45 protein-coding genes (2 of these 45 running past the window's edge) are annotated in these 57,671 nt (G+C 47.7%); 26 read left to right on the top strand and 19 right to left on the bottom strand.

The genetic code is table 11. The annotated features are described in order from the left end of the window. The 4 genes from JNUCC31_RS21215 to JNUCC31_RS21230 all read left to right on the top strand — a co-directional run. Positions 1 to 556: the final stretch of a methyl-accepting chemotaxis protein gene (locus JNUCC31_RS21215; RefSeq protein ID WP_228469157.1), read on the top strand. It extends 1,181 nt beyond the left edge of the window; 556 of the gene's 1,737 nt are visible here — the last part of the coding sequence; its start codon lies off the left edge, out of view; its stop codon occupies positions 554 to 556. A gap of 332 nt (positions 557 to 888) precedes the next feature. Next, positions 889 to 3,612: a glycoside hydrolase family 9 protein gene (locus JNUCC31_RS21220; protein ID WP_192273208.1), complete on the top strand. Its 2,724-nt coding sequence runs from the start codon at positions 889 to 891 to the stop codon at positions 3,610 to 3,612. 62 nt (positions 3,613 to 3,674) lie between these two features. Then, positions 3,675 to 6,950: a glycoside hydrolase family 48 protein gene (locus JNUCC31_RS21225; protein ID WP_192264485.1), complete on the top strand. Its 3,276-nt coding sequence runs from the start codon at positions 3,675 to 3,677 to the stop codon at positions 6,948 to 6,950. A 433-nt stretch (positions 6,951 to 7,383) separates the two neighbouring features. Further along, a complete protein-coding gene (locus JNUCC31_RS21230) occupies positions 7,384 to 8,199 on the top strand; it encodes a C40 family peptidase (protein WP_192264487.1) in 816 nt (271 codons plus the stop codon). Positions 8,200 to 8,299: 100 nt separating this feature from the next. Here JNUCC31_RS21230 and JNUCC31_RS21235 read toward each other — a convergent pair whose 3' ends face one another. Beyond that, positions 8,300 to 9,208, bottom strand: a complete 909-nt coding sequence (locus tag JNUCC31_RS21235) for an ArsR/SmtB family transcription factor (protein WP_192264489.1) — start codon at positions 9,206 to 9,208, stop codon at positions 8,300 to 8,302. A 376-nt stretch (positions 9,209 to 9,584) separates the two neighbouring features. Here JNUCC31_RS21235 and arfA point away from each other — a divergent pair, with 376 nt between their 5' ends. Then, entirely contained in the window at positions 9,585 to 11,090 is a 1,506-nt protein-coding gene (gene arfA / locus JNUCC31_RS21240; RefSeq protein ID WP_192264492.1) for an arabinosylfuranosidase ArfA, read from the top strand. Between the two features lie 685 nt (positions 11,091 to 11,775). Here arfA and JNUCC31_RS21245 read toward each other — a convergent pair. After that, positions 11,776 to 12,555, bottom strand: a complete 780-nt coding sequence (locus JNUCC31_RS21245) for an MBL fold metallo-hydrolase (RefSeq protein ID WP_192264494.1) — start codon at positions 12,553 to 12,555, stop codon at positions 11,776 to 11,778. A 126-nt stretch (positions 12,556 to 12,681) separates the two neighbouring features. Between JNUCC31_RS21245 and JNUCC31_RS21250 the strand changes: the two genes are divergently transcribed. Next, on the top strand, positions 12,682 to 13,113 hold the full coding sequence (locus JNUCC31_RS21250; protein ID WP_192264496.1) for an Lrp/AsnC family transcriptional regulator: 432 nt from the start codon (positions 12,682 to 12,684) through the stop codon (positions 13,111 to 13,113). 14 nt (positions 13,114 to 13,127) lie between these two features. On the opposite strand, the gene JNUCC31_RS21255 is transcribed toward JNUCC31_RS21250, so the two are convergent. The 3 genes from JNUCC31_RS21255 to JNUCC31_RS21265 all read right to left on the bottom strand — a co-directional run bounded on the left by JNUCC31_RS21255 (position 13,128) and on the right by JNUCC31_RS21265 (position 17,415). Then, on the bottom strand, positions 13,128 to 13,643 hold the full coding sequence (locus tag JNUCC31_RS21255) for a DUF5381 family protein (protein WP_192264499.1): 516 nt from the start codon (positions 13,641 to 13,643) through the stop codon (positions 13,128 to 13,130). A 177-nt stretch (positions 13,644 to 13,820) separates the two neighbouring features. Continuing rightward, the gene (locus JNUCC31_RS21260) at positions 13,821 to 15,566 is read right to left on the bottom strand and encodes an ABC transporter ATP-binding protein (protein ID WP_192273210.1); all 1,746 of its coding nucleotides are present in this window, start codon (positions 15,564 to 15,566) and stop codon (positions 13,821 to 13,823) included. Positions 15,567 to 15,672: 106 nt separating this feature from the next. Further along, positions 15,673 to 17,415: an ABC transporter ATP-binding protein gene (locus JNUCC31_RS21265; protein WP_192264501.1), complete on the bottom strand. Its 1,743-nt coding sequence runs from the start codon at positions 17,413 to 17,415 to the stop codon at positions 15,673 to 15,675. 363 nt (positions 17,416 to 17,778) lie between these two features. Here JNUCC31_RS21265 and JNUCC31_RS21270 point away from each other — a divergent pair, with 363 nt between their 5' ends. The 8 genes from JNUCC31_RS21270 to JNUCC31_RS21305 all read left to right on the top strand — a co-directional run bounded on the left by JNUCC31_RS21270 (position 17,779) and on the right by JNUCC31_RS21305 (position 29,548). Then, entirely contained in the window at positions 17,779 to 18,702 is a 924-nt protein-coding gene (locus JNUCC31_RS21270) for an S-layer homology domain-containing protein (protein ID WP_192264503.1), read from the top strand. A 1,153-nt stretch (positions 18,703 to 19,855) separates the two neighbouring features. Beyond that, on the top strand, positions 19,856 to 20,827 hold the full coding sequence (locus JNUCC31_RS21275; RefSeq protein WP_024632458.1) for an ABC transporter permease: 972 nt from the start codon (positions 19,856 to 19,858) through the stop codon (positions 20,825 to 20,827). Between the two features lie 16 nt (positions 20,828 to 20,843). Further along, complete coding sequence (locus tag JNUCC31_RS21280; RefSeq protein ID WP_192264505.1) at positions 20,844 to 21,752, top strand: carbohydrate ABC transporter permease; 909 nt, start codon at positions 20,844 to 20,846, stop codon at positions 21,750 to 21,752. Between the two features lie 41 nt (positions 21,753 to 21,793). Then, on the top strand, positions 21,794 to 23,389 hold the full coding sequence (locus JNUCC31_RS21285; protein ID WP_192264514.1) for an extracellular solute-binding protein: 1,596 nt from the start codon (positions 21,794 to 21,796) through the stop codon (positions 23,387 to 23,389). Positions 23,390 to 23,482: 93 nt separating this feature from the next. Beyond that, on the top strand, positions 23,483 to 24,769 hold the full coding sequence (locus JNUCC31_RS21290) for an alpha-L-fucosidase (protein ID WP_192264516.1): 1,287 nt from the start codon (positions 23,483 to 23,485) through the stop codon (positions 24,767 to 24,769). Between the two features lie 63 nt (positions 24,770 to 24,832). Further along, a complete protein-coding gene (locus JNUCC31_RS21295; protein ID WP_192264518.1) occupies positions 24,833 to 25,855 on the top strand; it encodes a carbohydrate-binding family 9-like protein in 1,023 nt (340 codons plus the stop codon). Positions 25,856 to 25,862: 7 nt separating this feature from the next. After that, a complete protein-coding gene (locus tag JNUCC31_RS21300; protein WP_192264520.1) occupies positions 25,863 to 28,496 on the top strand; it encodes a transglutaminase domain-containing protein in 2,634 nt (877 codons plus the stop codon). Between the two features lie 5 nt (positions 28,497 to 28,501). Then, the gene (locus tag JNUCC31_RS21305) at positions 28,502 to 29,548 is read left to right on the top strand and encodes a glycoside hydrolase family 18 protein (protein WP_192264522.1); all 1,047 of its coding nucleotides are present in this window, start codon (positions 28,502 to 28,504) and stop codon (positions 29,546 to 29,548) included. Between the two features lie 374 nt (positions 29,549 to 29,922). On the opposite strand, the gene JNUCC31_RS21310 is transcribed toward JNUCC31_RS21305, so the two are convergent. From JNUCC31_RS21310 to JNUCC31_RS21320, 3 genes are all read right to left on the bottom strand, one after another. After that, positions 29,923 to 32,223 carry a helix-turn-helix domain-containing protein gene (locus JNUCC31_RS21310; protein ID WP_192264524.1) on the bottom strand — a complete coding sequence of 767 codons (2,301 nt, stop codon included), beginning with the start codon at positions 32,221 to 32,223 and terminating at the stop codon, positions 29,923 to 29,925. Positions 32,224 to 32,561: 338 nt separating this feature from the next. Next, the gene (locus JNUCC31_RS21315; RefSeq protein WP_228469159.1) at positions 32,562 to 34,085 is read right to left on the bottom strand and encodes a glycoside hydrolase family 43 protein; all 1,524 of its coding nucleotides are present in this window, start codon (positions 34,083 to 34,085) and stop codon (positions 32,562 to 32,564) included. Positions 34,086 to 34,094: 9 nt separating this feature from the next. Then, positions 34,095 to 35,771, bottom strand: coding sequence for an ABC transporter substrate-binding protein (locus JNUCC31_RS21320; protein ID WP_228469161.1), 1,677 nt, complete (start codon positions 35,769 to 35,771; stop codon positions 34,095 to 34,097). Positions 35,772 to 35,968: 197 nt separating this feature from the next. On the opposite strand from JNUCC31_RS21320, the gene JNUCC31_RS21325 reads away from it, so the two are divergent. Continuing rightward, positions 35,969 to 36,832, top strand: a complete 864-nt coding sequence (locus JNUCC31_RS21325; protein ID WP_192264528.1) for a helix-turn-helix domain-containing protein — start codon at positions 35,969 to 35,971, stop codon at positions 36,830 to 36,832. Between the two features lie 162 nt (positions 36,833 to 36,994). Here the strand turns inward: JNUCC31_RS21325 and JNUCC31_RS21330 are convergent, their stop codons facing one another. The 3 genes from JNUCC31_RS21330 to JNUCC31_RS21340 all read right to left on the bottom strand — a co-directional run bounded on the left by JNUCC31_RS21330 (position 36,995) and on the right by JNUCC31_RS21340 (position 39,095). Beyond that, on the bottom strand, positions 36,995 to 37,564 hold the full coding sequence (locus tag JNUCC31_RS21330) for a YdeI/OmpD-associated family protein (protein ID WP_192264531.1): 570 nt from the start codon (positions 37,562 to 37,564) through the stop codon (positions 36,995 to 36,997). A gap of 23 nt (positions 37,565 to 37,587) precedes the next feature. Then, positions 37,588 to 38,097: a DinB family protein gene (locus JNUCC31_RS21335; protein WP_192264533.1), complete on the bottom strand. Its 510-nt coding sequence runs from the start codon at positions 38,095 to 38,097 to the stop codon at positions 37,588 to 37,590. Between the two features lie 80 nt (positions 38,098 to 38,177). Further along, positions 38,178 to 39,095, bottom strand: coding sequence for a helix-turn-helix transcriptional regulator (locus JNUCC31_RS21340; protein WP_192264535.1), 918 nt, complete (start codon positions 39,093 to 39,095; stop codon positions 38,178 to 38,180). A gap of 257 nt (positions 39,096 to 39,352) precedes the next feature. Between JNUCC31_RS21340 and JNUCC31_RS21345 the strand changes: the two genes are divergently transcribed. Together JNUCC31_RS21345 and JNUCC31_RS21350 are read left to right on the top strand one after the other, a co-directional pair. Continuing rightward, positions 39,353 to 39,700 (top strand): ArsR/SmtB family transcription factor, encoded by a 348-nt coding sequence (locus JNUCC31_RS21345; protein WP_192264537.1) that lies wholly within the window; start codon positions 39,353 to 39,355, stop codon positions 39,698 to 39,700. A gap of 30 nt (positions 39,701 to 39,730) precedes the next feature. Further along, the gene (locus JNUCC31_RS21350; RefSeq protein WP_192264539.1) at positions 39,731 to 40,246 is read left to right on the top strand and encodes an SRPBCC domain-containing protein; all 516 of its coding nucleotides are present in this window, start codon (positions 39,731 to 39,733) and stop codon (positions 40,244 to 40,246) included. 79 nt (positions 40,247 to 40,325) lie between these two features. Here JNUCC31_RS21350 and JNUCC31_RS21355 read toward each other — a convergent pair whose 3' ends face one another. Beyond that, positions 40,326 to 41,243 (bottom strand): ArsR/SmtB family transcription factor, encoded by a 918-nt coding sequence (locus JNUCC31_RS21355; RefSeq protein WP_062323924.1) that lies wholly within the window; start codon positions 41,241 to 41,243, stop codon positions 40,326 to 40,328. 335 nt (positions 41,244 to 41,578) lie between these two features. Here JNUCC31_RS21355 and abnA point away from each other — a divergent pair, with 335 nt between their 5' ends. The 7 genes from abnA to JNUCC31_RS21390 all read left to right on the top strand — a co-directional run bounded on the left by abnA (position 41,579) and on the right by JNUCC31_RS21390 (position 50,226). Beyond that, positions 41,579 to 42,556 carry an arabinan endo-1,5-alpha-L-arabinosidase AbnA gene (gene abnA, locus JNUCC31_RS21360; protein ID WP_192264542.1) on the top strand — a complete coding sequence of 326 codons (978 nt, stop codon included), beginning with the start codon at positions 41,579 to 41,581 and terminating at the stop codon, positions 42,554 to 42,556. A gap of 132 nt (positions 42,557 to 42,688) precedes the next feature. After that, entirely contained in the window at positions 42,689 to 44,029 is a 1,341-nt protein-coding gene (locus JNUCC31_RS21365) for an ABC transporter substrate-binding protein (protein ID WP_192264544.1), read from the top strand. A gap of 266 nt (positions 44,030 to 44,295) precedes the next feature. Next, on the top strand, positions 44,296 to 45,186 hold the full coding sequence (locus JNUCC31_RS21370; RefSeq protein ID WP_062324023.1) for a carbohydrate ABC transporter permease: 891 nt from the start codon (positions 44,296 to 44,298) through the stop codon (positions 45,184 to 45,186). A 25-nt stretch (positions 45,187 to 45,211) separates the two neighbouring features. Further along, positions 45,212 to 46,054, top strand: a complete 843-nt coding sequence (locus JNUCC31_RS21375; RefSeq protein ID WP_192264546.1) for a carbohydrate ABC transporter permease — start codon at positions 45,212 to 45,214, stop codon at positions 46,052 to 46,054. A gap of 56 nt (positions 46,055 to 46,110) precedes the next feature. Beyond that, positions 46,111 to 47,532, top strand: a complete 1,422-nt coding sequence (locus JNUCC31_RS21380) for an arabinan endo-1,5-alpha-L-arabinosidase (protein WP_192264548.1) — start codon at positions 46,111 to 46,113, stop codon at positions 47,530 to 47,532. A gap of 664 nt (positions 47,533 to 48,196) precedes the next feature. Then, positions 48,197 to 49,177, top strand: a complete 981-nt coding sequence (locus tag JNUCC31_RS21385) for a glycoside hydrolase family 43 protein (RefSeq protein ID WP_192264550.1) — start codon at positions 48,197 to 48,199, stop codon at positions 49,175 to 49,177. Positions 49,178 to 49,371: 194 nt separating this feature from the next. Further along, positions 49,372 to 50,226 (top strand): EcsC family protein, encoded by an 855-nt coding sequence (locus tag JNUCC31_RS21390; RefSeq protein ID WP_192264552.1) that lies wholly within the window; start codon positions 49,372 to 49,374, stop codon positions 50,224 to 50,226. 482 nt (positions 50,227 to 50,708) lie between these two features. On the opposite strand, the gene JNUCC31_RS21395 is transcribed toward JNUCC31_RS21390, so the two are convergent. The 7 genes from JNUCC31_RS21395 to JNUCC31_RS21425 all read right to left on the bottom strand — a co-directional run bounded on the left by JNUCC31_RS21395 (position 50,709) and on the right by JNUCC31_RS21425 (position 56,388). Then, positions 50,709 to 51,977, bottom strand: coding sequence for an MFS transporter (locus JNUCC31_RS21395; protein ID WP_379381121.1), 1,269 nt, complete (start codon positions 51,975 to 51,977; stop codon positions 50,709 to 50,711). Positions 51,978 to 52,218: 241 nt separating this feature from the next. Beyond that, positions 52,219 to 52,710, bottom strand: a complete 492-nt coding sequence (queF, locus tag JNUCC31_RS21400) for a preQ(1) synthase (protein WP_192264557.1) — start codon at positions 52,708 to 52,710, stop codon at positions 52,219 to 52,221. A gap of 123 nt (positions 52,711 to 52,833) precedes the next feature. Next, positions 52,834 to 53,544, bottom strand: a complete 711-nt coding sequence (gene queE / locus JNUCC31_RS21405) for a 7-carboxy-7-deazaguanine synthase QueE (protein WP_192273214.1) — start codon at positions 53,542 to 53,544, stop codon at positions 52,834 to 52,836. A gap of 127 nt (positions 53,545 to 53,671) precedes the next feature. Beyond that, on the bottom strand, positions 53,672 to 54,163 hold the full coding sequence (gene queD, locus JNUCC31_RS21410; RefSeq protein WP_192264559.1) for a 6-carboxytetrahydropterin synthase QueD: 492 nt from the start codon (positions 54,161 to 54,163) through the stop codon (positions 53,672 to 53,674). Beyond that, on the bottom strand, positions 54,160 to 54,840 hold the full coding sequence (gene queC, locus JNUCC31_RS21415; RefSeq protein WP_192273216.1) for a 7-cyano-7-deazaguanine synthase QueC: 681 nt from the start codon (positions 54,838 to 54,840) through the stop codon (positions 54,160 to 54,162). Before queC ends, queD begins: the two co-directional genes overlap by 4 nt. Before the next feature lie 369 nt (positions 54,841 to 55,209). Continuing rightward, positions 55,210 to 55,914, bottom strand: coding sequence for an AIM24 family protein (locus JNUCC31_RS21420; protein ID WP_192264561.1), 705 nt, complete (start codon positions 55,912 to 55,914; stop codon positions 55,210 to 55,212). A gap of 18 nt (positions 55,915 to 55,932) precedes the next feature. Further along, the gene (locus JNUCC31_RS21425; RefSeq protein WP_192264564.1) at positions 55,933 to 56,388 is read right to left on the bottom strand and encodes a hypothetical protein; all 456 of its coding nucleotides are present in this window, start codon (positions 56,386 to 56,388) and stop codon (positions 55,933 to 55,935) included. 336 nt (positions 56,389 to 56,724) lie between these two features. Between JNUCC31_RS21425 and JNUCC31_RS21430 the strand changes: the two genes are divergently transcribed. After that, the gene (locus JNUCC31_RS21430; RefSeq protein ID WP_192264566.1) at positions 56,725 to 56,892 is read left to right on the top strand and encodes a hypothetical protein; all 168 of its coding nucleotides are present in this window, start codon (positions 56,725 to 56,727) and stop codon (positions 56,890 to 56,892) included. Between the two features lie 207 nt (positions 56,893 to 57,099). Continuing rightward, positions 57,100 to 57,671 carry the 5' portion of a hypothetical protein gene (locus JNUCC31_RS21435; RefSeq protein ID WP_192264568.1) on the top strand. Its footprint extends 133 nt past the window's final position, so only the first 572 of its 705 coding nucleotides appear in the window; the start codon lies at positions 57,100 to 57,102; its stop codon lies beyond the right edge, outside the window.

Below are 57,671 nucleotides of genomic sequence, written 5' to 3' on the forward strand. Positions count from 1 at the left end.
TGGTACCATTACTGAGGTGATCAACAATATCGCTCGCCAGACCAATCTCCTTGCCCTCAATGCAGCGATTGAAGCGGCACGTGCAGGTGAGCACGGACGTGGTTTCGCGGTTGTAGCCGGAGAAGTGCGAAAGCTGGCAGAGGAGTCTTCTACATCTGCACAACGAATTACGGATCTCGTGCAATTGATTCAGAAGGATACAGACCATGCCGTACAGGCTGTGAAAGTGAACAGCAATGAAACGGAGGCCGGAATTGAGATTGTAACAGCGGCAGGACAAGCCTTTGAGCAGATTTCAAGTGCGGTTAATAAGGTGGCGGGTGAGATTCAGGAAGTATCCGCAGGTTCGGAGGAAATGTCAGCAAGTACGAATGAAGTTGTAGGATATGTGGATCAGATCTCCAATATTGCTGGAGAAGCAGCAGGCGGAGTGCATAATGTATCCGCTGCAACCCAGCAGCAGCTGGCTTCCATGGAAGAGATTGCTTCGTCTGCAGGCTCTTTGTCCAAAATGGCAGAAGAGCTGCAGGAGCAAATCAACAAATTCAGAGTGTAAACGAGTGAAAAGACAGAATGGTCAGACTGGATAGTACCAGGATTGTCATTCAGCCTGTAGCAAGGATTATACGAAACTTCAGGACGGTTTCTCATATCGTGTCCATCGATATGAGAGGCTGTCTTTTTGGTTATATCCATAACCGAACATGTCACAACAATGTTATTCCAGAAGTCACCAGCGCTGATATTTCAACTGAAGTAAAAGGTTATAATGGTAATTAATGGTGGAAAATACATGGAGTCACACCATAGAAAGGAGCGGGTCATATTACATCCGTGTAATTGGAAAATTACGAGACGACGATTGTAAAAGGAGATGAATGGTTGAACATGAAGGGAAGCTGGTGGAGACGAGTCGCTATTCTCGCGTTATCGGCAGGGCTACTGGCAGGAAGTATTTCCATACAGGCATGGAATGGCAAGGCAGATGCGGCTGCCGGAAACCATAACTATGCTGAAGCATTACAGAAAGCCGTTTACTTTTATGAAACCCAGCGTTCAGGGAAACTGCCAGAAGACAACCGGGTAGAATGGCGCGGTGATTCCGGATTGAATGACGGATCGGATGTTGGGGTCGATCTGACCGGAGGATGGTATGATGCCGGTGATCACGTAAAATTCGGTCTGCCCATGGCTTATTCTGCCACGATGTTAGCCTGGTCCGTCGTGGAATACCGCGAGGGATACGAGCAGGCAGGACAACTGGATGCCATGAAGGATAATTTGAAATGGGCCACAGACTATTTTGTGAAAGCGCATACGAAACCGAATGAACTATGGGGACAAGTCGGAGCGGGAAATACCGACCATTCCTGGTGGGGACCGGCTGAAGTGATGCAGATGAATCGCCCGGCCTTTAAGATCGATGCATCCTGTCCAGGTAGTGAACTTGCAGGAGAGACAGCGGCAGCACTTGCAGCTTCGTCCATCGTGTTTCGGGACAGTGATCCGGCCTATGCTGACAAACTGCTGAAACATGCCAAGGAGTTATATAGCTTGGGGGATACGTACCGTGGGAAGTATACAGATTGCATCACAGATGCCCAGTCGTTCTACAACTCATGGACGGGTTATGAAGATGAGCTTGCATGGGCAGCAACATGGTTATATATGGCGACAAATGATAGCGCTTACTTGTCCAAAGCGATTGCCACAGCGAATCAGTGGCAGGCGGATGGGCAGAACGGGAACTGGGCTTACACATGGACCCAGGGCTGGGATGACAAACATTATGGAGCTCAGATTTTGCTGGCTCGCATTACGTCCAGCCTGAACATGCCGGAAGCGGCACGGTTTATTCAATCGACAGAGCGAAATCTCGATTACTGGTCTGTAGGCACGAATGGAGAACGTATCAAGTATACACCCGGCGGGTTGGCCTGGCTTGATACATGGGGATCGCTCCGTTATGCAGCGAATGCATCGTTCATTGCTTTTGTGTATTCCGATTGGGTCAGTGATCCGGTGAAGAAAACAAGGTATCAGAACTTTGCCGTATCTCAAATGAACTACATTTTGGGGGATAATCCACGCCAGAGCAGTTATGTGGTTGGCTATGGTCAGAATCCGCCGAAACATCCGCATCACCGAACCTCTCACGGCTCATGGGCGAACAGTGACAGTGTTCCTTCTGATCACCGTCACATCCTGTACGGCGCCATGGTTGGTGGACCCGATGCAGCAGATGCCTACACCGATTCCATTGGAGATTATGTAAGCAATGAGGTGGCAACCGATTATAATGCGGGATTTACAGGTGCGTTAGCCAAGATGAATCTGCTGTATGGACAGAATGATCAGCCCATCGCGAACTTTCCGGCTCCCGAAGTGAAGACGGATGAATTCTTTGTCGAAGCTGCTGTGAAGGCATCGGGTTCCAACTATACCGAAATTAAGGCTCAACTGAACAATCGTTCGGGCTGGCCAGCACGTATGGGGGATAAATTGTCCTTCCGATATTACATCGATCTGAGTGAAGTGTATGCCGCAGGATATACCGTTTCCGACGTTAATATTACAACTACCTACACCGAGGGGGCTACCGTATCCCAGCCAGTTGTGGTTGATGCGACGAATAGAATCTATGCGATTACTGCCGATTTCACCGGAACCAAAATCTATCCAGGCGGGGAGGGACATTATCGTAAAGAGGTGGTGTTCCGCATTACCGGGCCACAAGGCGCCTGGAATGCAAATAATGATCATTCATTCCAGGGCTTGGGCACGGGCAATGTGGCGAAGAGCATATATCTTCCGGTATACGATGCAGGCAATCGGATTTATGGCCAGGAGCCTGATGCCACATCGGTTGTCACGCCTGTTGCACCTTCGGGGGTTCAAGCCATAGCAGGGAACGCTCAGGTCATCCTGAACTGGGCTGCATCACCTGGGGCAGCATCGTACACCGTGAAACGCGCTGAGGTGAGTGGGGGGCCATATACTTCTGTAGCGACAGGAGTGAGTGGATTGACGTACACGAACACGGAGCTGACGAACGGAAAGACCTATTATTATGTCGTGACAGCTGTGAATACAGCTGGCGAGTCGTCTGGATCTTCGCCAGTCTTCGCCACACCTCAGGCGGGACCATCTGTGCCGGGCACGCTTGAAGTGCAGTATCGTCACGGAGGGTCAGGTGCTTCCGGCAATGCGGTGACTCCGCAGTTTAATCTAAAAAACACAGGGACTCAGGTTATTGATCTGAGTACCGTGAAGCTCCGATATTATTTTACGAAGGATGGTACGGGAGATCTGAGCTTCTGGTGTGATTATGCGCAGATCGGAACGGCCAATATTGAAGGCAAATTTGTTGAGATGAATCCGGCGAAGGGTACAGTGGATACGATTCTGGAGATCAGCTTCAAATCCGGTGCAGGCAGTCTGGCTCCCGGAGCGGAGACAGGCATGATCCAGGGGCGTTTTTCCAAGAACAATTGGAGCAATTTTGATCAGAGCAACGACTATTCCTATGACGCAACCAAGACGGCTTTTACCGCCTGGACTCAGGTGACGGGGTATCAGGGAGGGACAAAAGTATGGGGGATTGAGCCGTAAAACGATAGCATAAGTCAACAGCGATTCAAATTGAATTCCACCATTTCAGGGAGGTAATATACATGTTGAAATCAGCTGCGAAGAAAAGTTTGACGGCCATGCTAGCAGGGACCGTTATGCTGACCGGATACTCCGGATTATGGGCAGGCCCCCAAACGGTTTATGCCGAAGAGCAGAGCATTGAGGCTCAGGCGGACGGAATTAACGAAGCGCGATTTTTGCAATTGTATGATCAGTTGAAAGACCCGGCCAACGGCTACTTTTCACCGGAAGGTATTCCGTATCACTCTGTTGAGACACTGATGAGCGAGGCCCCGGATTACGGGCATATGTCCACGTCGGAGGCGTACAGTTATTGGTTATGGCTGGAGACCATGTACGGTCATTATACTGGGGACTGGTCCAAGCTTGAAGCGGCCTGGGACAGCATGGAGAAGTACATTATCCCGGTCAATGAAGGCGATGGCAAGGAAGAGCAGCCGACCATGAGCTCCTACAACCCGAACAGCCCAGCCACGTATGCAGCGGAAAAGCCGTTCCCGGACCAGTATCCATCCACACTTAATGGGCAATATGCAGCGGGGAAAGATCCGCTGGATGCCGAATTCAAGGCGTCCTATGGGAACAATCAGACTTATCTGATGCACTGGCTTATCGATGTGGATAACTGGTACGGATACGGGAATCTGCTGAATCCATCCCATACAACGTCGTATGTGAATACGTTCCAGCGTGGGGAGCAAGAGTCTGTGTGGGAGGCCATTCCTCACCCATCGCAGGATGATAAATCATTTGGTAAAGCAAACGAGGGGTTCATGAGTCTGTTCACGAAGGAGAACCAGGCACCGTCAGCACAGTGGCGTTACACCAATGCAACGGATGCGGATGCACGTGCGGTGCAGGTACTCTACTGGGCGAAAGAAATGGGATATAACAATACGAAATATCTGGATAAAGCGAAGAAGATGGGAGACTATCTGCGCTACGGCATGTACGACAAGTACTTCCAGAAGATCGGCAGTGCGAAGAACGGTACGCCAAGTGCGGGAACAGGCAAGGATTCCAACATGTATCTCATGGCCTGGTATACGTCATGGGGTGGTGGTTTGGGTCAAGGCGGGGACTGGGCATGGCGCATTGGAGCGAGTCATACCCATCAGGCCTATCAGAATCCGGTTGCAGCCTATGCCTTGTCTGATCCAGCTGGCGGCTTGATTCCGAAGTCAGCTACGGCCAAAGCAGACTGGAATGCCACGCTGAAGCGTCAGCTGGAATTCTATACCTGGCTGCAATCCCATGAAGGGGCTATCGGCGGTGGAGCAACCAACAGCATTGGCGGTTCGTACGGGGCTTATCCGGCAGGAGTCAGCACATTCTATGACATGGCTTATCAGGAAGCACCTGTATATCGTGATCCGGATTCCAATACCTGGTTTGGATTTCAGGCATGGCCGCTGGAGCGGGTGGCAGAGATGTATTACATTCTTGCCGAGAGCGGTGACCTCAGCTCCGAGAACTTCAAGATGGCCAAGAAGGTCATTACGAAATGGATCGATTGGACCAAGGATTATGTGTTTGTTGGGGAGCGTCCTGTAACAGATGAACAAGGCTATTATCTGAACGCAGCTGGACAGCGCATCATGGGCGGAACCAATGTTCAGGTTGCGACTACGCCAGCTCCGGGTGAATTCTGGATTCCAGGCGGTCAGGAATGGCAAGGACAACCGGATAAATGGAACGGATTCAACACGTTTACGAATAACCCGAACTTCCATGCGGTTACCAAAGATCCAGTGCAGGACACGGGGGTATTGGGAAGTTACATCAAGGCGCTGACGTTCTTCGCGGCAGGAACCCAGGCGGAGAGCGGCACGCTGAGCGCGAAAGGTCAGGAAGCGAAGGATTTGGCCGAGACGCTGCTTAATACGGCTTGGGACTACAATGATGGTGTGGGGATTGTTACGGAAGAAGAGCGTAAAGACTATTTCCGTTTCTTTGCCAAAGAAATTTACATCCCGACGAATTGGTCCGGAACCTTCGGCCAAGGCAATACGATTCCGGGTACAGCAGGCATTGCTTCCGACCCTGCGAAAGGCGGAAATGGCGTATACATCGGATATTCCGATCTGCGTCCGGCAATCAAGCAGGACCCGGCATGGGCTTACCTGGATAACCTGTACAAAACATCGTACAATCCAACAACGAAAAAATGGGAAAATGGCGTACCAACCTTTACGTATCACCGTTTCTGGTCACAGGTGGATATGGCCACCGCGTATGGCGAATATGATCGTCTCCTTGGTGATGCCGGAGGTCCGGGGGTTCAGGTGCCAGCAGTTCCAGCTGGTCTGACAGCTGCAGCGGCGGATGAAGAGGTCGTTTTGAACTGGAATACTGCCTCCAATGCCTCTTCTTATATTGTAAAACGTGCAGAAATGAACGGTGGTCCGTATACACCGGTAGCAACAGGGGTTACAGGCGGCACCTTCACAGATACGGGATTGACGAATGGTAAAACGTACTATTATGTGGTGACTGCTGTCAATACAGCTGGTGAATCTGCGCCTTCTGCTCAAGCGTCTGCTACTCCGCAAGCGGGAACAGTCGTTCCGGGAGTGTTAACTCTTACGGGAACGGCAGGCAATAATCAGGCTGTGCTGACATGGACCGCATCGACCGGAGCAGCAAGTTACAAGGTACAACGCTCGGTTGCAGGAGGAGCCTATGCCGATTTAGCTACGGGTCTGACGGCACTGACGTACGTCGATGCAACGGCAGTGAACGGTACCGCATACAATTACCGAGTGGTGGCGGTGAATGCAAGCGGGCAGACATTGTCCAATGTAGTGACGGTGACCCCAACAGCTCCTCCGGTAACAACAGGAGCACTTGAGGTGCAATACCGCAATGGCGGTTCGGGGACGTCAGGCAATGCGGCGAACCCTCAGTTCAATATCAAGAACACAGGCACGACAGCCGTGGATCTGAGCCAGGTAAAGCTGCGGTATTACTTTACGAAGGATAGTGCATCTGATCTGAGTTTCTGGTGTGATTATGCCGAGATTGGCAGCGGTAATGTGGAGGCCCAATTTGTGACTGTAGATCCGGCTAAGGGCACAGCGGATACGGTTCTGGAGATTGGATTCAAATCCGGGGCAGGCAGTTTGGCTGCCGGGGCAGAGACGGGAATTATTCAAGGTCGCTTCTCGAAGAACAACTGGACCAATTTTGATCAGACTAATGATTATTCCTTTGATGCCACCAAAACGGCATTCAGTGCATGGAACAAAGTGACCGCTTATATTGGCGGGGTTAACGCATGGGGCATTGAGCCATAATCGATTCCTATTGAATCGGGATTACAGCCGGGGAGAAATCTCCGGCTTTTTGCATGTTGGAGAGTCTTCAGGTTGTATTTGGGCAGCTTAACCGTCAAATGAAACATAGTAATGTTTACCAATTATAGAGTTTGAATATTAAAACATAGGTCATCTGACGCATGTTTTGCCAGATGAACAGTTTTGGTCTAATTTCTACAGAAAACGAAGCACAGCAAATAGTTACAATAATTTAACTTTTTAAAAAAAGTGATTTAAGGTAGTTTTAGCCAACTGGTATGAGATGTTTCCCTGATTCTTAGTGCTCAAGCCTGCCAGATCGAATACAGGACTTTGGACTGATGATCGTTATGGACAGCCCGTTTTACAATGGGGCAAGCCCGGCAAATGAGGCCAGGTTAACATTCTGTAACATCAGGGGGAACACGACATCATGAACTGGAAAAGCAAGATCATTACTGCGAGTGTAACAGCAACGATGCTGATGGGAAGTCTGACAACAGGAGCATTAACGACACCGGCATCGGCAGCCACGGTTCAGAATTCAAAGGTTAAAGTGATCTGGGGAGTAAATCTGCGCACATCACCATCTTCCTCCGCAAGCATTGTTCGTTTGGTGCCAAAAGGGGAAACGGTTACGGTTACTCAAAAATCCGGCTCAGGCTGGTATAAAATTAAGGATTCTGGCAATCGGACAGGATACATATCTTCTTCCTCAAAATATACAAAAGCCGTGAAAGGCAACACGACAACAGGAAGTAGCAGTACTAGTGGGTCTGGTTCAGGCAGCAGTACGTCTGTTACAGGCAGTGCTTCTGTGGAGAAAGTCATAGCTGCTGGCATGAAATATTGGGGAACGCCTTATGAGTTTGGTGCTAGTCGTAACAGTACGGCAACGTTTGACTGTTCAAGCTTTGTCCGCCGGGCATTTATGGATGCACTTGGAATCAAGCTTCCGTCCGATTCACGTCAACAAGGAGCCTATGTAAAAGCCAATGGTACCGTTAAGACCAATTGGAAAAATCTGAAGCGCGGTGATCTGATGTATTTTATGTCCTATAAAGGCAGCTCGGCATCATCGTACTCTGGCGTGAATAAATCCAAGGCGGCCATTACTCACACGGGCATCTATCTTGGGAACGGCAAAGTGCTGCACACCTATTCCAACGCTGGTGGCGGTGTGACGATTAGCGACATCTCCGGCAAACACTGGGAGTACCGGTTCCTGTTTGGTGGAAGTGCGCTCTAAATCCATGCTCGCGTATTAATTCAGAACATTCTTTGAACATCTTTAGGACCTTCCATCTTTGCCTATTCAGCGGATGGAAGGTTTTTTTTGGTTATTTACTTCAGTCCTGATAGTACAGACGGAACAGGATATCCTGATCATAGTTGCCGAATCCCTGACCATATAACGTCAACCCGCCCACATGCTGCGCATCTTCCTCCACGGAGAGGCGCAATGTCCATTGGTTGCGTTCCACGGGAATATCCGCAAGCGTAATTTCGGACATATGCTGTCCATCGATGAATGTCCCCTCATGCGTAATCCGCAGTACCTTGAGCATACCGTACTGATTGACACTGTCGCTCCACCATTCCGGGGTAAACATCCCCCGTCCATTTCCAGAATCTCCAGGGCTTGTCCATTCACCCAATCGGATTCCGTTGAGCATAAATGTAATGTCCGAGGGCCAGTTCGGATTGACTGAAGGTGCTTCGGAGCCCATCTCAAGTGATAATTCAATGGCACTGATCTGTTGACCGGACAAGATATAGTTTGGGATTTTGTATTCTACAAATCCACGTCCAAACCAAAGAATGTGGGCATGCATCCGTTCAGGATCTAGAAAATAGCGAGGATCATCATACTGTCCAATGACCTGATTGGAGGTAGCCAGACCACAGGTCGGATATACATCAAAATGGGTATAATGTCCAACAGGGATTGCCACTTCATGAAGCTTGCGGGAGGCCCCGGTTTCCTGTGGCATGGAGATGCCAATCCAGTCGACAGCCAGACTGTTCATTTTGTGCGTGCCGCCATCCTTGCGAATCATTTTGGACTGAATAATGCCCACATCCTGAAGCTTGCGAACGTGCATGGTTACGATTGCGCTGCTCAGGCCGAGTGATGCGGCAATGTCCTTCACATTCATTGGGGTCTCTGCGACAAGCCTGATAATCTGGAGACGGACCTCACTCGCGAGTGCCTCGTATAATGGCAGCCATTCAGCATCGGTATTTGCTCTGATCACATCTGTTCCTCCAGTAATATGAGTTGATTTAAGTGTTATTCACACGAGTCCACAACGCTGACAGAATAACCTTCCGATCGCTGTTATCCCCGGATTTTTTTGATTCCCCATATATAATGGGAAAATCCGGTGATAAAGGCGACCGCTACGCTTCTACAGTTTTTTTCTGTCCTCTTCGTGCACGTGTGAATAACGAGATAAACTCATATCAATTATTCTTATAGAATTAAGTTAAACATAAATCCAGACAAAAGAATAACATTTTGCAAAATTCATGTTGAAATTGGTGTCATAATCGATTTTAATATAAATATGAACGTTGATCCATAGATTATCAATTAATTTTTATATTAATCTTAGGGAGATGAACTTCACGATGGAAAAAGCAAAAATGACGGTAGACAAGGATTTCACAATTGGCGTAGTTGATAAACGATTATACGGTTCATTTATTGAACATCTGGGACGTGCCGTTTACGGTGGAATATATGAGCCGGGTCATCCTACAGCGAATGAAGCGGGTTTCCGTGGAGATGTGCTGGAGATGGTTAAGGAGCTGCAGGTTCCGATTGTACGGTACCCTGGCGGTAACTTTGTATCCGGTTACAATTGGGAGGATTCTGTCGGACCTGTATCTGAACGCAAACGCAGACTTGAACTGGCATGGAGAACAATCGAGACCAATGAATTCGGGTTTAACGAATTTGTGGATTGGTCCAAACAGGCGAATTCGGAAGTGATGATGGCCGTCAATTTGGGAACACGGGGTGTAGACGCAGCCCGTAACATCGTGGAGTACAGTAATCATCCGGAAGGTTCTTATTATAGTGACTTGCGCATTAAACATGGATATAAAGAGCCACATGCGATCAAAACCTGGTGTCTTGGCAATGAAATGGACGGTCCGTGGCAGATTGGTCACAAAACAGCAGAAGAGTATGGACGGGTAGCGCTCGAAGCGGCAAAAGTAATGAAATGGACGGACCCAACAATTGAGCTGGTCGCTTGCGGAAGTTCATCCCTGGGTATGCCATCTTTCCCGGAATGGGAAGCAACGGTGCTGGATCATACGTATGATCATGTTGAATATCTGTCCCTGCACCAATATTACGGCAATCAGGAGAATGACACACCAACCTTCCTTGCCCGCTCATTGGAGATGGATCGTTTCATTGATACGGTGAAAGCGACTTGCGATTATATCAAAGCGAAGAAACGCAGCAAAAAAACGATGTATCTGTCCTTCGATGAGTGGAATGTATGGTATCACTCCAACGAAAGCGACAAGAAGCTGGACCCATGGCAGATTGCTCCGCCACAGCTGGAGGATGTATACAACCATGAAGATGCATTGCTTGTGGGCTGCATGCTGATCAGCATGCTGAAACATGCGGACCGAGTTAAGATGGCATGTCTGGCACAGCTCGTCAACGTTATCGCTCCGATTATGACGGATAATGGAGGTGCTGCATGGAGACAGACGATCTTCTATCCGTTCATGCATGCTTCCGTGTTCGGACGTGGAACAGCACTTGTGCCGTTGATCCAGTCTCCCAAATATGACACCAAACAAATTACGGATGTTCCTTATTTGGAGGCCATTGCTGTGCATAATGAGGAGCAGGGTGAAGTGACTGTTTTCGCCGTGAATCGTCATTTGGAAGAATCGCTCCCGCTTGAAGTGGATCTGCGCAGCTTTGGGAAGTGCCGCTTGATAGAGCATATTGTGCTGGAAAGTGATGATCTGAAAGCAGCCAATACTGCAGCAGAGCCGAATCGTGTCGCTCCTCATAACCGTGGTGATGCAGAGGTATCGGAGACACTGATTACGGCAAGCTTGGCCAAAGCATCGTGGAACGTAATCCGATTGAAAGTTCAGTAATCAAGCAGGAAGAATCATGCGGGTTGCACGATGGACAAAGGAGACAGAGGAATCGCAGAACACGGAAATACAGGTTACTGAGGACGCAAATGGAGCACAAGACCCCCAGGAACACAGGAGCAAAAGGAATACAAGGCTCGCAGGAACACGGCTCGCAGGAACATGGGCACTCAGTGGCTGAACACTCGCCGAATTTCTGATACTTCCGATTAAGAAAAAAGGCTGGATGCGAGTTAAGATGCATTCAGCCTTTTTCGTAGTGTAAAGTGCTCCAGCTTCTAACGAATCATATGCGCTTTATTTTGCAGATTATTGTAATACAGTAAATCTAACGAACTCAGGAATCGCTATTTCGATGATAATCTGCGAAAGCGAGTGTAAAGAGGGTGCAAAAGGGAAAATAAGACGTCTACAATTCGTTAGAATGGCGAACTTGTGCTATTTCGCCAAATAGAGCGTCTCAGATTCGTTAGATGGTTTGGACAATCCGTATTCCCTAGAGATCTGACAAGATATTCGCTTGTGCCTTTTCTTTAGAAGGAATGAAACTGGATTCATCCACATCTTGGTTTCGCTAGCCTGTGAGAATTCCTTTTTACAATTCAAAACAGGCAGTCTCTAAAGTCGCTCATGCTTATGACCTTTGGGGCTGCCTTTTGTGTGCTTGATACCTCAGCAGTAGATTTTACTTCAACTTCAACCCGGTCCCTGCTTCAAACACAAAGCTCTCGCCGTCGCGTGGAATGAGCACTTGCCCGTCCAGCTGCTCGGAGGCTAGATAACTGGCGAGATCCACGCGGGACATCATGCAATGATTAATGGCATCCATATGCACAGCGATAACGTGTGCATCCGGTGCATGGCGTTTCACGGCAGCTACATCAGGTCCGTCCATCGTGATCGGATCTCCTTGCAGGAAGCGGGCACCACCAGCATTCACCACAATCACTTCAGGCTGATATTGACGAATGGCTTCGGCTGGTTCTTCACACCAGATGGTATCACCGGCGATATAGGAGACGGGTTCTCCGTCAGCTTCCAATACAAAACTAGACACCTTGCCCATACGTTCGCCGATTTCCCCGGTTCCGTGATGTCCCGAAGTGCGGGCAAAACGTACGGAGTGGTACTCATGTTTGTCATCCACGGCAGTAACGTTGGTAAATCCGGCTCCTGTGAACACAGCCTCATCTCCTGGCTGACACAGCAGAGGTACATCCTTGCGGAGCTGTTTGGCTGCTGCTTCATCCCAGTGATCGGGGTGGGTATGCGTAACGATCAGCAGATCCGGATTCATATAATCCGTTTCCGTCTCGGGTAGTGAGACTCTTGGATTGCGCAGTTCATTGGGTGTGTTCGGAAAAGCAGGCATCACTTCTTTATCCATCAACATGGGATCAACCAGTATGTTCAGACCCCCGTATTCCAACCATAATGTTGCATTACGAATCAATTGAATTTTCATTGAACCTGCACTCCTTCGGGATTAATGTTATTATCCTATATGTTATACAACCCGTTTTGAGGCGTAAATGACACACTGAAAGAAAACAGGCCGCTTTAATTTCAAGTTGAAAGGATTGCAAAATAGATGAATGAAACGATAGATGATACAGATATCCGTATACTGAAAAGCCTGATTCGAGACTCCAAACGCTCCCACAAAGAGATCGGCGAAGAGGTACATCTGACCGGACAGGCTGTAGGTGCGAGAGTGCGCAAGCTGCATGATTTGGGTGTCCTTGAAGGGTATACGGTAAAATGGAACCCGGAACGCCTCGGCATGGGCCTGCAAGCATTTGTGATGATTTTTCTCAATTCCGGCGACAGACATGCCGCCTTCCGTGAATTTGTGGCTGCACGTGAAGACATCGTGGAAGTTCACCGTGTCAGCGGAGAGGGCTGTTACCTGATGCGAGTACGCACAGGCACATTGGAGCAGCTTGACAGCTTGCTGGAAGCCATCTTGCCTTATGGAAATTACAGAATGAACCTGTCAGTCGGTATCGAAAAGTCAGAATGAGGTGAGCTGAGTTTTCAGTTGTCCTGTTGTTGTTTCTCGCGCAGCGTTGCCTGGAGAAGGACTATGGCTCGACAGAGCTCTTTTTTGGTAAGCAAATGATCGGTCTGGATATGACGACGGGTACCGTCTTTCAGGTACAAGGCAATCATGGGGGATGCGGACAGTATCCATTTGCTGAGGGCGGGAGAGGCAAGTTCGATTTTACGAATTTCATTCCAGGGAATGGTCCGTGTACGGGCATGAAGCCCTTCATCATTCCAGGATAGTAACACGGGAGAACTCACGGTAGCCCGGGACAGAAACATAAGAAATAAGGGCCCGACAAACCACATGCCAAGAATGGCTGCGATGGAATAATACCATGTCTCCAGTTGTCCAGCATGATCCTCATAGATGATCCATAACAGGGCCAAGCATAACAGTAAAAAGAGAAGACATAGGGCTCCTTTCCATAGAGCTGTGAAACGGCGGTAACCAATCTGCGGATGCTTAAGCTCCGACTCCGAAGATTTATATAATTCAGGTTTCATAAGTACAACTCCTTATTATCATTTCCCAGAAAATATACCAAACATGCCGCCTGCATCGCAGAGCGGCATGTTCAACGTAGACGCGGCGAGATGGGCCAGGTGAGTACACAGGACAGCGCTGAACCTCGTGGACTGACCTCTTGAATTAAACCTCACTTGGTTCGATCCGCTAATGCTCTAACCGGAGATAGCTGAATCATTACCGACCTCACGCGCATGGGTGTAGAGATCGGCATATACTCCTTCTGCATCGATCAGCTTCTGATGTGAGCCTTCCTCGACAATCTCACCATTCTCCATAACGAGAATCCGATCCGCATGCATGACCGTAGATAGACGATGCGCAATAACAATCGTTGTTCTTCCTTGTGAGACGGATTCCAGCGCCTGTTGTACCAATTGTTCTGTATGTGAATCCAGATTCGCGGTTGCTTCATCCAGGATGAGCACTCGGGGCTGAAAGACCACGATCCGGGCAAACGATATCAGTTGACGCTCTCCGGCGGACAGACCACTTCCGCGTTCGGAAAGCCGTGTATCATAGCCTTGCGGCAAACGTGAAATCATGGCATGTGCTCCGACGAATCGGCAGGCCTGAATGGCCTGCTCTCTTGTAATATCCTCACGGAACATTCGTACGTTGTCAATGATGGAGCCCGAGAAGAGGAACGGTTCCTGTTGGATCAGACCAACAATGCGATGGAGACTGGCCTGTGGGAAATGACGGATATCTGTGCCATCAATCTCAATGCTGCCCCCATTCACATCGTAGAAGCGGTTGAGCAGGGAGATCAGTGTACTTTTTCCAGCCCCTGTAGTCCCCACAATGCCCACCATTTCACCCGGATAGAGATGCAGATTCATATGCTGAATCAGAGGGCGATCTGGCCGATAGCCGAACGATACATTATTAAAATCAATCTGGCCCATCACGTTGCGTGGTTCAAGTGTGGAGGCGATCCCGGGTTTCGGGTCAGCGACTTCCGGACGGGTACTCAGAATGTTCCAGATCCGATCCATGGATACGGTGGTCGACTGGAATGTGTTCCACTGCATGGTGATCTGGTTAATCGGCTGGAAAAACTGACGGATATAACTGATAAATGCATAAAGTACACCCACCTGCAGCGATTCACCCAGCACGGCACGCCCCCCAAGCCACACCATCATGACGAGGGCGGCATTACCGAGAATATCAAACGTTCGGTTGAAAATAACGTTGGAACGGGCCTGTGCGATATTGGCCTTTAGGTGAAGTGTGTTCTGCTCCTTGAATCTTTTTTTCTGTTCTTCTTCCTGATGGAAAGCCTGGATCAAAAACATGCCGGACAGGTTCTCTGCCGTGAACGCAATCAGACGTGAGAGGCGAGTGCGGGCATTCTGATAAGCTCTGCGCAGTCGACTTCGGAACAATACGGCCACAATGGCGATTACAGGCAAGACGATGAGAGAATACCCTGCAAGTACTGGATCGAGCTGGAACATAAACACGATAATGAGCACCAGCATCATGCCATCCCGGATGAGACTAAGCAGCACCTGGGTGAAGAAACTGCTGATCGTCTCCGTATCACTGGATACATTCGTAACCAGACTGCCGATATGGAACCGGTCGAAGAAAGACATCGACATTTTGGAGATATGCTTGAACAGGTCCTTACGAATGCGAGAGACGATATTCTGACCGACATGCTGCAGCAGATTGTTCTGTACATAGGTGAAAATAAAGCTGATCACTGCCAGCCCCAAAAAGACAGCTGCCAACTCGACAAGGAAGCCTACACTGGTCTGGCCAATCGCCAGATGATCATCGATGGCGATCTTCACCAGATAAGGCTGGAGCAGATCTGCGGAAATACCAAGCAGGGAGCAGAGAAAGATACCCGCAAAAGCCCATTTATGGGGTTTGGCGTAGGACATCATCGCTTTGAATGAAGTACGCTTACTCTGGTCTGCGCCTGCATCGGAACCGGAGCGGTGTCCTGGAGGTGCTTGCGCGCCCGCATCTGAACGAACTTCAGCGTTACGGTCAGTCATGATGTAATCCCTCCTCCTGCAAACGGTAGGTTGCAGCATATAACCCTTTGGCAGCCATCAGCCCTGCATGTGTTCCCTGTTCGGCAATTCGCCCTTCGTCGAGAACGATAATTTCGTCGGCATGACGGACTGCACTGATTCGGTGAGAGATAATTAGCGTTGTTTTGCCTTTGCCAATCTCACGCAGGCTGCGCAGAATGCCACTTTCGGTGACGGCATCCACTGCACTCATGCTGTCATCCAGAACGAGCACCTGTGCTTTTTTGATCAACCCCCGGGCCAGACTTGTACGCTGACGCTGACCACCAGATAATGTAAGTCCACGTTCGCCCAGCAACGTATCGAACTGATCGGGGAACCGGATAATGTTTTCGTATATCATCGCTTGTCGTGCACTGTGCTCTACCGTGTCGAGCGGAACCTCGCGGTCGCTAAAAGCGATGTTGTCACGAATGGTCGTACTGAACAGAAATCCGTCCTGTGGCACATAGGCAATACGAGATCTCAGACTCTCCAGCGAAAGATGCCGAATATCAGTGTTGTTAATACGGATGGTGCCTTCAGGCGGTTCGTATGTACGCAGCAGCAATTTCACGAAGGTGCTTTTACCAGAACCTGTTTTGCCCACAATGCCCACGGTTCGTCCTGCCTGGATATTCAAATTGATGTTTTTGAGCGCAGGGGTTGAACTGCCGGGATAAGAGAAGGACAGGTTCTCAATCGTAATGTCGTTCACGGTTTTAAGACTTGTTGCATGGGGAAGTTCGCGTACATCAGGCACTTCCGTCAACAAATCATTAACCCGCTCCAATGATGCTCCAGAACGCTGCATGGTATTAATCACATTACCAATTTGTTGTAGCGGTCCCATGATGATTCGCAAATATAACGTCAATGCAACAAAGCTTCCGAGTGTAATGGAGTTCTGCATTGTCAAAATCCCGCCAACAAGCAGCGAAACAACTAGTGAAATGGCACCCAGCAGCGGTAGCAGGGCCTGAAATAGAGAGGACAGACGGACGAGCCGCAGCTGTTTGCTTTTGATTGCATCTACTGTGAACCCAAATCGTTCACGGGCACTGTCTTCAATGGCAAATGTTTTGGTTACACGGATGCCTCCCAACTGCTCTTCTGCGGATTCTGTCATCGTTGCAAGAGCATCCTGCACATCACGAGAGCGCTTGCGAATTCGCGGACCGAAAAAAACGACCAGAAACGGAATAGCCAGCAAAGGCATAATACTGATCAGAATAAGTTTCATCGGGATTCCGCTGAGCAGCATCATCACAATGCAGGATAATAACAGAAAGGTTGCATTGGTCATCATGGTTACGCCATTGGAGATGGCTTCACGTACGGAAGTGACATCATTCATGACGTAACTGAGCAGTTTCCCATTTCCCTGTTTGGAGAAATAGTGCTCACTCAGTTCGGAGAATTTGGCGAAAATGCGCTCGCGTGTCATGAATTCGAAGCGTCGTCCAAGCTTCATGATCATGAATTGCCCGGTACCGAATAACAGATTATAAGCGATGGCTATGGCTAAAAGCGAAAGACTATACCGAATGACCGTATTCATTTGAAGTGTGTGTTGCATGAGCTGATCCGTGAAGCTGCCCAGAATTCGGGGCAAGGATGCCTGACCCACATTGGAGACAATAATCAGTAGTACAGCGAACAGGTATACGGGCCAATTGGCAATGACATAGCCTCGTAGTAATCCTTTCTTGGACATAAGATTGGTTCTCCTTTGTTGAGGGGGATGAAAGTTAGTTCGCAAGCGGAGTCAAGAAAAGGGCCGACACCTGTGAATTAGCGCGTCGTGCCCTCTTACTTTATGCAATCCGGTTTGCTGTTTATCCGTCATTCAATAGAATTTCTCTATTCTTATTTTTGCGCTAAATGATAAGGTTGTCAACGAATCAAGTAAGCATCATGGAAGAAGACAGATCAGCGCCCGTAGCGAAAGGGCTGTATGCGGTATTTCCTTCATTTATTCACCAGATGTCGATTTTACTGAAACATTTCCGATGGGTCTCCCGTCTGTAGGGTTGAAAAGGTCAAAAATTGGATTTACTAACTATGGAGGTGCCAAGAAATGAAACATAAAAAAGGATTGGCTGCAACGCTTGCGCTCTGCGTGTCTTTGACGGCGGGAGGTGCATCGGTACTCGCTTTTTCGGATGTAAAAGATGAAGGGCAAAAAACAATTGTAGACTCGTTGCAATCAAAGGGCATTGTTAACGGAGTAACGGCGGATTTGTTCCGTCCGGATGTCGCATTGTCCGAGCCACAGGGTGTTCAGCTGATCGTGAAAGCGTTTGGTCTGAAAAATGAATACGCTGCCGCTTCGGCACAAAATAAAATAAGCCCTGACACGTGGTATGCTGATGCTGTTCAGGCTGCCACTCAAAATGGACTCTCCATTCCGGTGGAATTGAACCCACAGGGCAAAATGACGCGTGAGCAGTTTGCCATTTTGCTCCTTGAAGGGATTGACACAACCGGAGAATATCCGGTGATCATGCTGTATAATGATATTAAAGACGAAAAAAAAATCGGTAAGGACGCCAAATCTGCGGTCCAGAACCTGCTGAACATGGACATCATCGAACTGGATAAGGACGGTAACTTCCGTCCAGATCAGTCGCTTACCCGTATGGAGGCTGCAAGCATGATCTTCAATGCACTTGAGTTTGTAGATAAGCATGGCAATGGCGGATCGACAGAACCGGCTCCAACGAATCCGGGCGAAGGGCAACAGGGGATTGTACCTACGGTTACATCAACCAAAGTGGATGACAAAACGGTGAAAGTCAAACTGACTGCGCAAATGCCACATCCTGGTTATGGATTGAAGATTGAAGATGTGAAACTGGAGAAGGATGGACGTGCCATCGTGCTGTATACGATCACCCAGCCTGATCCGGATATGATGTATCCAATGGTGATTACCGATGTAACTGCGGAGACAGATATTCCAACAGGGTACACTGCAGAAGCACAGCCTTCGGGAAAATAAGCAAGCCTTGCCAGCGCGCTTCGATCCTTGATCGGAGCGCGCTTTTTTTTGTTTTTTCAGAAACTGATGATCGTTATGAAGCAAGTTGCTAGGAAGATCACCTGTCTTTAAGTCCGAATTGTTTGTAGTACGACTGAAATGCACTGATTTCGTATATTATACATGTCATATTTTATGACTCTTTAATAATTCAAAAGGTGGATTCAAGCTATAAATGTTATATTAAATGTCATTTAAGCTGTCGTTTATAAGATGTAAATCAATATCTATATAGGCGATAAAGCCGCTTCGTGTTAACGGAGCGGCTTTTTTCTGGCCTAATCCGAAAATTATCATTCATTCCAGACCCTTAATTCATGAACAAAATCAACATATAAGAGTTAGTTTATCCAGTGTTTATCTGCGTTTATGTGCCTTCTAGCCAAGGATAAAAACGACATATTTACCGAGCGGGGAAGAAACTCATAGAATAAGGCCAAGCCATAAGCGAGCTTGAAGCAGGTGATAAATATATGGTAGATAATATTACATTTATGTGATTGAATTAAATCTATCCTTATTACTTTTTCTAAGCATCAAGAGAGAAGGAAGACAAATGCATAAGTAAGGAGGAGAAACACAGCAGCAATGAAGAGTAACTTCTATTACATTCAAGATGGCGATGCGCAGAGCGTGCTAAGACCTTGCGACCTGTATGACCGATGTGAACCAGAATACGACCTGCAAACGTGGTATACCTCTTTCCTAAACATATGTGGGTTTTGACTTTAAGGTCTGTTTCTCAACTTTCGTTCAGATCTGACAACTCTCAAGTTCATCCGAAGCTGCTCAAAATTACAACTTCATGAGGGGAACGGGTCAAATTCCACATGTTTTACTTCTCCAAAATGACAATGACAAGCTGGAACCAAAAGTATAAACCCTCGTTGTAACAGTACTTTCCGTGTTTTTAAGAGCGAAGATCGAAATAGCATATTTACGAATCCAGAAATGATTCATAAACTCAGTATGTAAGCGTTACCAAATGGAGAGGGAGCAAAAGCCTCCCATGATCGAAATGTGGTCCGGGACTCATTCCTTACATTTGAACAGGAGTGTTTCACTCTTCTTACAAAACGGACGGATTTTCATTTAGAAAAGGAGGAAACAACTGATGCAGCCAGAAGGGAAGTCCGCCTTGTCGCAAAACTTATCGGTGCACACGATTCCGAACAGCAAGAAAAATAAATTAGGGAGAAGGATGATCCGAAACTGGGAGTTGTATCTGTTTATCGCGCCAGCATTTCTATACTTTCTGATTTTCCACTACGGGCCGATGTACGGTATACAAATCGCATTCAAAAACTTTATCCCGACGCTTGGTGTCACGGGAAGCCCGTGGGTCGGGTTCGATCATTTCATCCGTTTCTTCAATTCTTATTATTTTTGGGATCTACTATGGAATACCCTTAGCATTAGCTTGTATGAGCTGGCTATAGGTTTTCCGTTGCCGATCATTCTTGCGTTAGCTTTCAATGAAGTCAAGGATTCATTCTTCAAGCGTACCGTACAGACCGTCACGTATGCACCACATTTCATTTCAGTCGTCGTGATGTCGGGTATGATCATTACCTTCTTGTCGCCTTCGTCAGGCATGATTGTCAATTTGGTGGAGGCTCTTGGATTCCAGTCCCCTCAATTCCTGACGGACCCTGCGTGGTTCAAGACGGTGTACGTGTTGTCGGGTGTCTGGCAGAGTGCAGGCTGGGGGACCATTATATACCTTGCCGCCCTTTCGGGTGTGGACCCGCAACTGCATGAAGCTGCTGTGGTGGATGGTGCGAGCCGGTTTAAACGGATCCTCCATATTAACATTCCAGCGATCATCCCTACGATCACCATTTTGTTAATTCTGAACATGGGCAGTATTTTAGGCGTCGGATTCGAGAAAATCTTGCTGCTGCAAAATCCGTTGAACATGGGATCATCGGATGTCATCTCGACATTTGTCTATCGGTCGGGTCTGGTCGATGCGCAATACAGTTTCTCCACAGCTGTAGGATTATTCAACTCCGTAGTTAATGCGATTCTGCTGATTACGGTGAACCAAATTGCACGTCGCACCAGTGAAAACAGCTTGTGGTAAAAGGAGGGGAAAACATATGTCAACCGCGGTTAAGGAAAGCAGAAGCGATAAAGTATTCTTATGGTGCAACTACATCTATCTAACGATAGCGCTCGTCATTGTGCTTTACCCGCTGTTATACATCATTAGCGCCTCAATCAGTGATCCCAAATTTGTAAGCTCCGGTGAGATGTGGCTGCTACCCAAAGGGATTACGTTTGAAGGTTATGCCCGTGTGTTTGAGAACACCAACATCTGGATTGGGTACAAAAATACGATCATCTATACTGTCGTCGGTACACTCGTCAACCTGATGGTCACTCTTCCGGCAGCCTACGCGCTCAGCCGCTCTGATTTTGTAGGACGTGGATTCTTCATGGCGATGTTTATGGTCACGATGTTTTTCAGCGGAGGGCTTGTCCCGAGCTACTTGCTGGTTAAGGATCTTGGTATGGTGAACAGCATTTGGGCGCTTATTCTGCCGGGAGCTGCCTCCATCTGGAATATTATCGTGTGCCGTACGTTTTTCCAATCGACCATTCCCAGGGAGCTGCAGGAAGCGGCCCATATTGATGGGTGTACCAATACCCGGTTATTCATTCGAATTGTGCTTCCGCTCTCCATGCCGATCATTGCCGTGATGGCGCTTTTCTACGGTGTCGGACACTGGAACAGCTATTTCAGTGCGATGATCTATTTAAATGATTCCTCGAAGTATCCACTGCAGCTCTTTCTGCGCCAAATTCTGGTACTTCAGGAGATGGCAGCACAGGGCGGGGGAGCTATCGATACCTCTTCAGCAACAGCGATGAATTCCAAAGCGGAAATTGCTGCGCTGGTCAAATATGCCGTCATTATTGTTTCAACTTTACCTGTGATTGCCATTTATCCATTTCTTCAGCGTTACTTTGTGCAGGGTGTTATGATCGGTTCCGTTAAGGGATGATCTTAAACCATAATCCACACTAAAAAAGGGGAGTTGTCGTCATGAAAAAGCTTCGCAAGGCTTCATCCATTGTACTCTGCCTCACCCTATCCGCAGCATTGCTTGCAGCTTGTGGTTCCAAGGAAGATGGAGGTTCTGCGACTTCAAATGTCGAAGGGGTCAAGAAAGAAGGATTCCCGATTGTGGACAAACCACTTACGTTAAAGGTCATGTCCCAGGATGCGGGCGTAGCCGACTGGAACACGATGCCAGTCCTGCAAGAGATGGAGAAATTGTCAGGCATCAAGCTGGAATACCAGCTTTCGCCGATCGACAGCTTTGAAACAAAGAAGAACCTGGTATTCGCGAGCGGCGATTTACCGGATATGTTCTATGCTGCGGATCTCAAGCCAGCTGAGCAGGTTACTTATGGGACTCAAGGCATTCTGATCCCGCTGGAAAAATACATTGATGAGGGCTACGCCCCTAACATTAAAAAGATTCTCGACGAAAACCCGGATGTTCGCAAATCATTTACAACGCCTGACGGACATATGTATGCACTGCCATTTATCGATACGGCTGCCGTGTGGTACAGAGGCCCGATGTGGTATAACGGGGAATTCCTAAAAGCACTTAAGGTAGAGGAACCTAAGACTACGGAAGAATTATATACGTACCTGAAGCGTGTTAAGGAAGAAGACCCTAACGGCAACGGACAACAAGATGAAATTCCGCTTACTTCTGTAAAACTGGATGATCTTCGTATGTACTTCTTCGGCTTCTGGGGCATGTACAACGAAGGAATCTACGCGGATAAGGACGGAAAAGTTCACTATCCCTATCAAGAAGAAGGTTATAAAGGTTATCTGACGTTTATGAACCGCTTGTGGAAAGAAGATTTGCTGGATCATGAGACCTTCTCCCAAACAGGCGATCAGAAAAAGGCAAAAGGCGAAAGCAACAAGCTTGCGCTGTTCAATGATTACCATCCATACTTCACACTCGGTGGCGAGCCTAGCACGAAACATCCGCTGATGACACCAGTAAAGAGTGAGATCGCAGACTCACCTGTATACGGTAAACACCCGGGCATATCGGCACGTGGTACCTTTGCGATTACTAGCAGCAACCCGTCTCCTGAGGCAACCATGCGTTGGATCGATTATTTGTACAGCTATGATGGGGCGACCCTGTTCAATCAAGGACCTGAAGGTGTGCTGTGGAAATTCAAAGATAAGGAAAATCTCGTAAAAGAATGGCTGCCAGTTCCTGGCGGTGGGGATCGTGAGGAATATCGCGGTAAAATCACACCGAACTATGGCATTTTGACACCGGGCATTAATGATCCGGATATAGCGAAAGGTCTTCGCACTGAATTTGACGAATGGCTTGACCAGCAAAATCAAGAGAAGTTGGTGCCTATCGGAAAATCACCATTCCCTAACGTTTATTTGACTAATGAAGAGCAAAGCGAAGCGACCGCTTTATTATCTGATCTGGATACGTACGTCAAGCAGATGGAAGCGAAGTTCGTAACAGGCCAAGAGCCGCTTGAGAACTGGGATAAGTATATTGCGCAGATCAAAAAAATGGGTAGCGACCGTATCGTCGAACTGTATCAAGGGGCATACGACCGCTGGAATTCCGGTAAATAAAAAAAGTCCTATCGAAACACATCCATGGAGACAGATCGGGTTTACGGATTTTACACTCACATAGAAAGACTTCGGAAAGAGGTGTGAACAAGGATGCAGAAATGGTTCGAAGAGGCCAAGCTGGGAATATTCATCCACTATGGCATCTATGCTGTGGACGGCGTTGCGGAATCGTGGTCCTTCTATAATGGAAGGATCTCGTACGAAGAATACATGAAGCAACTGGACGGTTTTACGGCATCGGAATTTAACGCGGAGAAATGGGCGGACTTGATTGAGAAATCAGGAGCCCGGTATGCCGTGCTGACAACGAAGCATCATGATGGTGTTGCTCTGTGGGATACGCAATATAGTGACCTCAATGTCGTCAAACAGACACCAGCGAATCGGGACATCGTGAGGGAATATGCGGAAGCGATTCGGGAGAAGGGCATCCATTTGGGAATGTATTTCTCGCTAATTGATTGGTCGCACCCGGATTATCCTAGCGTGTATGAAGGTGGAAAGGTACCGGAGGATCTCAGCAGTGTCAATCGGCATTCAAGCCCTGTGGATGGTGTTGAGGATCAGCAGAAATGGAAAAAATTCCTTGAGTTCAATAACCACCAGCTGCGGGAGATCATGACGAATTACGGTAAGGTGGACCTGCTGTGGTTCGATGGGGACTGGGAACGGAGTGCCGAGCAGTGGAATCTGCCAGAGTTCAAGCATTACCTGCAATCTTTTAACCCGGATGTCATCATCAACTCCCGCCTTCAAGGTTATGGGGACTATAAGACGCCGGAGCAAGGTATTCCGATCACAAGACCGGAGGGACCATGGGAATTCTGTACCACGATCAACACCTCATGGGGTTATGTACCAACAGACGATAAATATAAATCCCTAAATCAAATCATTCGAATGTTCTGTGACTGTATTTCGATGGGTGGCAATATGCTGCTGGATATCGGTCCACGCGAGGATGGCACCATCGATAAGAGGCAGGAGGATATCCTGCTTGGTCTCGGAGCATGGATTCGTACCCATGAAGAAGCTGTATTCGGAACGGGTGAAGGCATTATGTCTCGCTATTATCTGGGTGGGAGCACCGTATCCGAGGACAGAAAGACGTTGTATCTGTTTGTTTATGACGAGCCAAAAGAGAATGTATGCATCAAGGGACTATGCAATAAGATCAAGAAGATTACTGTGCTGCATTCGGGCAAAGAACTTAACCATGAGATTCATGGGGGCGTGCCTTGGTTCAATATCCCGGGGACAACGTGGATCCAAATGACCCCTGAGGACACACATGAGCAGGTGACGGTTCTTAAGCTCGAATTCGACGAGGAACTGGAAATGTACGGCGGTTCAGGAGCCGTTGTTACTCATAACTAACATTACGGGAGGGTATGCACCTATAGATGCATGCCCTCCCTCATGAAGCGGAGAGAGAGCGATATGAACCAAAGTGGAGTACCTGAGCCGAAGATTGAGTATGCTCCCAAACATTATATATGCAAGCGTGCGCAGGAACCGCTGATGCTGGACGGCCGCGTAGATAAGGCATTCTGGGATGCAGCCGATTGGACGGATGATTTCGTTGATATCGAAGGCGATCTTCGTCCGAAACCCGGAAAACAGACTCGGGTAAAAATGCTGTGGGACGACGACTATTTCTACTTTGCTGCCGAACTGATTGAAGATCAGATATGGGCTACGTTGACCGAGCGGGATTCTGTTATTTTCTATGACAATGATTTTGAGATTTTTATCGACCCCGACGGGGATACCCACCAATATTATGAGTTCGAGATAAATGCGCTCAATACGGTATGGGACCTGTTATTGGTGAAGCCATATCGGGATGGTGGACCTCCGGTCAACGGTTGGGATATCAGCGGTCTTAAGACAGCTGTACATATTGATGGGGAGCTGAACACACCTGGCGCCGATAACCGAAAATGGAGCGTTGAGGTGGCAATTCCCTGGACCAGCCTGAAGGAATGTGCCGAAGGCAATCGTCCGCCTGTACCGGGCGAGTTCTGGCGTGTCAACTTCTCGCGGGTGGAATGGCAGACTGAAGTGCAGGATGGGGAGTACCGCAAGGTGCTGAATCCGGATACAGGCAAACCTTATCCGGAGGACAACTGGGTCTGGTCGCCCATGGGTATTATTAACATGCATTATCCGGAGCTATGGGGATATGTCGTATTTTCGGATGACGGAACGGATCAGTCCTTTGAGCTGCCGGAAGACGAACGAATCAAATGGGAGCTTCGCAGACTCTATTACCGTGAACGCAATTATTTTGAAGCCCATGGTGAATTTACACAGGATGTGAAGTTACTCATGGGTGAAGAAACATTCATTTGTCAGCCTGTAATTGAAACGACCCGTAGCCTATTCCAGATTAGTACGCCTTCCTCGGACGGCACCACCTTAATCTGCATTCGGGAAGACGGAAAGCTATGGAAGGAGTGAGCCACCTATGACTAGCCAAACCTTGGTGTTTTCGATGGATGCACAGTCCTTGGAGCGGATCGAGCAGAAGTTCCAGGAGAAGCTAAACTTTGCGGATGCCCGTAAAGATGAACTGTTTCATGTGTTTCAGCAGCCTTTAACTGAAGAAGAGGTATGGGCCTTGAAATATGTGTATGCCTACATGCCGGTAAACGACTTGGCTGATTATGATGGGGAATTGTTCCTCAGTCATGTGCGCCGGGCACTGGACATTCGCAAGCGTTTGCCTTGGGGGGAGCGTGTACCAGATCATCTGTTTCTGCATTTTGTACTCCCCTATCGAATCAATACAGAGAATATTGAAGATTTCCGTGGCATTATCTTTGACGAGTTGGCTGACCGGACGGCGAAGTTATCCATGGCGGATGCCATTCTGGAGACCAATTACTGGTGTCATGAGAAAGCGACTTATATTGGCAGCGATCTGCGCACGATATCGCCGCTGACGATGATCCGGAATGCCCGCGGTCGATGCGGGGAGGAGTCCACGCTGGCAGTAGCCGCTCTCCGTAGCATCGGCATACCGGCACGTCAGGTCTACACACCGCGCTGGGCTCACTGTGACAGCAACCATGCCTGGGTAGAAGCTTGGGCAGACGGTCAATGGTACTACATCGGGGCATGCGAGCCGGAAGCTGGATTGAATCAAGGATGGTTCAGTCCGCCAGCCCGCAGGGCCATGCTGATCAATACGAGGATTTTTGCCGACTATCCGGGACCAGAGGACATTACCCTTAATGAGAAGGGATTTACGGAGATTAATTTGCTGGAGAACTATGCGCCTGCTCGTACGATCTGTGTAAAGGTGAAAAATGAGCAGGGAGAACCCGTGCCTGATGCGAGCGTTCGCTTCGAGCTGTACAACACAGCGGAATTTTACCCGATCGCCGAAATCAAGACTGATGCACAGGGAGATGCTTCCTTTAAGACGGGTCATGGCGACCTATTAATTCGTGCGGTTAGTGGTGGCAAGTGGGGTGAAATTCTATTCAAAGCTCAGGATAGCGATCATGTTGAGATCGTGTTGGATTCATCAGAGCAACCAACAGGGAGCGTGGATTTTGATATGGTCCCTCCGCCTGAAGGGGAAGGAGAGGTCGCCACTGTGTTACCCGAAGAGAAGATTCAGGAACACAACCGTCGTCTGGAGGAAGGGGCGAAGACCCGGAGCGGGTATGAGGGAACCTTCCTGAATGAGGAGGAGGCTTTCTCACTGGCTCAAGGGGTTGGACTACCCCAAGAACGTGTATGGGATATTCTTCAGAAGGCACGGGGGAACAGCCGTGAAATTGCAGCTTTCCTGAAGGAGCGTTCCGGTTCATACGGTGAGTGGCCGCTCCGGCTGTTGGAGTCGATGAATGAAAAAGATTTAATTGATACCTTTCGCCAGACGCTGGACGATCATCTGATCGGTGCGCTCTCGCAGCAAGGATCATGGGCGGAAGATACGTTCGTGAGATACATTCTGTGTCCGCGGGTTTCCTATGAAATGCTGGTCCCTTATCGAGGTATATTCCAGAATGCCTTTTCGGCGGACGAGGCAGCAGCGTTCAGGGAGAATCCTTCGACGCTTGCCCGAATTCTTGCACAGGAGTATGAATACCATGAGGATCTCCCTAACCTGAAAGGCAAGGGAAACCCGGCAGGCACTTACAGCCTGATGAAGGGAGATCCGCAGTCGCTGGATATTCTGTTTGTGGCTGTATGCCGCAGTTTGGGGATTCCCTCCCGATTGCATCCAAGCGAGCAGAAACCACAGTACCTAAGTGACAGAGGGTGGGAGGATGCGGTATTCAGTCTCAGCTCACCTCCCAATCAGGAGAGTGCAAACTGGGGAATGCTTCAACTCCTCCGGGATTCAGGGGCTCCGCAGGATACCCCGGCAGCATCTTATGGCGAGAACTTCTCGTTTGCCCGTCTGGAAGATGGTGTCTACAAGACGTTGATATATCCTTATGGCAGCACAGATGTCTATGGCGAGCCATATGAGATTGAACCAGGAGCTTATCGCTTAACGACTGGCATCCGTTTGAAAGATGGAGCGGTAAGAGTACGCTTCATTTACTTTACCGTGCGTGCTGGAGACACTACGGAGGTTGTATTAACTTATCGAGAGACCGAGGTGAATATTCCTGTACTGGGCAAACTCGCACCAGGCAGTGTATTGACCCGTCTGGATGGTTCAGAGGTGGTACTTCATGATCTTCTGGGATCAGAGGGGGCCGTTGCTGCGTGGATTGAACCAGAACGGGAGCCGACCAAGCATCTGATTCGTGAGCTGTGTGAGCTGGCTGAGCCGCTGGATAAGCTGGGCGTGCCAATCGTACTTGTGATCGGAGATACAGAATGGAACGCCTCCTTTGACTCTGGGGCTTATCCGAAGCTGCCGGTACGTACGGTTTTTGTACGGGATTCCAGCTATGCATCCTTGTCCGGTTTCATTTCGAAGCCTGCAGCTCACGAAGCGGGCTATCCGCATCTGTTCGTGCTGGATAATCAGGATCAAATCCGTTATTCGGCGTCCGGGTACAAGATTGGTACAGGCAAGGAAGCTCTGCAGATTGCTGCTGCAATATCTCAATCATTGAATGGATCGGAGTGAAGAGGATGACGAAATACATTGCTGCTGGTTATGTCGTCGATTCTGTTCTTCCCGACATGACGGATGAGGATCTGTTGAAATTAACACATCTGAACGTAGCCTTTGGTCATGTCAAGAATGATGAAATCACCACCGAGCACCTACAGAACGGCGAGGTGGTTAGGAAAATCAAGCGGGAGCATCCGAATCTTAAGGTGCTGCTGTCTGTTGGTGGATGGAGTGCTGGCGGTTTCTCCGAAGCCGCCTCAACGCAAGCGGGGCGGGACAGCATGGCCGCATCGACGGTCCGGGTGCTGGAGAAATACCCTTTTGACGGAATTGATCTGGACTGGGAGTATCCATGTTACGGTGAAGCTGGCATCGCATCCAGTCCTGATGATAAACGGAATTTCACCTTGCTTCTCAAGACGATCCGGGAGACTCTGGATGCGAAGGGCATTGAGGATGGCCGCCATTATCTGCTCACGATTGCGGCAGGGGCTGACCAATACTACGTAGATGGTACAGAGATGGCTGAGGTACAGCAGTACCTGGACTTTGTGCAGTTGATGACCTATGATATGCGCGGCGGCTTTCAGGTTCTGACCGGACATCATACGAATCTGTATACGCCAACCGGAGATCTGTTCCGAATCAGTACGGATGCTTCCGTGAACCTGTTCATCCGTGCTGGCGTCCCGAAGGAGAAGATCGTTATCGGTGCCGCGTTTTACTCACGTGTATGGACTGAGGTTCCGGACCGAAACCACGGTCTCCACCAAATGGCCGGCAGCACAGGCGGCTACGGTCCGGCATTTGCCGAGCTGGAAGCAAAGTACATCAACAAGAATGGTTACGTTCGTTATTGGGATGATGAAGCGTGCGCACCGTTTCTATTCAATGGGACCAGCCTAATTTCTTATGATGATGAAGAATCAATCCAGTGCAAATGCGATTACGTGAAGGATCAAGGCCTGGCCGGGATCATGTTCTGGGAATACGGCTGTGATCCTACCCACCGTTTGCTGGGTGCAATGCATCAAGGGCTCCAAGGTATTTCGGCTGCAAAATAGAAGAAACTCGGCGTACGAAGTCGTTTGGATCGCTCAAAAAGTGAACTTGAAAATACGAAAGAGGATGTCCCATAAGTCATGAATATGACGAGGGCATCCTCTTTTAGCGTTATTTTGTTTTAATGAACCTGACACACGCTATTCGCTCCCATTTGCCCAGATCTGAGATCTAACGAATCACAAAGACGTTATTTCGTCGATTCACTTGATCGTTTAGGTTTTGAAGCCCTTTTATGACGAAATAGCGTTACTGAGGTTCGTTAAATCTTGCAACCGTTGATGATCCGCCTTTTAAGGTACGGTAGGTTCGTTAGCGCTTGGAGCGAGGCGGAATTCCTTTTGAGACAGTCCCTTCTATTTATTCAGTGAATCCTTTATCCAAGACATTCCTCGTCGTCATCATCCGGTGAGTCAGCAGAGTCGTTGGGACGGTGCATTTTGCGGTACTGTCCAGGTGTGTAGCCTGTCTCTTTCTTGAATTTACGAATGAAGTTCGGTGTGTCCAGATAACCGACGCGCGTGATGATATCTTTTAATGGGTCGGTTGTATGCAACAGTAGCCGAATGACCTCATCCATCCGTTTCTGCCAAATATATTGGGTGAAATTCATGCCGATCTTTTCTTTGAAGGAACGACTGAAATACGAGGAAGAGATCGTGAATTTGGATGAGATCGTACCCAGACTGAGATCATAATCCGAGAAATTGGCATCAATATAAGCAACGATTTCATCCATCAGGGAACTTTCTTCCGTCTCGCTCTTCGCCTCGACATGAGCACAGATTTCGGCGGCAAGTCCTGCCAGTTTTTTCTCCAAATCCTCCAACGAATCGTAGGAGGTGATCCTTGGAAGTTGATTAACGACGTGATGAATGCCAAGTTCCGAAGCCGTTTTGAGCATCGTATTCAGAATATCAAAGCAGATGCAGCGCAGCAGCGGTACAGACGGCATTTCGGATTTCAAGGTATTCAACGCAGTTGATACCATCTGAACCGCCACATCGTAACTGCCCTGTTTCAAGCTCTGATCCAGCTTAAGCAGCACATCCTTAGGTACCCAGAAGGAAGAATCCTGTTCACTAGAGCCGGAAAGGGCGTTGAAGAAGGTGCTGCTGCCCTGTCCATGCAGCATGGATGCTTCCAGAGCGGTTGATGCCTCGATGTAGGATTGATTCAACTGCTCTGGATAACTATACCGATTGCCTATTCCGATTGCAGGCGCAACGCCGGTGTGTTCTGTCACCATCCATTGCAGTTGTGCAGCGATAGGCTCCATACGGGCATTCAAGCTGGCTTCATGCCCGATTTCGGCATCAAATCCGACAATGAGGGCCAATTGGTCAGCCTGTGGAAGCTCGACGCCGTATGCATAGGCGGACAACTCCGGCAGTTCCACATCATTCATCAGCTGCATAACCGTACGCTGTTCAGGGTTATCCCCGATGGGAAAAGCATGCATTTCCCAGCCCATAGTCATGACAAAATAATGGGATCGGTTGAAGTGTATGCCGAGCTTGTCCGTAAACTCGGAGGGAAATTCTCCAGTATGACCATGTTTCAGCAGCATGAGCAGAATATGATTGCGAGCATAGGGTTCCTGAAGGTCCACGCGTTGACTGTAATCGTGCAATGTCTTCTTGATCCATTCCAGCTCGTTGGTGGTTGTGGACGTATCAGGATCGTTCTTCAACCGTATGAACTCCATTAAGTCTGAAATCGGATGATATTGTCGACGGGCCAACATAATCGCAAGGATGGTACCCATCGTTACCACGAAGGAGAAAACAAGGATAATAAAGGTGCGAATATGAACAATTCGGCTAAAAAATTGGTTGCTTGGCATAGCAGTAACATAGGTCCAGCCAGCGTCGGATTTGACGGATACAACCGAATGCGGTTCTTGATTTAAAGAGAGACTGTGGGTTCCCGGCTCAAGTTCAAACAGAGATTTGACTTCCTGTTCGGTAATGGTTTCCCCTTTATAATTGGCGGCCAGCACCTGCCCATAATTATCGAAAATATAAGTCATCCCATGGTAGTCGCTGAGAATGGAATCAATCAATCCGGTCAGATTGGACTCGTGAATCAAGTACATGACAGTGCCGTGGGCGGGCGTATTATTAGGTGCAATCGGTACAAGGTAGGCCAGCATGGAATTGGGTACTTTGGTTCCTTGAACGACTTGCTCGGCTGGTCGTATCGTGGGGAACTGAACGTTATTCAAATCCCGGATCATGTCCGTTTTGTTCCATGTATTAAATTTGTAGCGGCCCGTGAATACATCCAGGTTTTCAGAGCCCTGAGACGAGTAGATGCTATCATCTCCGCGGAAGAACAGAAATAGTTCATCGATAATGGAACTGGTCGCCTTGTATTTGACCAAGGCACTAATCGATTCCCTGCTATAGTAGGGATGGTGGGTCCAATAACGGGTTAGCTGCTCATCGTAGGCGATACGAAATGCAATGTCCTGCAATTCTTTCATGCGGTCATCAATGACCGTTTTTGCTTGGGTCAACTGATTGACATTGGTCTGTTCGATCTCTGAACGGAGCGTGTCCACAGCATTGTGATAAATAATAATAGTTAATATAACAAGAGGGATAAGGAAAATGGAGATATAGGATAGTGTGTACTTAAGCAGAAGCTTGGACTTGAAGTGATTCCATTTCATATCTGCAACCTCCCGTTTTTCTTTAGAGCTGCAGCGATAGCGCTCTCATAAAGACAGTGAAGTATTACCATGATGCCGAGCTGCTAGGTGTTCCTACTAAAAATATTAGGAGAACTTCTCTAATAAATCAATGAATCTTTTCTGAGATTTAAGGGGAGTCATGCGGAACGTTTCTTGAGAGAATCGATGTATATAACCATAGCAAAATCCCCTTCGAGTTCACTCCTTTCCTTATGTTACCACACAAGGCTTTTTAAAGAGTATCAACTTGAAGGGGATGATTTTAATAGAGGTTATATTGTAGTTTGTACATTTATATTCGAAGGTCACACCATTTTTTAATCCAGTGGTTCATAATCAAACCAATCGAACAGACTGGGTGCACCTTCTCCTGATGGATTGTGAGCATACATGGCGATGATGATTCCTGTGAAGCCACCCGCCACTTCAGTAGAGAGCAGATGTGTTTCGCCAGAGCCGAGTACAGTGCCAGTTGTTGAGCTTTGCTGTACGGAGAAAGTGAAAGTATCACGCTGGGCCTGGATCTGTAATATTACAGGTCCTGCTTCGCAATCTTGAATTTCCTCGGCTCTTAATGAACCGACCGTTCGCCGGAATATCATTTTTTTGTGACCTTCTACCCGCGTAATAGCCAAATCATAATGATATTTCTCATTCATGTGGACTGTCAATCCCGCTTCGTCGCCATTGTGGGTTGGCTCAAAGTTCAGTTTGGCAGCGATGTTGCATAAAAAATGGCTTAAGCGACGACCGACAAAGGCGGGATTTCCACCATCATTGAGAGACGTAGAGTTCCCTCGCAGGACAAGGTGGCCCGGGTGTTCTGTGAGGGACCAGCTGCCAGGGGCCGGATTTCGCAGGAAGAGCCAGTCCAGACCAAGTGTGGACCCTTTGAAATCATCCCGAATTGCTTTGCGGGGCCACTGGACTTCAGGCAGCTTCGGCCCGGTCATGACAGGCTCGATATGTCCGTCATGACCGATTACAGGCCATCCGTCACTTGTCCAGTTCACAGGTGCGAGGAACGTCTCACGCCCCAAATGATGCCGCATGGGATAGGATGCAGGACGAATTCCAAGGCATACCGCCCACCAGCTCCCGTCATGTGCTTGAACCAGATCCGCATGGCCAGTGGCATGAATACTGCTTTTCATGCTTCGGTTTGACAGGATCGGATTATGTGGGCAGGGAACGAAAGGCCCGTAGGGATCGGTGCTTCGCGCAATGGTTTCCATATGCCCGTATTCGGTCCCCCCCTCGGCAATCATTAGATAATAGAAACTTTTTATTTTGTAGAGATGTGGGGCCTCGGGTGCAGCACCACCGGTGCCTTTCCAGATGAATTGGCTCTCCGTCAGTCTATGCCCCGTCAAGATGTCAATTTCACACTGGTAGATTCCTTCACCCTCAGCGCCATTACAGGCCGATTGAAAGTATGTGCGACCATCATCATCGAAGAATAGGGAGGGGTCTATACCATCCTGGGCAACAAAAATGGGCTCAGACCATGGTCCTTCAGGTTGCCTGCTCCGTACATAGAAATTGCCGCCTGCACTTACATTGGTGGTCGTCATGTAGAACCAGCCATCATGGTGCCGTATGGTCGGTGCATAAATGCCACCGGAGCTGCCCGCTTTGGCGAGTGGAAGCTGTTCGACAGAAGTGAGAACATGGCCGATCTGGCGCCAATTCACAAGATCTTTGCTGTGAAAAAGGGGTACACCCGGGAAATATTCAAACGTGCTGGTTACCAGATAATAGTCCTCGTCAACCCGACAGATGCTGGGATCAGGATAGAAGCCTGGAATTACCGGATTAGTATAGTTCTTCATGTTCTTCATGTTGTGCTCCTATTCATTCCAGAGTTTGATGCGATCCTGGACGTATTTGGTGAATCCCTGTTCCATTTTTTCGACACCTGCATCAATGAGCTTCTGCTGATAGTCATAACAGATGGCATCGAATTCTTCCGGTTTGGACATGACAGCCAGTGGAATCTGCTTCCATGTAATGTCCTTCACCTTGTTGGCTATGATGTTGATCTCATCATCACTTGGCACGGAGATGTTCCATACCGCTCCCCATGGTTTTACCGGGAAGTCCTTCTCATTCGGAAACAGATCCATCCAGGTCGTTGCATCATAAGCTTTAAGGGTTTCTTTCTCTGCATCCGTGTAATTCTCAATGATCTGCTCCGGGAAGTTCTTAGTAAAGTAATTACCAGTGGAGTCTTTGACGCCATCCCCATAATGACCACCGATATTGGTGTAAAGGCCTACGCCGGATTCTTTGGTAAAAGCGATATTGTCATTGATAATACGCTGCTGCACATCCGCAGGCACAACCCGTTTGCCATCCTCCATGGTATATTGCTTGCCTTCAACGCCCCAGTAGTTGAGAATCTGTCCTTCTTCGGAAGCGAGGAAATCCAGAAATTTAATGGCTCGAACCGGATCCTTAGCGCTTTCAGTTATTCCAACTCCCCAGCCGGCCATGAAACCTGTGGGCTGGTAGCGATTATCCTTGTACTGATCAGACAGCATGACAGAATAATGACCATAGGTCTGATCATTTTTTCCTGCTGACTTCAACGCTTTTTCTCCATCGGAGTAACCCCAGTCAGCATCAATCAGACCAATTACGCGACCTGAAGCAACTTTGGCGAGATATTGGTCGTTTTTCTGAACAAAAGATTCCTGATCAAGCAACCCGGTATTATACATATGGTTAAGCCACTGAAAATACTCTTTCTCGCCTTCCGTGCGGAAATGATAGGTAGCTTCATGCGTATCCGGATCAATGTAGTATTCACCATCGCCTGATTTGCCCGTGGTCTCGGCAGCAGGGTTTGTCACGGTAATTTGGATATGCCAATCATCTGCATTCAGTGACAAGCCGATATTTTTGTTGCCATTTTCATCGGTAGGGTGCTTCTCCAGGTATGATCGAATGACATTTTCATAATCTTGCAGTGTCTTGATCTGAGGGTACCCCGCCTCCTTCACAGCCCGATGCTGCAGTTCGAAACCTGCGCCTGCCACGAAGTTGACTCCATCGATAGCTGAGTAGGTAGGAATGACATAGATGGACGGGTCATCGTTGCTGTAGCGCAAACGCTTGATTTGGTCACCGAACAGTTTCTTGATATTTGGGGCATGTTGTTCGATTAGATCGGTAAGATCCAGCATGGCACCTGCATCAACCAATTTGTCCAAGTCCCCTTTGGGACTGATCAGATCGGGGTAATCGCCGCTTGCAGCGATCAGTGCCAGTCGCTGCGCGGGGTCTGACACGGCGAATTCGGCATCAAGCGTAATACCTGTCTTTTTGGTAATTTCCTTACCGACATCATCCTGCATCTTATTCCAGTTCGCGTTGGAATCTGCTCCGAAGAAAGTCAACGTCATCGGTGAAGTATCACTGGCATTTCCTTCATTGCCTTCCACGCCTTCATTACCACTACTGCATCCCGCCAACAAGCTTAAGGAGAGTGTAAGTGCGACAGAGCATTTTGCGATCTTTCTCATCGAATGAACCATATTAACCCCCTGATGTTTTCTATTATTTTTTGAATACGGTTACAATATTGCCCTTAATCTGTGCTTTATTTTAATCACTACACGAGGAATTATATCGATCCAACCGTCGGCAAACCTTGATTTTTCGGACCTGGAGTAGCATGATATAGACATTCAGCCCAACAATGTTCGCGGAGGGGGATCTTTTGAGTAATGCATATTTGAGGTGGTTTACTTCAGACCACGAATTTCCATTTTTTATTCAATATGGCGGACACGACGAAGACATGGAACTTCATAGGCATGTTGATTTTTCTGAACTCGTGATCGTACTGAATGGGAATGCCACGCATATCGTCAACACTGAGGAATCATTTATCAAGAAGGGAAATGTATTCGTGATCAATGGGGACACTCCGCATGCCTACAGGGCCCCTCATGATTTTCAGATATGCAACATTATGTTCAGACCCGAAATGCTCGCTTCCGCCGGACCGGATCTGAGGAAATCCAAAGGATTTCAGGCTTTGTTTGTATTGGAGCCGTTTTATCGCAATATTCACTCCTATCCGAGTAAAATGTCCTTGCCTATTTCCAATCTGGAGTATGTGGAATCACTGATTTCTGTCATGATTGGGGAGTACGGAGGCAAGCAGCAAGGATATCAGACGATGCTGGTCTCCCGTTTTACGGAGATGGTTGTTTATCTGTCGAGGCACTATGATACACAGGATAAGGGGGTAGAGGGTACTAATCTGTTCCATCTGGCCAATGCCATTTCCTATATCGAGGATCATTATCTCGAACCCCTGTCCTTGGAGGAGATTGCAGGGAAGTCGAATGTTTCGGTAAGGCACCTGAACCGGATTTTTCGATCCTATTATCAGATGACTCCGATCTCCTATTTACAGAAGCTGCGTCTGGAAAAGGCATGTTATCTGTTAAAACACGGAAACCTGTCCATTACGGAAATTTCTTATGAATGCGGGTTTAACGACAGCAATTATTTTACCCGCCAGTTCACAAAGGTATATTGTATGTCCCCCAAGATGTATAGACAAACTCTATAACATTCCACTATGGTACGATAGGGTATCTGCCACGGAGTCTGTATAACGATAATGAGGCCGATTACAAAAAAAACAGGATCTCCTAATTGGGAGGTCCTGTCCTGCGTTGCAATGACAAACTTTATCCTGTAATTCGATTCAATTCAATGATTTTAATGCCGTTCAGTAATCCAAAAGACGTCCGTAGTCATGCCATTGACCGTACATTTTGTTTTCTTTCGTGTGTGTTATGAATTTATCCAGTCTACTTTTGAATAGTTCAGGCTGATTTCTAACGCTTTGGATCGTGTCGATCCGAATTTTTTGATAGAGAGCTGGAAATGCCAAGAAATTCGCATAAACCTGCTTTTCCTCTTTTAGTCTTTTCTCGATAACAAAATCCATTTTAAAAGCATCGTGATCCATCTCAGGAAGTACGTTTCTTCCTTCGCCGCTCATTAATCCTAACTTTTCAAGACGGCGGACACGTTCTTTATTCAATTCAGTCCATGAACTTCGTTTGCTTCGGGGAGACAATCTCTGCGCAAGCTGATTTTCGGATATTTTCTTTTTGATCCCATCGATCCAGCCAAAGCAAAGTGATTCTTCGACTGCGTCCAAATATAACAGCGTGTTTTTGGTTGGTTTCATGCTGACAACTACCCAGCAGGACTTCTGAGTCTTTCCATGCTCCTGCAACCAAATTCTCAAATCTTCTCTTGAATTGGCGGTAATTAAATGTTCGTTTTTCATTGTTAAAATATCGTCCATCTTCGCTATACTTTAGCGGGTTCCTGATACCAGAAAAGGGCATAGTCGTTCATGACGGATGCGTGGCCTAATTGACGCAGCATGGTCGATATATTGCCTCTGTGATAGGTCCCGTGATTCACTACTTGCAGCACAATTTCCGAAAGGCGCGTTTGCCGGATACCGGCATATGGATTGTCAAGCAGGATCGTTTGCCCGAGATCATCTTGGCTTTGGAACCATTTATTGTATTGATCCGATAACTGGGCAAACAGATGGATGTATTCATCTACTGAATCCAGGATGTTTTCATTTAACGGCATACATGTTTGCAGGGCTTCTCGCATATCTACCCCGGTCAAAACCAGATACCATGTCTTATCAACCACATAGATATGGTTAAGAGCATGTGCAAGGGTCGGGAACGAGCTGTTTACTTCCTGATTCAGAACAGAAGGCGGGAGTTCCTTGATTCTTCCCAAGATCGTTTGGTTGGCCCATGTGTGGTAGTTATACATTTGTTCTGGCTGGTTCATTTGTATCGTCTCCTTTGAATTGGTTATGGATTGGACTGTTTATAAAATGATTATAAAAAAAGAAGTATGACAACAGACTGTCATACTTCCTCATAAAGTTGGAGTGCATTTCGAAGTTGTTTTTGTATGATTTCTCTCAGTTCAAGAGGCTCAAGAACTTCAACCCCACTACCCAAACTCAGCAGAAAAGAGCAAAGCCATCTCGCTTCCAGCGGTTGATCAACCGGGATGCGCATCGTCATACTTCCATCGTCATGAAATTGTTTATCCGCTTGGTGAAAATGATCCAACGCCTCTGCTAATGCATCCGTGCTCACCCGAAATACTACATCACGAACTTCACCTTTCCATTCTCTGTTAGACAAAGTCGCCTCTTTCGGCACATCGAGATGCGGCTGGAAGGAGCCCTCTGTCAGGGACAGGTGGATCATTCGTGATAGACGAAACTCCCGATAATCCTGTCGTGATCGGCAAAATCCATAAACATACCAATTTCGATATTTAAAATGAAGTCTCACCGGTTCCATAAAACGGGTTGTATATTCATTTTTTGTATTAATGTAATCAAAAGAGATGACTTTACATTCGGTAATGGCAGTGCGTAAATCACGAAGTGCATCCGGAGTCGTTCGATGAGTTTCCAGGTCCACTTCCAGACTTGACGTTTGCTGCTGCGTTCCAACCGTTCTCAGTCGTTCAATCGTTCCTTGCGCACGCGCGTCTTCAAACACGGTGGAGAGACTGCTAAGCACGGTGATCAGGGAATTGACATCGTACGAACCGAGCAAGCTTTTTTCCATCTTGTATCCATCCATCATGCCATATCCGCCCTTATGCCCTTGAAACGAGATGACCGGGAATCCAGCAGCACAGATGGCATCGATATCCCGATAGATGGTTCTTTGAGACACTTGAAACTCTTCAGCCAGCCTGGAGGCAGACAACACTTCATGATTCAGCAGCTTGTAGATGATTGAGATCAATCTCTCCAACTTCATATATAATCCCCACCTGTTATTCCAATTCGTAACACTGGTGATTATTATTACAGATTGTCAATAAAATTCAAATAGTATTTCCATCGGGATATAGTATACAACATTCGGGATTATTTAATAAAAGGTATGAAACCTTTGATAATATTCCTTTACAGGAATATTCATTGTGGGGTATACTTTAAATATCAGGAAGAAGACATTTAAGGTGAAGGAGATGAGATTTACCTAACACACTATAACTGAATGAGGTGAACAGCATGTCAGGACAAAATCCGGGTATGGATATGGCCTTGCTGGGCGCTTTGGCTGAACCGAATCGTATGAATATCGTCGAATTATTACGTGATGGTCCTCTTACTGTGGGGGAAATTGCTGAACAGTTGGGATTACGTCAACCTCAAGCTTCGAAGCATTTGAAAGTGCTTAGTGATCATGGCATTTTGGACGTAAGGGCCGAGGCTAACCGCAGGATTTACAAGCTCCGTCCAGAACCTTTTCAAACGTTGGATGAGTGGGTGCAGTCGTTTCAGAACATCATGGAAGAACGTTTTGACAATCTGGATCATTATTTGCGTGAACTGCAAAGTAAGAAAGACAAACCATAGGTATTCGCTAACTCATAAGGAGGAATGACAATGTTAAACAACGGAATGGCGTCGAGTGTGGAAAATGAAAAGGTACTTGTACTTGAGCGTGTATTTGACGCACCTCGTGAGCTTGTGTTCAGCATGTTCAAGGAAGCGGAACATCTTCAGCGCTGGTGGGGACCGAGAGGTTGGGCCATTCCCGTCTGTAATGTGGATTTTCGACCAGGTGGTGTTTGGCATTACTGCATGAAATGTGAGGATAAGAACCAGGGAGATTTTTACGGTATGGAATCTTGGGGAAAAGGTGTGTATAAGGAAATTGTTGAACCGGAACGGATTGTTTATACCGATTATTTCTCGGACGCCGAAGGCAACACAGATGAGAACCTGCCGACAACCGAAGTAACCATGCTATTCATTGATCTTGGGGGCAAGACAAAGATCGTTAATCGATCGGAGTATGTATCCGCAGAGGCATTGCAAACCGTCATGGATATGGGGATGTTGCAGGGAATTACGGAAACCTGGGACCGTCTGGCGGAACGTCTGAACGAAGTGAAGTAACAGAAAATGAAAACAGCCGTCCGTTTTTAACTGGGCGGCTGTTTGTTCATTATTGAGGTGTAACACGCTTTATTCGCAACTATTCTTCTTGCACATTATAAAGTACACGGGCAAGCAGATTCTGTCCATAATTACCGAAATTTTTGCCGAAGATCGTTAATCCCCGTTTATTCAAAGGTCCGTCGGTAACGGCGATCCGAAAATGGATATCGCTCTTGTAATCCAGGCCGATCTCGTTCAGGGTAACATCCGAGATACGGCATCCATCAATATAACTGCCCTCCTGGGTAATGCGGATCAGCTTCAGCATTCCATATTGGTTCAGATGGGGTGGCCACCAGTCCGGGTTGAACGTACCTCGCGTATTGCCAAAATCGCCTGGGCTCGTCCAGCAGCCAATCTCAATGCCGTTGACGTAGAAATAGATATCCGAAGGGTAGTTGTCGCAGAAACCAGGTGCTTCCGAACCCAATTCCATGGACAACTGGATTTCGCTGAACGTCTGATTAGGCTTGAGGTAGTTGGGGATGCGATATTCCAGATAACCTTCAGCCAGCCAAATCATCTCCGCATCAATACGGAGCGGATCGGCAAAATAGCGAGGATCATCGAACTCGCCGACGATGCTGTCCCGGGTAGCAAGACCACATGTAGGGGCTGCCTGATAATCACTGTAATGACCTACCTGAATTTCAACCTCGTATCGGTTATAAATTTCCTGTGAACGCAGGTCCACCATTAGTTTTTCCTCATTGAGATAACAAATCTTCTGAATTCCGTGTTTGCCAACTGCAGTATTGATCTCGATCAATCCGCTTTCTTCCAACTTTTTGATATGCATGGTGATCGCGCCGTTGCTAAGTCCGAGCTTGGTTGCTAGATCATTGAGATTAAGACTTTGATTCTTTGCCAGCAGCTCAATGATCTGAATCCGGATTTCCGAACTGAGCGCCTTGAAAATATTCACACCCGACATCAGATCTTTAATATAAATCATAGGTGGAGTTCCTTTCCCCGTTCTGAACAAAGCCCTTCTGATTATGGGCTTTTGCACATTTATATGTTTTATTTTAAATAATTATAAATGATTACCCGATGGAAGGGAAGGGCGGAGAAAAGGAAGCCAAATCCCTTGTTTACTTAGCATAAATAAGAGTATTACTTATTAATTGTTAATTATTATCTTTAAAAAATAACTTGAATCATTTCACATATATTTGAAATATACCATTGAATTGTGATGTAACCGCTTTTATAATCCTAGTATACCTAAATTGATTTAATACTTCATGAACCAAATTAACTATTTGATCAGGAGAGGTGGAATTCAGTTTGGAAAAGTTCAAAGGATTAAAAGGTTTGAGGAAAAAGCGTTGGGCATTACCGGCACTGCTGGTACTTGTTTTGCTACTGGCAGGTCAGTCTCGGGCATTCGCGGCATTCTGGAATTTGACCGGAGATATTGCGGTCCATGATCCATCCATCATCAAAGAAGGAAACTCATGGTACACCTTCTCGACAGGTCCTGGCATTCAGGTACTGAAATCGGATAACGGGTCATCCTGGTATCGTGTTCCGCAAATCTTTCTGAGCAAGCCTTCCTGGTGGGCTACTGCCGTTCCGGGACAGAGCGGTTTGGACGTATGGGCACCGGACGTCGAACAGTATAACGGTAAAGTGTGGTTGTATTATTCCATTTCTACTTTCGGTTCCAACCGATCCGCTATTGGTCTTGCGTCTGCGAACAGCATCGGTGCGGGACAGTGGAAGGATGAAGGGCTGGTGCTTCAGTCTACATCTGCCAATAACTACAATGCCATTGATCCGAATCTGGTCATCGATGCTTCAGGCAACCCGTGGCTTGCTTTCGGTTCTTTTTGGAGCGGCTTGAAGATTGTGAAACTCGATAAAACCACGATGAAACCGACCGGAAGCATATCCTCCATTGCGGCGCGTCCGAATAATGGTGGGGCGATCGAAGCACCGAGTATTGTGTACCGGAATGGCTATTATTACTTGTTTGCCTCGATTGATTCATGCTGTCAGGGCGTAAATAGCACCTACAAAATGGTCTATGGACGTTCAACGAGTATTACAGGTCCGTATGTGGACAAAAACGGTGTGAGCATGTTGAATGGCGGAGGAACCCTGTTGGATTCAGGGAATGTCAAGTGGAAGGGACCCGGCGGACAGGATGTGTATAACGGTAATGTGATTGCGCGTCACGCATACGATGCTGACGATAACGGCAATCCGAAATTGTTAATCAACGACTTGCTGTGGGATTCCAGCGGGTGGCCAACGTACTAGTTTGTTTTATATAAATGTAAAATGTTTTAATAAAGTATTGACTAAAGTGATCTGGGTTTGATAAATTTAACAACAGAAATCTTATTTTACTGAATTGAATACGGTTACAAATCCAGATCAGGAGGGGTTCAGATGGTAAAGAAAAAAAGATTGGTCACACTTATGCTTCTAATGCTGGTAAGTGCACTCGTGTTTGCGGGCTGCGGAGGAAGCAGCGGATCAAGCGGGGACAAGGAATTGACATTCATGTTCCGGGGGGGCACGGATGAACAGAAGGCTTATCAAGCCGTTGTTAAGAAATTTGAAGAAGAGCATCCGGGTGTCAAAGTCAAAATTATCGTAACAGCTGCGGATCAATACGCAACCAAATTGAGAGCTGCCATTACAGGCAACAGCTTGCCGGACGTTTTCTATTTCAACCCTGGTGATGTAAAAGCCTATGTGAATAGCAACGTGCTGATGAACCTGACACCTTACATTGAAAATAATGCGGACGTAGATCTGGACAACATCTGGAAATATGGTATGGACTTGTACCGCTATGATGGCAAAATGGCAGGTCAGGGCGATATCTACGGCATGCCGAAAGATCTGGGTCCGTTTGCACTCGGTTATAACAAGACATTATTTGAAAAAGAAGGCATCCCATTCCCGGATAAGGACAAGCCATATACATGGGAAGAGTTCATTAAGGTAAACCAGCAAGCGACGAAGGATACGAATGGAGACGGCAAACCGGATGTATTCGGTACAGGCTTCAACGTACAGTGGGCATTGCAGTCCTTTGTATGGAGTAATGGTGCAGACTGGCTGGATGAGAGCAAAACGAAGGTAACCATTGATGATCCAAAATTTGCGGAAGCATTGCAATTCTTTGCCGATATGCAGAACAAATACAAAATCACACCTTCCATTGAGGAAGCGCAAACCTTGGATACGTACCAACGCTGGATGAAAGGAGAAATGGCTTTCTTCCCTGTAGGTCCGTGGGATATGAGTACGTTCGAGAAGCTGCCTTTCGAGTATGACTTGCTGCCTTTCCCTGCGGGCTCTACCGGAAAATCCGCAACGTGGATCGGTTCACTGGGTATCGGTGTATCGGCCAAAACGAAACATCCGGAAGAAGCAGCAGCATTGGTTAATTACCTCACAGCTTCCAAAGAAGGCATGCAGCAGTTGGTTGATGCCAAAGTGCAAATTCCGAATCTGCTTGATATGGCAGACGAGTGGGCCAAGGATACTTCAACGAAACCGGCCAACAAACAGGAATTCATTGATATCGTAGAAGATTACGGCCGTGCGCTGCCAGGCAACTACACATACAATGCAGAGTGGTACGACCTGTTCTTCACCGATATTCAGCCGGTGCTGGATGGAAAGATTACAGCTGCAGACTATGTGAAGCAGCAGCAGCCCAAAATGCAAAAGCTGTTGGACAAAGCGGTGGAGCAAGAGAAAAAATCTCAGAAATAAGCATGTTGCAACATGCTGAAATAAGGTGACTGAAAAGATTAAAAGGTAGGTTCCAGAGAGAAGCAACCTACGCCAAATGGATAGAGTAGTGTATTCCGTGTTCAAAAAAAGGCGATGCCAGCAGCCTGCTATCACGCTGCTGGCATCATTTTGGATTCCATACGGGCATGTTGCATGAATTGATCAAGCAAGTAAGCAAGCAAGTAAGTAAGCAGGCATCCATCGATTCATGCAACATGCTGATATTAGAAACAGGGGTGAGCGCAGTGATTACAAAATCTAGTTTGTATCGCAAAGAGAGGCTGTACGGATATTTGTTTATTTTGCCTCCGGTTCTTGGTTTGCTGATCTTTGTTTTGTTTCCTTTTCTGTATTCCTTGTACGGCTCGTTTACGGATTGGGATGGCTTGGGACAGATGAACTTTATCGGTTTAGCCAATTTTAAGGATTTGCTCACGGATGATCTGTTTTACAAAGCGATGTTTAACACCTTTTATCTGATGCTGGGTATACCGATTGGTTTGTTGCTTGCATTGCTGCTGGCGATGGGGCTGAATCGCAAAATTCCCGGAACAACGACGTTCCGTGTAATCTATTATATTCCGGTCATTTCTTCCCTCGCAGCGGTTTCCATCATGTGGAACTGGGCATACAACGGGGATTACGGATTAGTGAATCAGTTCCTTGATTTGTTCGGTATTGAAGGCCCTAACTGGCTCGCGAACAAAGACACGGTTAAACCGGCCCTAATTATTATGACAGTGTGGAAAGGTCTCGGTTACACCATGTTATTGTACCTGGCTGCATTGCAAAGCGTATCACGTACATATTACGAGGCGGCCGAGCTGGATGGAGCGAACGGTTTCCAGATCTTCCGTAACATCACCTGGCCGATGGTGAAGCCGGTTACCTTTTTTCTTGTCGTTACGAATATTATTGGGGGTTCCCAGATCTTCACCGAGATGAACATTATGACGCCTACGGGTGGTCCTGAATATTCTTCCGCATCGATTGTCTTCTATATCTGGCAGAAAGCATTCAGTAACCTGCAAATGGGTTATGCCTCTGCGATGGCCATGATTCTTGGTATTTTCATCTTTGTCATTACCTTGGTGCAATTCAAAATGAACGAAAAATCAGCCTATGATGGGGATTAATGTCTAGGAAAGGAGTGAACCGGAGATGTCTTACAGTCAAAAGAGAAAATTAACGAATTCTATCATTTTTATCGTTTTGGCGATTGGTGCTGTTGCGATGATTGCACCACTGATCTGGATGTTGTCCACTTCCGTGAAGGAGAAGCAGGATGTGTTCGCGCTTCCGCCCGTATGGATACCTGAAGTGTTCCAATTCGGAAAGTATAAGGAAATCTGGGAAGCAGGTCCGTTACTCAGCGGGATTAAAAACAGCTTAATCGTGGCGGTCAGTGTTACCGTTGTCGGGACGTTTACGTCCAGTATCGCTGCCTTTGCTTTTGCCAAATTGAGATTTCCACATAAAAACAAACTGTTTCTCGCTCTGCTCGCATCCATGATGATTCCGTATCCGACCGTCATGATTCCCCAATTCATTATGTTCTCGAAGCTGGGCTGGGTGGATACGTTGTTACCGCTTATCGTTCCAGGGTTATTTGGTAACGTGGTCATGATCTTCTTCCTTCGTCAATACCTGCTCAGTGTACCTGATGCCATTATTGAGGCAGCCAAAATTGACGGCAGCTCCTATTTCCGACTGTATTCCAGTATCACGTTCCCGCTGATTAAACCGGCGATTGCAGCTCAACTGATTCTCTGGTTCATGGGCATCTGGAATGATTATCTGGCGCCGATTATTTATCTGAATTCACCTGAGAAACAGACCTTGCAGCTCGTTATTGCGAACTTTAATGCCACGTATGCGATTCAGACGGATTACCCGCTTATTATGGCTGCGTCCATTGTTGCGCTGTTGCCGGTATTGATCATTTTCCTGATCTTCCAGAAACAGATTATTGAATCGGTAGCCATCTCTGGAGTGAAGGGATGAACCCGCGGAAATCATTCCGGAGTTGGACGAATTCAGGAAAAGGAGTTGTTGCTTCCATGTTACTGCTGCTGTTGGTTGGAGCTACAGGATGTTCTGGAGATGGCGCGGGAGAATCAGTGTCCCCGCCGGCCTTTCCTGCTGCTCCCCAAGATAATCAATTGTATGACACCTCCATTCTGGACGACGAATCGCGTTGGACGGTGAACAATGCACACGATCCGGCCATTATCAAAACAGATCAGGGATATTACGTTTATTCCACCGACGTTCGTGTAGCGGGAGAAGCGAAACCCGGGGTAATGGTTCGTAAATCAGATGATCTGATCAACTGGACTTGGGTAGGTCAGGCTCTGCCGGGTATTCCGCAGGATGCACTCGATTGGACAGGGGCAGTCAATCTGTGGGCACCTGATGTGATTCAGGTTGGTGACACCTACCGCATGTATTATTCGGCCTCGACCTTTGGTAGTACCCGGTCGGCAATTGGATTGCAAACTTCAACTTCACCAGAAGGCCCATGGAAGGACGAAGGACTGGTTGTTAAAACAGCGGAGAATGAAAAGGATAAGCTGAATGCCATTGATGCCAATCCGATAGTAGATGCCGAAGGCAATCCATGGATGGTGTACGGTTCATTTTTTGACGGGATATACATTGCACCTCTCGATCCCGAAACCGGAAAGTTCAAGGAGAAGGGGTATGGTACCCGCATTGCCGCCCGTGATCGTGCTACGGAAGAAGGTGCTGTGGAAGGCCCGTACATTGTGTATAACCCGGAGTTCAAAAAGTATTACTTATTTGTCTCATATGACTCCTTATTCGAAGATTATAACGTGCGAGTTGCACGTTCCGATTCAATTACAGGACCTTACACGGACGTAAACGGCATGAACATGCTGGATACGGAGCATCTGCCTCAGTACGAGGTGGGAACCAAAATTTTGGGTGGTTACCGCTTCACGGAAGGTGAAGGCTGGATTGCACCTGGGCATAACTCCGTCCTTCAAGATGGCGCCGATTATTATATCGTGCATCATGCCCGGGGCGAGACGGATAAAAACTGGCCTTATCTGCATGTACGCAAAATGCTGTGGACCAAGGACGGCTGGCCTGTGGTGTCACCAGAACGTTATGCAGGGGAAACCGCCCAAGACATTCCGAAGTCGCTGATCGCTGGGGAGTGGGAGGGCATAGCGCTTGATCCGTCGGTGGACGGACAGGTGCAGGCAGTGCCCTATGAATTGGAGAGCAATGGTCAAATTAAAAGCGGAAAGGGTTCAGGCAAATGGACGTTTGATGGCAAACAAACGCTCACGCTGGAGTGGAAAGAAAGCCCGTGGGGCGGAGATTCCACAGAGGAGCTCAAGCTTCTCCCGTCCTGGGACTGGGAGCGAAGTCAGCCTGCACTTGTGGTTACTGGCCTGAGCGACCGCGGCATTGCCGTCTGGGGCAAACAGATTAGCGCAGCGGAGAAGTAGAGAGCCATAGATATGGCTCGAAGTTAGGTGGAGCCGACCGAGCGAAGCGGTCGACCCCATAGACCGAGCCGCACCGATGGCTCGGAGTTTGGATGTGGTTCAGCGAGCGTGGAAAGAGCGAAGCTGTTGCTTTTAAGGTGCACAAGCAGCGAAGGGGGAGGAAGGAGCCGCAGGAGCGTCTTTGGCATCCGATTTCAACCGCCAAGAGCGGTGGAATAAGGGAATCGGAGGACAAGAGAGAAACAAGGCCCTGCCACCCCCGGAGCGTCCGCGGTGCACCCCCAGCTGGCCGATAGCTTACGGCCAGCCGTGTCTTTAGTGGGGAGAGTCGACCGAGCGAAGCGGTTGACCCCACATTTACAGAGCCACACCGATGGCTCGGAGTTTGGATGTGGTTTAGCGAGCGTGGAAAGAGCGAAGCTGTTGCTTTTAAGGTGCACAAGCAGCGAAGGGGGAGGAAGGAGCCGCAGGAGCGACTTTGGCATCCGATTTCAACCGCCAAGAGTGGTGGAATAAGGGAATCGGAGGACAAGAGAGCAACAAGGCCCTGCCACCCCCGGAGCGTCCGCGGTGCACCAGCAGCAGCAGGTTTTATGTTTTCCGCTTAAGGTCTACAACTCCTCACTCCGAGCCATACACACACATTTGAAAGGGGAGCGTTCTCATGACTGATTCCATTACATTTACCAATCCCATCCTGGAGCAGCGGGCTGATCCGTGGGTGTACCGTCATACAGATGGTTACTATTATTTCTCTGCTTCCGTGCCGGCCTTTGACCGAATTGAAATCCGGCGTGCACAGACGTTGGAAGAGTTGAGAGATGCCGAGCCTGTAACGGCATGGCACAAACGTGATTCAGGACCGATGAGTGCCAATATCTGGGCACCCGAAATTCATTTTATCGAGGGCAAATGGTACATATACTACGCTGCTGCTCATACTAGCGAGACGAACGAGGGCCTTTTCGACCACCGGATGTATGTATTGGAGAATGATTCTGCAAATCCACTGGAAGGTGAATGGGTAGAAAAAGGACAAATTCAAACACGCTGGGAGACGTTTGCATTGGATGCAACGACCTTTGAGCATAAAGGAATCCGCTATCTGGTCTGGGCCCAAAAAGATCCGGATATTTTAGGCAACTCGAATCTGTACATTTCCGAAATGGAGAATCCGTGGACGCTGCGCGGTGAACAGGTGATGATTTCTACACCTGAATACGATTGGGAGATCATCGGCTTCAAGGTAAATGAAGGGGCAGCAGTACTGCACCGGAATGGGCGACTCTTCATCGGTTACTCGGCAAGTGCGACGGACTACAATTATTGTATGGGTTTGCTCACTGCGGATGAAGATGCCGACTTGCTTGATCCAGCAAGCTGGGTGAAATCGCCTAAACCGGTATTCCAGACGTGTGAGGCAAACGGCCAGTATGGCCCGGGTCATAACAGCTTTACCGTATCGCCAGACGGCAAGACGGATATTCTGATCTATCACGCGCGTAATTACAAAGAGATTGAAGGAGACCCTCTTTACGATCCAAATCGTCATGCTCGTGCACAGGTGATTCGTTGGAACGAAGATGGTACGCCTGATTTTGGAATTCCTGTTCCGGATGGAAAGGCTGCGGCTGAAGCGAAATAATAATACTGCATTTTTTAACAGAGTAAGCCCCTAGTCAGCGAGCCATGCGGATTAGGGGCTTTTACTTATGCCCATATTGAGATGGTGGGCTTGAATACGTAGATGAGAGTCTGGAATATAAGCAACCATACCGTTAACCTCTGCGTATGAGCTGTATACAGATCACTACATACAACAATATTAGGAGGCCATATATGGATTCACGCGAGACATTGGACCGGGAACTGGAACAGATTATAAAATGGGAAAAAGAGCAAAAGGACTTGTTTATTTGGGACAAAATTGGTCGTTTGCCATTTGCCATGCTGGATAAAGTCATGCCCAAAGCACTGAAACAGAAGATTGGAGACGCGCTGAACGATGTCGGGCAGTATGTACAGAATGGCGGCAAGTTTCTCGTTCAGAAAAAGAAGGTAGCCAAGCTGCTCCAAGAGGAAGCTATCCAATCCGGGTATTCCATGAAGGAAGATGAAGATACTTATCCTTTTGAAGAGGATGCAGAAGCAGAAGATACTGCAAAGATCCACAGCGTGGAGGGTTTACCTCTTGAAGTACTGGATCGTACTGCGGATAGCATTACGGACAGTCGAACCAAGTTTGCTGCCGCACAAGGAGCCGCAACAGGCTTTGGCGGAATAGTAACGATTGCGGCGGATATCCCGATCGTGATGGGACTTTCCCTAAAAGTGCTGCAGGAGATGGCACTATGCTACGGATATGATCCCGACGAACCGCAGGAACGCATATTCATTGTCAAATGTCTGCAATTCTCCTCTGCCGATATTGTGGGCAAGAAAGCAATTATTGATGAACTCGCCGATTATGATAATCCCGACAAACAGGTGGAGGTTATCTCACAAATGCAGGGCTGGCGGGAGGTTTTTAATTCCTACAGCGAATCGTTTGGTTGGAAAAAGCTGTTCCAGCTCATTCCGATTGCCGGCATGGTATTTGGGTCAGTGAGTAATAAGAATACGATTCGGGATGTCGCCGAGGCCGGAAAAATGTTATATAAAAAGAGGCTGATTCTTCAACGCCTTTCGCAATGATATCAATGAACAAAATGTCTATGAGACCACAGCCACTTGGTGCTGATTCTGATGCTAACGAAGCTATGGCATCTTATAATGACATTTTGAAGGTTGTGTCCTTTCTAACGAATCCCACAATCGCTATTCGTGCTGAAAACTTGCAAAATGATAGGTGAAACGAGGAATAAAGCGTCTGTGATTCGTTACACTGGTGGTTTGCCAGATATGATGACAATAGAACGTGCTAGATTCGTTACACACATGCTCACATTATTATATCTACAATTCACCAGTTCATGCAGGCTGTCGCTGTTGACACTGACACTAACGCTTTTAAAACACAAACGGGATGAAGCCCTTAAGGTAAGGCTTCATCCCGTTTGCACATTTTGGCGTTGACTCGACGCCGGTTAACCTTCTGACGCCACTTTTCGCTAGGCCGTCTTAATAGCTTTCTTTTGTTTCTTTGTGTATTGGACGTTATGCTATATAGATTTTTTTTATTCTTCGCTACCGTTCTCTTCCGCCCAGCGGTTCAGCAATTTATCCGATGGAAGCAGGAAGGTGAAGATGCCGATTAGCGGCAGGAAGCTGCACATTTGCATGACTGGTGATACGCCGAACACATCGATCCAGTTTCCGAGCACGAGTGCGCCCAGACCGCCCATACCAAATGCCAAACCGGTGATCAGGCCAGAGACGGTTCCGATTTTGCCCGGAATGAGCATTTGTGCATACACAACGGTCACCGAGAAACTGGACAACATGATGAACCCAATAATGCTCAGCAATACGGCTGTCCAGAACAGATTGGCGTAAGGCAACAGCAGCGCCAGGGGAGCGGCTCCGGCCATCGACAGGAAGATCATGTTGCGTTTGCCGAAGCGATCCGCCAGTGGACCGCCAAAGAATGTACCAAGTGCCCCGGCAGCCAGGAACAGGAAGATATAGATTTGTGCGTCTTCTGTGGACAAGTTGAATGTATCCTTTAGGTTAAACGCATAAAAGCTGCCGATCGAAGCGACATACCACGAACGGACAAAGACGAGCAGGATCAATATCGTAATGGCAGCAGCAATCTTTTTGCGTAACGCCGGATTGGGAGCACGACGGGCTGCCGCCTGTCTGCGCAAATACCCTCCCGATTGCAGCATGCGTCCATACCAGCGAGCGATATAGATTTGGACCGCAATTCCTGCAGCAGCAATCCCGGTAAACCCAATGGCACCGAACAGGCCAAACGGGATGAAAATCCATCGGGTGAGCAATGGAGCCAGAGACTGACCAGCATTACCACCTACCTGGAAGATGGACTGAGCCAGGCCCCGACGAGGCCCTGCGGCCATATGGGATACTCTTGAACCTTCCGGATGGAATGCTGCCGAACCGAGACCAACAAAGATGACGGAGATCAGGACAGCCATATAACTGTCGGCGAAGGCAAGCAGCAGCATGCCAGTGAACGTAAAGCCCATACCAATAGGCAAGATGGAAGGTGTTGGTTTTTTATCGGCAAACCAGCCTACAACAGGCTGCATAATGGACGCGGTAAAGTTGATGGCGAACGAAATCCATCCGATCTGCGTATAAGTGAGATGCATGGAGTCTTTCAGAATTGGAAAAATGGCAGGAATGACAGACTGGATCGAATCGTTGAAGAGATGAACCAGACTGATGGCAATCAAGATCCGGTAAACGGTACCTTGGGCATCCAATCCGGGTGGAGCTTTTGAACGCACAGCGGCGTCTTTGGATAATGAATTTTGCATGGACATGTACAGTTCTCCTTTGGTCGCGGTCACGAGGGATCAGCGCCTGATGATGTGATGTGCCTAAGCATATTGTTACATAATAGGACAGATTTGAAGGGTCGACAAGGGGAACAGGAGAAATTAACGTTCTCATTTTAATGTAAAAAAAGCCGAATTTCTTCAGATAGAAGAGTTCGGCTTTTGTGTGCTTTATAATTTTATTTTATTTTAAATATACTCTAACTGATGTAACTGCCGATTAACGATTATCAATCGTCTCGGGATACATATCATGATTCATCATGCGATGCTCGGCCATTTGTTCATACTTCGTCCCAGGCTTGCCATAGTTGGTGTACGGGTCGATGGAGATTCCGCCGCGCGGCGTGAATTTGCCCCACACTTCAATGTAGCGCGGGTCCATCAGTTTGATCAGGTCGTTCATGATGATGTTCACACAATCCTCGTGGAAATCCCCATGGTTGCGGAAGCTGAACAGGTACAGTTTAAGTGACTTGCTCTCCACCATTTTCACATCAGGGATGTAGCTGATATAGATGGTTGCGAAGTCCGGCTGACCCGTGATCGGGCACAGGCTGGTGAACTCCGGACAGTTGAATTTGACAAAATAATCACGGTAAGGATGTTTGTTATCAAAGCTTTCCAGAATGCCCGGATCATATTCAAACGTATATTTTACGCCCTGGTTGCCCAGCAGCGTCAGGTCTTGCATTTCGTCAGGTTGTCTCATCGATTCGTAAACGCTCCTTCGTTCCGGCGACGCACGAAGCTTACCGGTATATATGATAGGCACTGTTAACCTCTGTTTGTTTCCAAAATTACATCATGCCGCCCATTCCACCCATACAGCCCATCAGACGCCGCGTTTGTTTCCCCATACCAACGTATGCAGTTGTGGAAGCACACGAACGTCGTTCAGATCGTCAGATGCACTGACTTGGTCGATTAACCACTCGTAACGGGCAAGCAGGGAAGACGCGAGATCAGGTGTATCGGCAGAAGTCACATCCGGGTTCCCGGTCTGCAAAAATAAAGCTGTGCCCGGATACCGTGCATGCACACGGCGGGCATAGTCCAGGTCTGTCTCATCAAAGATCACGATCTTCAGACTATGGCTTCGTTCCACCGGGCCAGCAGCCAGTCGGTGGATCAGATCATCCAGCACAGCCCAGTCGGTGTCCATGCCTGAGCTGGGAGGCTTGGGCGAGACAGTGACTTCGTCGATGTCCGCCAGCCAGGACTGCCAGCGGGAACCCTGCGTCTCCACCGCGATGCGGATGCCGTTCTCCCGCAGCAAGGCGACCAATCCGCCCAGTGAAGCGAGCAGGGCGGGGTTGCCGCCCGAGATGGTCACATGGGAGAAGCGTGAACCGCCGACGCGGCGCAATTCTTCCCACACGTCTTCCGGTGTAATCATCCGGATCAGGTCCTTGCCGCTGCCGTCCCAAGTAAAGGCCGAGTCACACCAGGAGCAGCGATAATCACAGCCTGCGGTGCGGACGAACATCGTTTTCTGCCCAATGACCATGCCTTCACCTTGAACCGTAGGGCCAAAGATCTCCATCACAGGAATACGAGCCTCTTTACTGCGTTTGTGTCCATGAGGAAGCGTGTTATCAGCTAATCCCTCCGCAGGAGGAGCATTTGTTCCATCCTGATTGATGGACGTTGTGAGTTGACCTAGCTCCAATCTACTCATCGATCATCCACTCCCGTCTGGCCTCTGCGTAGCTGGTAGGTGTCTCATATAGGCGGACAAACTCTGTCCGACCGCCTTCAGTCATGGTCACATATGGCTCAGTCTGCAGGGCATGTTCCATTTGTTCGAACAACCAGACCACCATATTTTCAGCCGTTGTATTCATAAGGGGAAGAGTCTCGTTCAAATACTGATGATCCAGATAACCTTCAATTTGTGTTTTCCATATCTCCTTGATATGTCCAAAATCAACCGTAAGTCCTGTCTCACCCGGATAACCGCTAATCCCGAAAACCACTTTATAGGTATGCCCGTGCAAATTCTTGCACTTGCCTTCATAACAATGCAGGTGATGTGCGGCGTCAAACGTGAATTCCTTACTTACAAGTACACGTTTACGGTGATAGCGCAGCTGATCAGGGAGGATATCTTCTCCAATCCGCTGCAACCGTTCCACAATACGAAATGTTCCCGGTTCACTCATCGTACATCCGCTCCTAAAGATTCGGCAGCCGTGCGTTGCTGCACATAGCGATCCAGTCCGGCTTTGCGCAGTTTGCAGGCTGGGCATTCGCCACAGCCATCGCCGATGATTCCATTGTAACAAGTCAGTGTGCGCTCTCGTACATAATCAAAGGCGCCGAGGTCATCCGCCATTTTCCACGTCTGGGCTTTGTCCAGCCACATCAGTGGAGTATGGATGACAAACGGGTAGTCCATCGACAGATTTAGCGTAACATTCATCGATTTCACAAATGAATCCCGACAATCCGGGTAACCGCTGAAATCCGTTTCGCATACACCTGTGACGAGGTGACGAGCCCCTTTTTGCTTCGCCATAATCGCCGCAAAACTGAGAAACAGCAGATTTCGTCCATCGACAAATGTACTCGGCAGTTCGCCTTCCTCATGTGTAATCTCCACATCGGTGCGAGTGAGAGCATTGGGCGCAAGCTGGTTTAACAAGCTCATGTCCAGCACCGTTTGCTGTATACCCAGATCGCGAGCAATCTCGGCGGCACACTCAATCTCCAGCTTGTGACGCTGGCCGTAATCGAAGGTAACCACTTCTACCTCGGCAAATTGCTGTTTGGCCCAGAACAAACAAGTCGTACTGTCCTGGCCACCGCTGAATACAACGACTGCTTTTTCTTCGTTCAACATAAAAAAACCTCTCCATCTTCTTAAGATCAATCCATGCGCATAGGCACAGAGTGTCGGAAGAACAGAGAAGTTCATGAACTGGCATCCATCAAAAAACACACCTTCTCGCAGGCTGCTTCAAAAAAAGCAGGAACGATCTAGTGTCCTTAGTTTTTTACGTACGTTGTTACCTAAAATGTACGCAAGACTTATTGACCGATGAAGGTCAAGTCTTATAGAGGGAGTTCGCGAACCTCTCCCATGCCTCAGGCATGGATTTTCTTCTTCAATTGTCCGGTACAGTATAACACAATTTCAATCCGGCGAGCAGGCTTTCCAATGAGAAGCAAGTTTAATCCGAACTTAACGTCATCTGGATGTATGGATTTATTTAATTAAAACATTTCCAAACGGAATGACTTCCTTCAGAATCCGCTTAAACAAACCCTCGTCGTTCAGATCCTGTTCCAGTCTATGATTTTCACGGCCGGCCTGAAAGAGTACAGAGCCATGTCCTGTCATCTTCCAATGATAGTTCATATGTTGGCTGGCAAGGTTGTTCCCATACACGGTAAGTTCAAGCTGCGCATTTTCAGGATAGGCGATGATGCTGCTCGCGTCCACATAAAGTGGTGCAGTGGGGTGCAGTTCCTGTTGACAGACCTGACCTTGTGTCAGCAATCCGATCTTTCCTTTGCCGGAAAATTTCATTTTGACTGCGTCACGGGTGATCAGCATGTTTTTGATTTTTTGAATTTTGGTATGCATTGTCACACCGTCGGAGTAAAAAAACAGGTGCCGGAAGTCGTACAGCAGATCGCTGTTCTCACTCAGTTCAACTTCCTTCATGGTGAATCCGGGAGGCAGGGCGGCCACAAATTGGCAGGGACCGGTGATTTCGGATTTAATCAGCTTTTTTTTGCGGTACATGCCAGTAATATTCATGATTTTATCATGACGGCTACTGCTGGGACCGCGAAAAGCGACAATTTGCTGGGGGTGCAGAATATGGAGGCGATCGTCCTGGATTAGCGAGAACGTGACCACCTGCCCGGCTCCGCCAGCTTCAGTATTATTCAGGTGTATGTGCATGCGGTTGCTCCTGTTCTTTTATACTCGACCTGAGCGGCGACGCATTCCCCAGCGCATCACTCGGATCAGAATGAAGTATCCCAATATGAGAGAAACGGCTGTGATCACCATTGTCTGAATGCGTTTGGTAGTTGCCGTTTTGGCATCCTGATCATTTTGCAGCTTGCTTACCATATCGGTCAGTTTCTCATTTTGAGCTAGCAGCAACTCGTTCTGGGCTTTAAAGGCTTCGACATTTGCCTGGGCTTGTCCCAATTGAGCGGAGGTCTGATTCAATTGTTCCAGCGTTTGTTGGTAGCTTTCCTGCAACGCATTTACTTCTCCTGGAAGCTCAGAAACACGTTCCCAACCACTATAGATATCTGAAAATATATTGGCATTCGCTGCACTTACTGTAGAAGTCAAGGAAACAGCAAACAATATACATGTGGTGAATAACACCCGAATGAAATAACCCTGAATGGATTTTGGCATGAATGGCACCTTCTTTCGGTTACATAATCGTTTGCCGATTTCGTCGTCATTTGTTGAAATACGGCTCTTTCATTATACGTCAAAACCAGGGCAATGGGTTCAAGATGATCTCATTTTAATTACCCTATATTGAATTAATTTAATACAAACACGGTTGTTTAACTTTTAATTTGCAGGGGTAATAGAAGAGCAGGGTAGCAACCCGGACAGTTCTGCATATGCATCTATCCATTTCTTCCGTTCCGGGTACCTGCTATTCATATTGACGAAAATGAATGAACGAAACGAATATATCCGATGCTCAAAAAGATCGTGAATACAAAGGAGTAAAAACATATGTACACATCAGAACAAACACCAACAACCAAAACGATTATGATCACTGTAAACGGTGAGCCAATCGGGCGTGAATTGATTATTGACAGCGTTACCTATGCTCCAGTTACTAATCCTGAGTCATTACAGTCTTTACACAAAATGGGTATGAATTCAGCGACCGTTTAATTTAGGACCTCTCATATTGAAGTACTCTAAAAGCTTGGCAAATTGCCAAGCTTTTTCGTCGTAAATTGTCGTATTTAGACGGATTAAGGGATGAAAAACTAATATTATGGAAAAATTTCCTGCGAACATATGTTCCGTGACAATATAGTGTCCATTTACCCTGATAACTTAGAAGATAATACCTATAAATCGGGGGAGAGACTACCAGTGAACTCAGTCTTTGAAGTATCTTATTCGTGGAATCGAGAGGCCATACCGACAGGGGGAGCCGACCCCGTATATATGATGGTTGAATGGCGTAATGGAGCCCCTGCCAAAAGACTCAGGAAAATAGCACCCAAAATTGTGTCGAGAGACTTGGAACTTTTGCTTAAACCGGAATTTGGAATTCAACTGAAAGGCATCTATGGTTGCCGCTCCAAAGAAACGGATATTGGCTGGGTTCTAAGACTTGGGGACGTGTACAAGGGAGAGAGTAAGCAAATTTTGCTCGAATTTGCCATGGGACCACGCGTCTCAGGCAAAACAGCTGTATGTTCAGCTTATTGGAGTACACGGAAATTGAAACAAAGCCAGAGGGTACTGCTGCGCAGAGAGCAATTGTATATCCAGTATACTAGCCATTTGGGTATGCTACGACAGCCGGAAGACCCTAAGGTAGAGAAGACGATCAAATTAAGCGAAACGGTCCCTTTGATTAAACAAGCCTTACGTGCTTATGAAAGAGGTCGTTCACAAGAAGGAAGTAATATGCTGCGTCGGCATGCAGATGCTTTGTT

It is taken from the genome of Paenibacillus sp. JNUCC-31 (genome assembly GCF_014844075.1).
Taxonomy (GTDB): Bacteria; Bacillota; Bacilli; order Paenibacillales; family Paenibacillaceae; genus Paenibacillus.

Bases quoted from the DNA above. Each gene is read 5' to 3' on its own strand.
- JNUCC31_RS21220 (WP_192273208.1), top strand. From the start codon at position 889: ATGAAGGGAAGCTGGTGGAGACGAGTCGCTATTCTCGCGTTATCGGCA.
- JNUCC31_RS21225 (WP_192264485.1), top strand. From the start codon at position 3,675: ATGTTGAAATCAGCTGCGAAGAAAAGTTTGACGGCCATGCTAGCAGGG.
- JNUCC31_RS21230 (WP_192264487.1), top strand. From the start codon at position 7,384: ATGAACTGGAAAAGCAAGATCATTACTGCGAGTGTAACAGCAACGATG.
- arfA (WP_192264492.1), top strand. From the start codon at position 9,585: ATGGAAAAAGCAAAAATGACGGTAGACAAGGATTTCACAATTGGCGTA.
- JNUCC31_RS21245 (WP_192264494.1), bottom strand. From the start codon at position 12,555: ATGAAAATTCAATTGATTCGTAATGCAACATTATGGTTGGAATACGGG.
- JNUCC31_RS21250 (WP_192264496.1), top strand. From the start codon at position 12,682: ATGAATGAAACGATAGATGATACAGATATCCGTATACTGAAAAGCCTG.
- JNUCC31_RS21255 (WP_192264499.1), bottom strand. From the start codon at position 13,643: ATGAAACCTGAATTATATAAATCTTCGGAGTCGGAGCTTAAGCATCCG.
- JNUCC31_RS21260 (WP_192273210.1), bottom strand. From the start codon at position 15,566: ATGATGTCCTACGCCAAACCCCATAAATGGGCTTTTGCGGGTATCTTT.
- JNUCC31_RS21265 (WP_192264501.1), bottom strand. From the start codon at position 17,415: ATGTCCAAGAAAGGATTACTACGAGGCTATGTCATTGCCAATTGGCCC.
- JNUCC31_RS21270 (WP_192264503.1), top strand. From the start codon at position 17,779: ATGAAACATAAAAAAGGATTGGCTGCAACGCTTGCGCTCTGCGTGTCT.
- JNUCC31_RS21275 (WP_024632458.1), top strand. From the start codon at position 19,856: ATGCAGCCAGAAGGGAAGTCCGCCTTGTCGCAAAACTTATCGGTGCAC.
- JNUCC31_RS21280 (WP_192264505.1), top strand. From the start codon at position 20,844: ATGTCAACCGCGGTTAAGGAAAGCAGAAGCGATAAAGTATTCTTATGG.
- JNUCC31_RS21285 (WP_192264514.1), top strand. From the start codon at position 21,794: ATGAAAAAGCTTCGCAAGGCTTCATCCATTGTACTCTGCCTCACCCTA.
- JNUCC31_RS21290 (WP_192264516.1), top strand. From the start codon at position 23,483: ATGCAGAAATGGTTCGAAGAGGCCAAGCTGGGAATATTCATCCACTAT.
- JNUCC31_RS21295 (WP_192264518.1), top strand. From the start codon at position 24,833: ATGAACCAAAGTGGAGTACCTGAGCCGAAGATTGAGTATGCTCCCAAA.
- JNUCC31_RS21300 (WP_192264520.1), top strand. From the start codon at position 25,863: ATGACTAGCCAAACCTTGGTGTTTTCGATGGATGCACAGTCCTTGGAG.
- JNUCC31_RS21305 (WP_192264522.1), top strand. From the start codon at position 28,502: ATGACGAAATACATTGCTGCTGGTTATGTCGTCGATTCTGTTCTTCCC.
- JNUCC31_RS21310 (WP_192264524.1), bottom strand. From the start codon at position 32,223: ATGAAATGGAATCACTTCAAGTCCAAGCTTCTGCTTAAGTACACACTA.
- JNUCC31_RS21315 (WP_228469159.1), bottom strand. From the start codon at position 34,085: ATGAAGAACATGAAGAACTATACTAATCCGGTAATTCCAGGCTTCTAT.
- JNUCC31_RS21320 (WP_228469161.1), bottom strand. From the start codon at position 35,771: ATGAGAAAGATCGCAAAATGCTCTGTCGCACTTACACTCTCCTTAAGC.
- JNUCC31_RS21330 (WP_192264531.1), bottom strand. From the start codon at position 37,564: ATGAAAAACGAACATTTAATTACCGCCAATTCAAGAGAAGATTTGAGA.
- JNUCC31_RS21335 (WP_192264533.1), bottom strand. From the start codon at position 38,097: ATGAACCAGCCAGAACAAATGTATAACTACCACACATGGGCCAACCAA.
- JNUCC31_RS21340 (WP_192264535.1), bottom strand. From the start codon at position 39,095: ATGAAGTTGGAGAGATTGATCTCAATCATCTACAAGCTGCTGAATCAT.
- JNUCC31_RS21345 (WP_192264537.1), top strand. From the start codon at position 39,353: ATGTCAGGACAAAATCCGGGTATGGATATGGCCTTGCTGGGCGCTTTG.
- JNUCC31_RS21350 (WP_192264539.1), top strand. From the start codon at position 39,731: ATGTTAAACAACGGAATGGCGTCGAGTGTGGAAAATGAAAAGGTACTT.
- JNUCC31_RS21355 (WP_062323924.1), bottom strand. From the start codon at position 41,243: ATGATTTATATTAAAGATCTGATGTCGGGTGTGAATATTTTCAAGGCG.
- JNUCC31_RS21365 (WP_192264544.1), top strand. From the start codon at position 42,689: ATGGTAAAGAAAAAAAGATTGGTCACACTTATGCTTCTAATGCTGGTA.
- JNUCC31_RS21375 (WP_192264546.1), top strand. From the start codon at position 45,212: ATGTCTTACAGTCAAAAGAGAAAATTAACGAATTCTATCATTTTTATC.
- JNUCC31_RS21380 (WP_192264548.1), top strand. From the start codon at position 46,111: ATGTTACTGCTGCTGTTGGTTGGAGCTACAGGATGTTCTGGAGATGGC.
- JNUCC31_RS21385 (WP_192264550.1), top strand. From the start codon at position 48,197: ATGACTGATTCCATTACATTTACCAATCCCATCCTGGAGCAGCGGGCT.
- JNUCC31_RS21390 (WP_192264552.1), top strand. From the start codon at position 49,372: ATGGATTCACGCGAGACATTGGACCGGGAACTGGAACAGATTATAAAA.
- JNUCC31_RS21395 (WP_379381121.1), bottom strand. From the start codon at position 51,977: ATGCAAAATTCATTATCCAAAGACGCCGCTGTGCGTTCAAAAGCTCCA.
- queF (WP_192264557.1), bottom strand. From the start codon at position 52,710: ATGAGACAACCTGACGAAATGCAAGACCTGACGCTGCTGGGCAACCAG.
- queE (WP_192273214.1), bottom strand. From the start codon at position 53,544: ATGGAGATCTTTGGCCCTACGGTTCAAGGTGAAGGCATGGTCATTGGG.
- queD (WP_192264559.1), bottom strand. From the start codon at position 54,163: ATGAGTGAACCGGGAACATTTCGTATTGTGGAACGGTTGCAGCGGATT.
- JNUCC31_RS21420 (WP_192264561.1), bottom strand. From the start codon at position 55,914: ATGCACATACACCTGAATAATACTGAAGCTGGCGGAGCCGGGCAGGTG.
- JNUCC31_RS21425 (WP_192264564.1), bottom strand. From the start codon at position 56,388: ATGCCAAAATCCATTCAGGGTTATTTCATTCGGGTGTTATTCACCACA.
- JNUCC31_RS21430 (WP_192264566.1), top strand. From the start codon at position 56,725: ATGTACACATCAGAACAAACACCAACAACCAAAACGATTATGATCACT.